The sequence below is a fragment of the Pantoea cypripedii genome, from assembly GCF_011395035.1.
GTDB classification, from domain to species: Bacteria; Pseudomonadota; Gammaproteobacteria; order Enterobacterales; family Enterobacteriaceae; genus Pantoea; species Pantoea cypripedii_A.
This window is the reverse complement of sequence record NZ_CP024768.1, coordinates 4190107-4246354: the sequence shown is the minus strand read 5'-3', so window position 1 is coordinate 4246354 and position 56248 is coordinate 4190107. Positions and strand designations below refer to the sequence as shown.

Genomic DNA, 56248 nt, shown 5'->3' with positions numbered 1-56248 from the left:
CGTCAGGCATTTATTGCCGGGCCGGATAAACGTATTGTCGCTGCGGACTATTCACAGATTGAGCTGCGTATTATGGCGCATCTGTCGCAGGATAAAGGGTTGCTGGATGCCTTCGCTCAGGGTGAGGACATCCACCGTGCAACCGCATCAGAAGTGTTTGGCGTGGCGCTTGGCAAGGTGTCTGGTGAACAGCGTCGCAGCGCCAAGGCGATCAACTTTGGCTTAATTTACGGGATGAGCGCTTTTGGCCTGTCACGTCAGCTGAATATTGGCGCTGGTGAAGCGAAAAAGTATATGGACCTCTACTTTGAGCGTTATCCGGGCGTATTGCGTTATATGGAAGAGACACGGGAACAGGCGGCAGAAAAAGGCTACGTTGAGACTCTGGATGGTCGACGCTTATGGCTGCCGGATATCAAATCCGGCAATGCTATCCGTCGTAAAGCTGCGGAACGTGCAGCCATCAACGCACCAATGCAGGGGACCGCTGCCGACATCATTAAGCGGGCCATGATCGCTGTTGATGGTTGGTTACTGCAGCAGAATGATGACGCGGTAAAAATGATCATGCAGGTACACGATGAACTTGTTTTTGAGATCCATCAGGATGCGGTGGATGCTGCCTGCGAAAAGATACGTCAGTTGATGGAAGGCAGTATGAAGCTGGCTGTACCGCTTCAGGTTGAGGTCGGCATTGGCGATAACTGGGACCAGGCACACTAAGTTGTCACCCGTAAGCGGTGAAATGCCGCTTACGACAATGTCATAAGAAAAAAGTTTACTTAATCGGTTCAGCACAATGCAAAAGCGGCCTGTAAAATGCGCGTTTTGTAACTACCTAACGTCTAAGCATTTTTTTGGTAATTAAACTACAGTTGGTACGCGTTTTTGTGACGAACCTGGTAAAAATGATGTCGATTCCTGAAACTAAACAACAAAAAACCCTTTGTTGGTCAGGAAAAATCAGGTAAAGTTTCTCGCGTAGGGTACAGAGGTAAGATGTTCTATCTTTCAGACCTTTTACTTCACGTAATCGGATTTGGCTGAATATTAGCCGCCCCAGTCATTTATGACTGGGGCGTTTTTTATTGGGCTTTATCTGAAAAAGCGGGTGATTAACCCGCAGGCAGGTTATGCCGTGGTGTCGTCGCCTTCACCTTCTTGTGCCGGTTCCAGCTCGTTAAACCAACTATCCAGTTTATCGCGCAGTTTATCGACGCCCAGTTTCTTCAGCGAAGAGAACATCTCCACCTGCACATCGCCCTGAAAGGCCAGTGATGCTTCGCGCACCATATTCAGTTGTGCTTTACGCGCGCCAGAAGCCAGTTTGTCGGCTTTGGTCAGCAGCAACATAACCGGGATTTCGCTCTGGACCGCCCATTCAATCATTTGTTGGTCGAGATCTTTTAACGGATGGCGGATATCCATCAGTACCACCAATCCCTTCAGTGCCTGGCGTTTTTGCAGATATTCACCCAATGCGCGCTGCCATTTGCGCTTCATCTCTTCCGGCACTTCGGCGTAGCCATAACCCGGTAAATCCACCAGACGTTTGCCTTCCGTCACCTCAAACAAGTTGATGAGCTGAGTGCGCCCCGGCGTTTTACTGGTACGGGCCAGGCTTTTCTGGTTGGTCAGGGTATTCAGCGCACTGGATTTGCCTGCATTCGAGCGACCAGCAAAAGCCACTTCAATACCGCTATCTGCGGGTAAGTGGCGAATATCCGGGGCACTGAGGATGAAATGGGTGACGTGATAATTCAAAGCAGACAAAGTAAAACTCCGGCAAAGTGATTCGGGCAATTGGGCAGAGTATACCTGTTATGGCGCAAAAGTGCCCGATGGCGTCTTAACGCGCCATTTTGTAAGAGATGTGTGATAAGTGCTGCCAGTCATTACCTACTCCCTTTACCTGAAGGTAATTTTTTATTCATTAAATTCAAATGATTATAAAATACTCTGCCTTTTCCTCTACAAATTAAAGAAGAGTCTTACTTGTTCATTTTACCGAGTAGTCTACATTTGGTGTCAGTGCAAGGTAGCACCCATCAGGACGATGTGCTCAGGAGTGTCGGGGGTGACGAGGAGCAGGCAGGAAGCGATTCGGAGAGAAATCGGAAAAGGACAGGGAAATTCGCAGGAGCGATTTGGCGAGGGAGCAACCGGGACGTTGTGAGCCATAATGGATTTATCTCGTGTTTCCTTCGTATGAAGGTGCGAAATAAGGCGACAGCATAGGCTGTCGCCTTTTTTCTTTGTCTGCTTTCTGCTAGATTTCGCCGCAATTCTATACCTTAAATCATTCGGGCGGTGGGAAGGCGAAAAGCGCACTCACCACACCAGCCCGTAATATGGCGGGTATATACTGATTAAAAATTGCCGAGACCCAACACCATGAAGCAACCTGCACAACCAACACGCGGTAAACCCGCCGCTAAAGCGAAACGTAAATCGCGTGAAGATTTGAATATCGAAGCGCGCGACCGCAAACGTGATAAAAAGCATCGCGGCCATGTTGCTGGCAGCCGTGCTAATCCAGAAAAACAGGCCACGGGTAGTGGTCAGGCTAAAAAAGCTCAGGATCCGCGTCTTGGCAGTAAAAAGCCGGTGGCCTTAGTGGCCGATGGACAAACATCCGTGGTGAAAAAGCCGACACCTAAGCCGAAAGCGGAAAAAGTCCGTCTTACCCCGCAGGAAGAATTGGCGAAACTGGAAAATGATGAGCGTCTGGATACCTTGCTGGACCGTCTGGAAAGTGGTGAGACCCTGAGTGGCGAAGATCAGGCCTGGCTGGACGAAACCCTGGATCGCATCGATGAGCTGATGGAAACGCTAGGTATCGCGCTTGATGATGATGCTGACGATGATGAGCAGGCAGAAGAAGATATGATGCGCCTGCTGAAGGGTAAATAAGCCCCATTTTGATCGGCATGCGTATTCACGCATGCCACGCTAATCAGGTATTCACCGATGTTTTGGCCTGGATCAATTTTAGCGCTGCTGCTGGCATGTTATCTAATCAGCTTATTGTTTAAACTACGCCGCCTGTCGCGTCTGAAGTCGCGTTTACATCGGGTTTCTGTGCGTCACCCTGTTCACTCTTCTGCTTCGCGGCCCGCCTTCAGACGACGTCACCGTAAGGAGTGAGCATGTCATCGCAGCAGATTGAGTGGGATCAGCGGCTGATTGAAAAATACAATTACGCCGGTCCGCGCTATACCTCCTATCCTACCGCGCTGGAATTCAGTGAAAATTTTGACGAAGCCGATTTTCAGCAGGCGGTGACGCGCTATCCTGATCGGCCGCTCTCACTGTATGTTCATATCCCGTTTTGTCATCGCCTGTGCTACTTCTGTGGCTGCAATAAAATCGTGACGCGTCAGCTGCACAAAGCCGATCGCTACCTTGATGTGCTGGAGAAGGAAATTAAGCAGCGTGCACCGCTGTTTGCGGGCCGCAGCGTCACCCAGCTGCACTGGGGTGGCGGTACGCCAACCTTCCTTAATCAGCAGCAGGTAAGCCGGCTGGTGGGCTTGTTACGCAGCCATTTTACGCTGGCTGATGACGTGGAGATGTCGATCGAGGTCGATCCGCGCGAAATTGAGCTGGAGATGATCGATCATCTGCGCTCGCTGGGTTTCAATCGTCTCAGCATGGGCGTACAGGATTTCAATAAGGTGGTACAGGAGAAGGTCAATCGCGTGCAGGATGAGGCGATGATCTTCGCGTTGATGCAACGTGCGCGTGACCAGGGATTACGCTCAGTCAGCATCGACCTGATCTACGGTTTGCCGCTGCAAACGCCAGAAAGCTTTGCCTTTACCCTGCAACGTGTTGTTGCCCTCAATCCCGATCGCCTCAGCGTGTTTAATTATGCGCATATGCCTGCGCTTTTCGCCGCGCAACGCAAAATCAAAGACGATGAGCTGCCCAGCGCAGCGCAGAAACTGGAAATTTTACAGCAGACCATCGCCACCCTGACTGGCGAAGGTTATCAGTTTATCGGTATGGACCACTTCGCGCGTCCCGACGATGAATTGGCGGTGGCCCAACGAGCAGGTGAGTTGCACCGCAATTTTCAGGGGTATACCACCCAGGGTGACACGGATTTACTGGGGCTGGGTGTGTCGGCGATTAGCATGCTGGGTGACAGCTACGCGCAGAATCATAAAGATCTGAACACCTGGTACGCCAGCGTTGAGGAACAGGGTAATGCGTTGTGGCGCGGTCTGACCCTGAGTGAAGATGATTGCCTGCGTCGTGATGTGATCAAGACGCTGATTTGCAACTTCGCACTCGACTACGCAGCTATTGAGGCACAATGGCCAATCGTTTTTAAGCGCTATTTCGCGGATGATTTGGGCTTACTGGCACCGCTGGTGGCAGATGGCTTGCTGGAGCAGCATGAGGGCGGTTTACGGGTTACCGGCATTGGTCGCCTGCTGATACGCAATATTTGCATGTGTTTTGATGTGTACCTGCGGCAAAAGGCACGCCAACAGCAATTTTCACGCGTGATATAAAACAACAAAGGGAGCAAGCGCTCCCTTTTTACCCGTTTATTCCATCCCGAGTTCTTTCAATTTGCGCGTCAGGGTATTACGCCCCCATCCCAGCAAACGTGCCGCTTCCTGTTTATGGCCTTGCGTATGGCGCAACGCGGTGGTGAGCAGGGTACGCTCCATCTCCGGTTGTGCTTCAGATAACAGGTTTTGATGACCGGAACGCAACGCACGGTCCGCCCATTGAGCCAGCAGCGTAGCCCAGCTATCCGGCAGCGATTGCACCGGGCTTTCTGGTGCGCTGGATTCAAACAGCTCCGCGGGGAGATCCTGGATCAACACTTCCTGGCCCGCCGCCATCACTGTCAACCAGCGACAGGTATTTTCCAGCTGGCGCACGTTACCTGACCAGTGCAGACGGGTCAGCGCAGCCTCGGTTTCAGGATGCAGAATCTTCGCTTCCACACCCAGCTCACGCGCAGCTACCTGCAGGAAATAGCGTGCCAGGCGTGGAATATCTTCACGACGCTCACGCAGTGGTGGCAGGTGGACACGAATAACGTTCAGACGATGGAACAAGTCTTCACGGAATTTGCCTTCCTGAACCCGCATTTCCAGGTTCTGGTGGGTTGCCGCAATGATACGGACATCCACTTTCACCGGCGCATAGCCACCCACCCGATAGAACTGACCATCGGCCAGTACGCGCAGCAGACGCGTCTGCACATCAAGCGGCATGTCGCCAATCTCGTCAAGAAACAGCGTGCCGCCATCGGCCTGCTCAAAACGTCCCTGGCGGATCTGATTGGCACCGGTAAATGCACCTTTCTCATGACCAAACAGCTCGGACTCAATCAGATCTTTCGGTATCGCCGCCATGTTCAGCGCGATAAAGGGGGCTTTAGCGCGTGGGCTGTGGCGATGCAGGGCATGTGCCACCAGTTCTTTACCGGTACCCGACTCACCATTAATCAGCACGCTGATGGAGGAGCGCGACAGACGGCCAATAATGCGGAACACGTCCTGCATTGCCGGGGCTTCACCGATAATATCGGTGGTTGGGCCGCTGACCGGCTGATTGCGCGGCTGCTGTTGCTCCTGATAATGGCTGATAGCGCGTTCTACCAGCGCAACCGCTTCATCAATATCGAATGGCTTTGGCAGGTAATCAAATGCTCCCTGCTGATAAGCGCTGACGGCGGCATCGAGGTCCGAGTGCGCCGTCATAATGATGACCGGCAGCATCGGATGACGCTGTTTAATTTGTTTAAGCAGCGCCAGCCCATCCATGCCCGGCATGCGAATATCTGACAGTAAAACATCTGGGGTTTTGGTCGAGAGCGCTTCCAGCACTTCGTTGCCGCTGTCAAAAGTTGCACAGCTCAAACCGGCTCCAGTGAGCGCACGTTCAAGCACCCAGCGGATGGAGCTATCGTCATCGACGATCCAGACTATCCCTCGTTGCATAGAAACCTCACTGGCGAATAGGCAGGTAAACCGAGAATTCGGTGTGACCAGGCCAACTGTTAAATTCTATTTTTCCTGAATGCTGATCGATCAGACTGCGCGCAATCGACAGACCTAAACCGGTGCCGCCTTCGCGCCCACTCACCATCGGATAGAACAGCGTATCCTGCAGTTGAGCCGGAATGCCTGGGCCGTCATCTTCAATATCGATGCGTGCCACCAGGCGATATCGTACCCCGTGCAGCGTTAACTGGAACGCGGTGCGGGTGCGGATAATAATCGTGCCGCCTTCTTCACCCAACGCCTGAAGCGCGTTGCGTACTACATTCAGCAGAACCTGCTCAATTTGATCCGGGTCGTGTGGCAGTTCCGGCAGGCTGGGGTCGTAATCACGCACCAGCGAAACATTATCCGGCAACTCCATCGAAACCAGATTGACCACGCGCTCAGCCACCTGATGAATACTTTGGGTGACATGTAAACCGGGCTGTTGCGGGCCAAGCAAACGATCGACCAGATTTCTCAGGCGATCGGCCTGCTCAATAATGACTTTGGTATATTCATTCAGCGAAGGGTCGGGCAGGGCGCGGGATAATAACTGCGCGGCGCCACGTAAACCTCCCAGCGGGTTTTTAATTTCATGCGCCAGACCACGTACCAAATCGCGGGCGGCGACCTGCTGAGCATGCTGAATTTGTTCCTGGCTGAGACGACGCTGATTATCCATCGGCGCCATTTCCAGCAAAATCAAGCCATCGGGCAGACGTTGAGCCGTGAGCGACATAATATGCGCGCGGCCATCTACCACTAAGGTCACTTCGCTGTCGGTAAAGCCCTGGCCAGCCTCAAGACTCTCGCGCATCACCTCAATATTCAGCGAAAAATAGCCGGTTAATTCAGGTAACGGCGTGCCGAATAATTTCCTTGAACTTTGCGCCAGTAATTGCTGTGCTGCCGGATTGGCGTAATGAATTACCAGTTCATTATCGACCAGCAAAATACTGTTTATCAGGGAATTGAGAATCTGCCCCGCATCGGGCAGCGTGCCAGTTGCCATACAGCGTTCCTCTGCACTAATTCAGTGCATTATAGCCTTTGGTGGTAAAACCCGTCATTTGAACGATGAATTCGTGGAGAAAAAAGCCCATCCGGAGATGGGCTGAAAGTTTCCACGGCAACAAAAAATCTTCTGCGTCTTTCGTGCCGCAGCCGCGTTGGCTGCCCTCACTCACCCGGGTCACTGAGCTGTCTCAGCTCCCCGGGATTCTTTCAGTTGCCGCCTGGCTGCAACACGAAATCCGCCGAATATTCCATAGGATTAAACGCTGTAGTACAGCTCAAACTCTACCGGGTGCGGAGTCATGCGAACGCGGTCGTTTTCAGACTTACGCAGTTCGATGTACGCGTCGATAGCGTCATCAGTGAACACGCCACCACGGGTCAGGAACTCGCGGTCTTCGTTCAGGCAGTTCAGCGCTTCTTCCAGTGAACCAGCCACTTTTGGAATCTCAGCTTCTTCTTCCGGCGGCAGGTCATACAGGTTTTTGTCCATCGCATCGCCAGGGTGGATCTTGTTGATGATGCCATCAAGGCCAGCCATCAGCAGTGCGGTGAATGCCAGGTACGGGTTAGCAGCCGGGTCCGGGAAGCGCGCTTCGATACGACGAGCTTTCGGGCTGGCAACAACCGGGATACGGATTGAAGCAGAACGGTTACGGGCTGAGTAAGCCAGCATTACCGGCGCTTCGTAGCCTGGGACCAGACGCTTGTAAGAGTTGGTGGTCGGGTTAGCCAGGGCGTTGATGGCTTTAGCGTGTTTGATGATACCGCCGATGTAGAACAGAGCAGTTTCAGACAGGCCGCCGTATTTGTCGCCAGAGAACAGGTTCACGCCGCCTTTAGAAAGAGACATGTGGCAGTGCATACCTGAACCGTTGTCACCAAACATTGGCTTCGGCATGAAGGTTGCAGTTTTGCCGTAAGCGTGAGCAACGTTGTGAACAACGTATTTGTAGATCTGAATTTCGTCAGCTTTTTTGGTCATGGTGTTGAAGCGGGTAGCCACTTCGTTCTGACCAGCAGTTGCTACTTCGTGGTGATGAGCTTCAACCACCAGACCCATTTGCTCCATAGTCAGACACATGGCAGAACGGATGTCCTGAGCTGAGTCGACCGGAGGAACCGGGAAGTAACCACCTTTGATACCCGGACGGTGACCTTTGTTACCGCCTTCGTATTCTTTACCGGTGTTCCATGCTGCTTCGATATCGTCGATAGCAACATGTGAACCCGAAGTTGAAGAACCGAAACGGATGTCATCGAACAGGAAGAATTCCGGCTCAGGTCCAAACAGTACGGTATCAGCGATGCCAGAAGAGCGCAGGAAATCTTCAGCGCGCTTGGCGATTGAACGCGGGTCGCGATCGTAGCCCTGCATGGTGCCTGGCTCAAGGATGTCACAACGGATGATCAGCGTCGGGTCTTCGAAGAACGGATCCAGAACAGCAGTAGTTGCGTCCGGCATCAGCACCATGTCTGATTCGTTAATGCCTTTCCAGCCACCGATGGAGGAGCCATCGAACATTTTGCCTTCTTCGAAGAAGTCAGCGTTAACCTGGTGAGCAGGGATAGTAACGTGCTGTTCTTTACCTTTGGTATCGGTAAAACGCAGGTCAACAAACTTAACTTCGTGCTCGTTCATCATCGAGAGAACGTGTTCAGCGGACATACTCAACTCTCCTGGAAATTGTCATTGTCGTCGTGGTGAGAGAACTTCGTTGCCTGGAATGTGCCATGGTTTCTGACATCTCCTAACCAAAGATCTCGGCAAGCTCTTCAACCGTTGTGCAACTGTCGTTTTCGCTTGAAAATACTAAAGCGAATTCTGTGCCAACTTTTTTATTACAGGTAAAATCGTGCTGTGGTGCGCCCTTTAGTGAGTCGGCGGCTGCACCAGGATGGATTGCATGCACCTTAATGGTGCCTTGCTGGTGAATTTGAGCACCATTGTGGTGCAAAACGCCATCGCAGTGCAGATTAATGCACCGCAATTGGTGCTAAAAACCAGCACTTCAAGAAACTTTAGGCGAAATCTGTGATCATGTTCAGTCTTCCGCTTAATCCGTGTACAATACCGCGTTATTTCTATTTCTATAATGCCTGAGGCAAAGCTGTGACCGAAAATTTGCGTAACATCGCCATCATCGCGCACGTTGACCACGGTAAGACCACCCTGGTTGATAAACTGCTGCAACAGTCCGGTACTTTCGACGCCCGTACCGAAGCGACTGAGCGCGTAATGGACTCCAACGATTTGGAGAAAGAGCGTGGAATTACCATCCTCGCAAAAAACACCGCCATCAAATGGAATGATTACCGTATCAACATCGTTGATACCCCGGGACACGCCGACTTCGGTGGTGAAGTTGAGCGCGTAATGTCCATGGTGGATTCGGTGCTGCTGGTTGTCGATGCGATGGATGGCCCGATGCCGCAAACCCGCTTCGTAACCAAAAAAGCCTTCGCCCACGGCCTGAAGCCGATTGTTGTTATCAACAAAGTTGACCGCCCTGGTGCGCGTCCGGATTGGGTGGTGGATCAGGTATTTGACCTGTTCGTTAACCTCGATGCGACTGACGAACAGCTGGACTTCCCGATCATTTACGCTTCAGCGCTGAATGGTATCGCGGGTCTGGACCACAATGACATGGCTGACGACATGACCCCGCTGTATCAGGCGATCGTTGACCGTGTTTCTCCGCCGCAGGTTGAAGTTGAAGCACCGCTGCAGATGCAGATCTCTCAGCTGGACTACAACAACTACCTGGGTGTTATCGGTATCGGCCGCATCAAACGCGGTAAAGTGAAGCCGAACCAGCAGGTTACGATCATTGATAGCGAAGGCAAAACCCGCAACGGTAAAGTCGGTAAAGTGCTGGGCCACCTCGGTCTGGAACGTATCGAAAGCACCGTTGCTGAAGCTGGCGATATCATTGCGATCACCGGTCTGGGTGAGCTGAACATTTCTGACACCATTTGTGACCCGCAGAATGTTGAAGCGCTGCCTGCCCTGAGCGTGGACGAGCCGACTGTTACCATGTTCTTTAACGTAAACACCTCACCGTTCTGCGGTAAAGAAGGTAAATACGTGACTTCGCGCCAGATTCTGGAGCGTCTGAACAAAGAACTGGTACACAACGTGGCACTGCGTGTTGAAGAAACTGCTGACGCTGATGCGTTCCGCGTTTCTGGCCGTGGTGAGCTGCACCTGTCAGTGCTGATCGAAAACATGCGTCGTGAAGGTTACGAGCTGGCGGTATCCCGTCCGAAAGTTATCTTCCGTGAGTTCGAAGGTCGTAAGCAGGAGCCGTTCGAGAACGTGACCCTGGACATCGAAGAGACCCACCAGGGTTCTGTGATGATGGCGATGGGTGAGCGTAAAGGCGACATGAAAAACATGGATCCGGATGGTAAAGGCCGCGTGCGTCTTGACTACGTGATCCCAAGCCGTGGTCTGATCGGTTTCCGTAACGAATTCATGACCATGACTTCAGGTACCGGTCTGCTGTACTCCACCTTCAGCCACTATGATGACGTTCGTCCGGGTGAAGTGGGCCAGCGCCAGAACGGCGTACTGATCTCCAACGGTCAGGGTAAAGCGGTAGCCTTCGCCCTGTTCGGTCTGCAGGATCGCGGTAAGCTGTTCCTGGGTCACGGTGCGGAAGTTTACGAAGGCCAGATCATCGGTATTCACAGCCGTTCTAACGACCTGACTGTAAACTGCCTGACCGGTAAAAAACTGACCAACATGCGTGCGTCAGGTACTGATGAAGCGACGACTCTGGTTCCGCCAGTTAAGATGACGCTTGAGCAGGCTATCGAGTTTATCGATGACGATGAACTGGTTGAAGTAACTCCGCAGTCAGTACGTATTCGTAAACGTCATCTGACCGAGAACGACCGTAAGCGTGCGTCTCGCGGCAGCAAAGACTAAGCGAAACTGTCTGAATCTTAAGCCCCGCATGCGGGGCTTTTTTCTGCCTGCAATCCGCAACAACCCTCAATTCCTGCAAGTTGATCCCGCTTCCGGTTTGCCAATTTAGCCCGCACCATCGCTGTTCAGCCTCCATTTTTGCCGCTAGAGTGAATGATCCAGGGAATATAAAGGAGGCGTCATGCTCTACATCTTTGATTTAGGCAATGTGATTGTTGATATTGATTTCAACCGTGTGCTCGGCGTCTGGAGTGACCTTGGGCGCGTTCCACTGGCGATGTTACAAAGCCGCTTTCGTATGGATGAAGCTTTTGAACAACACGAACGGGGTGAGATCAGCGATCAGCATTTCGCGGCCCGTTTGTGCGACCAGCTGGATATTGCGCTCAGTTATGAACAGTTCACCACCGGCTGGCAGGCGGTGTTTATTGATGTCCGTCCGGACACGCTGGCGGTGATGAATAAGCTGCGTGCGGATGGTCATCGTGTGGTGATCCTTTCTAACACCAATCGCCTGCATTATGAGTTCTGGCCGACGCAATATCCCGAGGTGCAACAGGCAGCGGACACTCTCTATATGTCGCAGGATGTCGGTATGCGCAAACCTGAGGCTCGTATCTATCAGCATGTCCTGGAGAATGAAGGTTTTACCGCTGATCAGGCGGTGTTCTTCGATGATAACCACGCCAACATTGAGGCCGCGCGCCTGCTTGGCATTGATAGCGTGCTGGTTACCGACAATAAAACCGTGCCCGCCTGGTTTGCAGGCCGTCTCTGACTGATGCTGATACGACATCTGCGCCACTCCTCGCACGCATTTCTCCTGTGGGTAAAGCTGCTGTGGCGGCGCATTGATGAAGACAACATGACGACGCAGGCGGGCAATCTTGCCTACGTCTCTTTGCTGGCACTGGTACCTCTGGTTGCGGTGGTGTTTGCGTTGTTCGCCGCATTTCCGGTGTTCTCCGACATTAGCGAGCAGCTGAAAAACTTCATCTTCACCAACTTCATGCCTGCGGCGGGCAACACCATCCAGCGCTATCTGGAACAGTTCGTCGCCAACGTGAATAAAATGACCGCGGTGGGGGCGGTAAGCCTGATCGTCACGGCGTTGCTGCTGATGCATTCAGTCGATAGCGCGCTAAACGTCATCTGGCGCAGTGATAAAAAGCGGCCGGTGGTGTATTCGTTTGCCGTCTACTGGATGATCCTGACTCTCGGGCCGCTCCTGGCGGGGGCCAGTCTGGCCATCAGCTCTTATCTGCTGTCGTTGCGCTGGGTAAACGTCTCGGGCGTCAATAGCCTGATAGAGCAGGTACTACGTATCTTCCCTTTACTCCTCTCGATTCTCGCCTTCTGGCTGCTGTACAGCATCGTACCAACACGCCGTGTCCCTGCGCGCGATGCGTTGGTGGGGGCGGTGGTAGCCGGCCTGCTGTTTGAGCTGGGCAAAAAAGGCTTCGCGCTCTATGTTACGATGTTTCCCTCGTATCAGTTAATTTACGGGGTGCTGGCGGTAATCCCTATTCTGTTTCTATGGGTTTACTGGACCTGGTGTATTGTGTTGTTAGGTGCAGAAATCACCGTCACGCTGGATGACTATCGTCAGTTAAAACAGCGGGAACGAGAAAAAGAACGAGAGGAAACATGATTGCTTTGATTCAACGCGTCAGTCGCGCCAGTGTCAGCGTCGACAGCGCGATTGTGGGAGAGATTGGTGCCGGTTTGCTGGTGTTGCTGGGTGTTGAAAAGGGCGACGATGAAAAAAAAGCACAGCGATTGTGCGAGCGCGTTCTGGGTTATCGCATCTTCGGCGATGAGAACGACAAAATGAATCTCAATGTGCAACAGGCGGGTGGCAGCGTGCTGGTGGTATCACAATTTACGCTGGCAGCCGACACGCAAAAAGGCATGCGGCCCTCCTTTTCTGGTGGTGCGGAACCGGCTGAAGCCGAGCGCCTCTATGACTATTTTAGTGCGTGCTGCCGTGAGCAGGGCGTGACAACAGCCAATGGCCGCTTTGCTGCCGATATGCAGGTAGCGCTGGTTAACGATGGTCCGGTGACCTTTTGGTTGCAGGTGTGAGATTTTCAGCCGAGCGGCAAGGGATCAGCCACGTAAGCTCCGAACGAGAGAATCACTTTATGTATCATCTTCGCGTACCGCAAACTGCTGAAGAACTGGATATGTACTACCAGTTCCGCTGGGAAATGTTACGTAAACCGTTGCGTCAGCCGCAGGGTTCCGAGCGGGATGCCTGGGATGCGTTGGCTCATCATCAGATGGTGGTGGATGAGCAGGGCAAGCCTGTGGCGGTCGGGCGGTTATATATCAATGCTGAAAATGAAGCGGCGATCCGCTTCCTCGCTGTGCATCCGTCGGTGCAGGGCAAAGGCCTGGGAACGCTGGTGGCGATGACGCTGGAGTCGGTGGCACGCCAGGAAGGGGCAAAACGCGTCACCTGTAGCGCGCGCGAAGATGCCGTCGAGTTCTTCGCCAAGCTGGGCTTCGTCAATCAGGGGGAAATCACGGCACCGCAAACCACGCCGGTACGTCATTTTCTGATGATCAAACCGGTGGTGACGCTGGACGATATTCTGCATCGCGCCGACTGGTGTGGGCAGCTGCAGCAGGCCTGGTATGAGCATATTCCGCTGAGTGAAAAGATGGGTGTGCGTATCCTGCAATATACCGGACAGAAGTTTGCCACCACCATGCCGGAAACCGGTAACCAGAACCCGCACCATACCTTGTTTGCCGGTAGCCTGTTCTCGCTGGCTACGCTCACTGGCTGGGGCTTGATTTGGTTGCTGCTGCGCGAACGTCATCTGGGCGGCACCATCATTCTGGCCGATGCGCATATTCGATACAGCAAACCGATCAGTGGCCGTCCGGGTGCGATCGCTGATCTAGGCTCGCTGAGCGGCGATCTCGATCGCCTGGCGCGTGGACGCAAAGCGCGCGTGCAGATGGAAGTTGAGCTATTTGGTGATGAGGAGCTGGGCGCGGTATTTGAAGGGGTGTATATCGTGTTACCTGCCGATCCCCAGGGGCCACTGGAAGAGGGTGGCTCCGGCGCGCGTATTGATTAGCGCGTAGCGGCGCGATGTATCGCGCCGCAATGGGAGATTACTGAACCTGCCCGGCATGCATGGTCTGCTGCACTGACTGGGTATCCGTCGTTACCGACAGAGTGCCATTGATGCTCGGGCGCAATGGCGACGTTGCGTTCAGTGAACCATTCACCTGAAGCAACAGGTTGCTATTGCCATTCAACGACAGCGCTGGCCAGCCCCAGTTTTCCAGGATATTCGCCGGAACCGCCTGCCCTTTCAGATGCAATGTCAGCGGACGCTGCGCCTGTTGGCCGACAGTCGCCGTGCCCTCCAGTAAGCCGCTGCCGTTAAAGGCGCTCATCTCACTGACCTGAATTTGCTGATCGTCTGCGCTCAGGCTAATCGACGGGTGGCGTAAATCGGTGCGGTTAAAGGTGGCCTCGGCGGCGTTGAAACTGGCTTTACCCGCCCAGATCCCCCATTGTTGCTGACGTGCCAGCAACAGGTTTTCGCCACTGCCGTCCAGCGCGGTCATCTGGAACGGAAATGCCGGATTGATATCAATGATCAGGTTACGGTTGGCCGTCACGCGTTTCAGCAGCACGCTATCGAGCCAGGACGGCAAACTCTGTTGCCAGCGGTCGCGCCAGTTCTGCGGCAGCGTATATTCCAGCCCGGCCACCGCCAGTTCATCCAGGGTCAGACGTTTATCGCTTCGCGTCCAGTTACCGCTGGCGCGTATTACGCCATTGGCCCAGCGTGAACTGAATTGCGTGAGGGCAATGCCTTGTGGTGAAAAGTCGGCATTGACGATGGGATCGTTCAGCTCAAAGGCACCGTTAATAAAGTTTCCGGCGTTCATCGCCAGCGAACCGTCATCGCTCTGCCAGTCATTACCGCGCCAGGTCAGGTTTTTCAGGGTTAAATCGAGGTCCGTCACCGCCCAGTCTGGTCCCTGCAAGCGCGCATCTGTCATATCGAGGCGATTAATTGTCACCGATGGCACGTCACTGATAGGGTTGAGGAAATCGAGCAAGCCTTTATGGGTTTGCAGGCGGATATCATTGAGGCGCAGCTGGTTAATTCTCCAGTTGCCCTGCGCATCGCGCTCCGCATCACCGGTCATCGATCCGCGCGCCAGATCGGCACCGATATTACTCAGCACCAGGCGGTGCTGTGCCACATTCCCCTGCAACAGCACATTATTACCGCGTACGCCATCCAGCGTCATTTCACCGGCACTCATCTGGAACTGTGCGTCGTTGCCGAGCATATCGCGGGCCGTCGGCTTCCACGGCAGAACACCACCGTTTACTTTGCGCGCAAACATCGGTAGCGCACTGCCTGGGCTGTCGATCCGCATGTTATTGAGTTGCAGGCGATTGGCTTGCATCGGCAACGCGCTATCCGGGGTCAGGTTAGCCAGGTTAATTTCGCCATCACGTAATTCAATGCTGCTGAAGTGCAGCGGATCGCTGAACTGCACCAGTGCCAGACCGAGATCGACGCGTTTGGCGACCAGCACAGCGGGCTGGCCGTCATGACCGAAGCTAAAGTCATCAAGGATGATGTGCGAAGGCGCAGAGAAGTTATGTTCGATTTTGCTGAGGGACAGATGCCAGTCAGTTTTGTCACTCACCCAACGGCTAAACCAACCTGCACCCCACTGTGTTTGCAGCAACACATACAGGATGACAAAGGCCAGCAGAATTAGCAGCAGTAAGGTAAGGAAAAACTTTCCAAGAAATTTCATCGCATCCATCCCGATCTTTTATCCGGTAAGATGCTGTTATGCCTGAATTACCGTTGCAGCTCAACAGCCTGGATGTAAAAGCGGATAAATATCAGGCAGGCATCAGCCTGCCCGGAAGATTACTTTTCCTGTGGGAAGATAAGGTTAAGCACGATAGCGGTGATACCACCCGCAGCAATACCCGAGGAAAGCAGGGTTTTCAGCCAGTCTGGTGCGAACTGCAGAATCAGTGGCTGCTGTGAAACGCCCAGGCCCACCGCCAGTGACAGCGCGATAATCATAATGGCGCGACGATTTAGCGGTTCGCGAGAAACGATGCGTACACCGGATGCGGCAATTGTACCAAACATTACAATGGTCGCGCCGCCCAGCACCGGCTCGGGGATGTGTTGTACAAAGCCACTGACTGCCGGAAACAGGCCGAGCACAATCAACATCAGTGCGACCACAAAACCGACATAGCGGCTGGCTACGCCGGTCAGCTGGATCACGCCGTTGTTCTGGCCAAAGCAGGAGTTTGGAAACGTATTGAACAATGCCGATACAAAAGAGTTGAGGCCATTCGCCAGCACACCCCCTTTCAGGCGTTTCATGTACAGCGGGCCGCTCACCGGTTGTTCAGAAACATCGGACGTGGCGGTGATATCACCTATGGTTTCCAGTGAGGTCACCATAAATACCAGCATTAACGGAATCAGCAGATTCCAGTCAAAGCCGAGACCGTAATAAAGCGGAGAGGGTACCGAAACCAGCGCCTGATTGGTCGGGGTGGTATTTTCCGGCAGCATCCCCAGCGCCCACGCCAGCAGATAGCCCACCGCCATGGCAATCACCAGTGAGGCGACGCGCAGATACGGATTACGCTGGCGATTCAGCAGTATGATCACCAGCAGTACCGCACCGGCCAGCAGCAGATTTTTCGGCGCGCCAAAACTATGGTCGTTCATCGCCGCAAAGCCACCGCCGATAGACGTTAATCCGACCTGAATCAGCGACAGGCCGATGATCATCACCACAATGCCCGATACCAAAGGCGTGATAATGCGGCGCGCCAGATGCAGCACGCGCGACAGCACCATCTCGGTACAGGAGGCCACCATCAGGGTACCGAACAGTGCGGCCATCATGGTGGGCACATCGGCTCCGCCATTTTTCAGCGCCATGCCACCCATAATCAGCGGGGTCACAAAGTTAAAACTGGTACCCTGAATCGACAGCAGGCCCGATCCGACTGGCCCCCAGGTTTTAATTTGCAGCACAGACGCCACACCCGAGGCGAACAGCGACATGCTGATAATGTGCTGCGTATCCTGCGCGGGCAAACCCAGCGCCTGGCAGATCAGTAATGCCGGGGTAATCACCGCCACAAACATCGCCAGCAGATGCTGACAGGCAGCAAACAGCGTTTGCGGTAGCGGTGGACGGTCTTCAAGACGATAAATCAGTTCACTTTTTGCCGCGGTTGCGGCACTGGCAGGCTGGCGGGACTCAGCGGTATTGACGGACATGGTGGACGTTCTCAATCACAACAAAGGGGCAATTTTAAACCGATGCCGAATGAAAGCAAACGTTTGCAAAACCCCTTTTCACTTCCCGATCGTCAGAGGGTAAATACCGTGCGGCAGCGGCTGTCATCTTCACGCCATGCGTCGTGCACTTCACTCAACGGACGCATCTGGAAGGGAATGGAGAAATCGCTCTGCGCAGCTGCGGTCAGCAACTCACCGATACAGGCCACCAGTTCTGAGTGGGACACACTGCCAAGGCCGCTCCCCATCAGAGTCAGCCCTGATGAACGCAGTAATTTACTATGCAGTGGGATCTCCTGACCGCTCAGCGAACCAATCTGCACAAAACGCACCACCTTCTCACCACCGGCGACGGCCGCCTGCATGATATCGAGCGCGCTCTGGCCCCAGAGATAATCCAGCACCACATCGATGCCTTCCGCCATCAGCGCTGGCAGCGCTGTCGGCAATGAATCCAGCGTCAGGGTGATATCCGCCCCCTGGGCGCGCAGCTGCTCCAGCGCTTCGCGATTGCGCCCGGTGGCGATGATTTTCCCGGCTCCCAAATGGCGGGCGATGCGCACCGCCAGTCCACCTGAGGTCCCTGTTGCACCGTTGATCAGCACCGTTTCGCCTTGCGCAAGCTGCGCCCGGCGCGTTAAGGCGGCCCAGGAAGACATTCCGGGGTTGGCAAGTGCAGCGGCCAGCACCGGGTCCAGGGTCTCTGGTAGCGGCACGATACTCTCGGCCGACACCTGAGTTCTCTCCGCCATGCTGCCCCAGGGGGCATTAAACGCAAGGAAATACACCGGGTCACCATTGCTGAGGTAGCCGGTGCCATCAATGCCGGTGATAAACGGGTACTGCATCGCTGAGCTGTAGTGCGTCCCTGCGGCCCGCGATTTGGCCAGCTGGCTGATGGCTGCGGCTTTGACCGTCACCACAACCTGGTTTTCATCAGCCTGAGGTTCAGGGAAATCACCGTACACCGGCAGTTCACCCGCCGCAGAAACGATCGCTGCTTTCATGTTTTCACCTTCAGTTAATCGGGATATATGTGTATTATGCACACAATAAGCTTGCCTCGGGATAGCGTCAATGGAAAGTGTGCAAAATACACATAATATTGCAGCCTTCGATGATCTGCACAACGCGCTGCTGACAATTGTTGGCACCTTCAATCGCCCGCAACGCGATGAGTTACTGATAAAAGAATCCAATATTCAGCTGGATAGGGCGTTGTTCCCGTTACTGGTGCAGATTGGTCGCTTTGGTCCGATAGGTGTGGTTGAACTGGCTGACCGGGTTGGCCGTGACTACACCACGGTAAGTCGTCAGGTGGCGAAACTTGAGGAGATCGGGCTGGCACAGCGGCAGAAAAGCGCCAGGGACAAGCGTGTGAATGAAGCGGCTATCACGGCGGCAGGGAAAGCGATGACCGATAAAATCGATGCGGCGCGTGCGAAAATTTACGGCGAGGTGTTTCAGGCGTGGCAGGACAATGAACGCGCTGAACTGGCGCGACTGTTGGGTAAGTTTGTCGCCGATTTCACCACGCTGGATCGTGGCAAAAATGCGGGTTAAGCGTTGCTGTAGCGCTCGGTCTCCGGCAGCCAGCGTTCAATCAGCGCCTGAGCCTGCTCAGGATAATGCTGGTGGATATGACGTGCCACGCGCTGAACTTCGGGGATCATGCTTTGATCGCGCAGTAAATCGGCCACTTTAAACTCGGCATTGCCGGTCTGACGTGTGCCGAGCAGTTCGCCGGGACCGCGAATCTCCAGATCATGCTGGGCGATAACGAAACCATCGTTGCTGTCGCGCAGCACCTGCAAACGCTTCTGCGCCGTTTTGCTGAGCGGTGCTTTGTACAACAGCACACAATGAGAGGCGATCGCACCGCGTCCGACGCGTCCGCGTAGCTGGTGCAGCTGCGCCAGACCAAGGCGTTCCGGGTTTTCGATAATCATCAGGCTGGCATTGGGGACATCCACCCCGACTTCAATCACCGTGGTGGCTATCAGCAACTGGATTTCGTTGGCTTTAAACGCCTGCATCACCGCCTGCTTCTCAGCCGGTTTCATGCGACCATGAACCAGACCAACCTGCAACCCAGGCAGCGCAATTTTCAGCTCCTGCCAGGTCGCTTCAGCGGCCTGCGCTTCCAGCAGCTCGGATTCTTCAATCAGCGTACAAACCCAATACGCCTGTCGGCCTTCATGGCAGGCGCTTTGTACGCGCGCAATGATCTCGTTGCGACGGCTGTCCGGGATGGCGACAGTGGTGACCGGCGTGCGGCCTGGTGGCAGCTCGTCAATGGTCGACGTATCGAGATCGGCATAAGCAGTCATTGCCAGGGTACGTGGAATGGGGGTGGCGGTCATGATCAGCTGGTGCGGATGAAAACCCTGCTCCTCGCCTTTTTCCCACAGCGCCAGACGCTGGTGCACACCAAAGCGGTGTTGTTCATCAATGATCACCAACGCCATGCCGCTGAACTGTACCTGTTCCTGAAACAACGCATGAGTGCCGACCACCATCGCCACCTGGCCGCTGGCAATGGCCTCCTGCTGCGCCTGACGTGCCTTGCCTTTTTGCTTGCCCGCCAGCCAGCCCACTTCAATACCCAGTGGCGCGAACCACTGGCGAAAGTTATTGGCGTGCTGCTCAGCCAGCAACTCGGTGGGGGCCATCAGCGCCACCTGCTTGCCATAAGCGATGACATTCAGCGCCGCAAGCGCGGCAACCAGGGTTTTACCCGAGCCAACATCGCCCTGCACCAGTCGCATCATCGGGAAGTCGTGGGCCAGATCGCGCTCAATTTCTGCCACCACCCTCTGCTGCGCTCCGGTTGGGGAGAAGGGCAGTGCGGCCAGCAGTTTATCCACCAGCTGATGATTGGCCGGCAGCGGCAACGCGTGATGGCGTTGTGCGCCAGCTCGCACCGCCAGCATGCTGAGGTTATGCGCCAGCAGTTCTTCCAGAATCAGACGACGTTGTGCCGGATGACGCCCCGTTTCCAGCTCGCTCAGACGCAAATCCGGCGGCGGGCGATGCAGGGTGCGCAAGGCATCCGGCAGGCTGATTAACCCGCCGCTGAGTTCTGGCGGCAGCAACTCGGCGATGGGGCAGCTTTCCAGCAACGTCAAAGCCTGGTCGGTCAGATTGCGCAGTGTCGCCTGACGAATGCCTTCGGTGGTGGGATAAACCGGCGTCAGGGTTTCCTGTAATTCCACGCCACTGTGCTCACCCTGGATACGGTATTCAGGATGGATAATCTCTGCGCCACGCTGGCCCCGTTTGATTTCACCATAAGCAGTGACACGGCGGCCCGGCGACAGGCTGTTTTTCATTCCGGCGTTAAAATTGAAGAAGCGCATGGTCAGCACACCGCTGCCATCGCTGATTTGGCACACCAGCATACGACGGCGGCCAAAGGTGATCTCACTGTGCAGCACTTCACCTTCCACCGTGGCCCAGATGCCCGGTAGCAGGTCATTAATACGGTAGAGTTGGGTGCGATCTTCGTAACGCAGCGGCAGGTGCAGCAGCAGATCCTGGATGGTGAACAGGCCAAGTTTGGCCAGTTTCGCCGCCTGGCTGGCGCCGACGCCGGCCAGGGTACTGAGCGGGATGGCATCCAGCAGACGGCCTTTCATTTTTTACCCGTCGCTTGCATGGTCGCCCACCATCCGGCATCGGCTTCGACTTCGCCAGCATCGTTGATGTGCGGATAGGGCAGACCTTTTTGCTTTGCAACGCGCGCCAGCACCGGATAGCCACCTTCAAACAGCAAACGCTGCTGTTCCTCTTCATCCAGCAAACTATAAGTACGCTGGTACATACCGGCATTTTGCCGCTGGCGTTGCGCTTCATACAGAATCAACGCTGAAGCCACCGACACGTTGAGCGACTGCACCATGCCGACCATAGGGATGATGATGTCCTGATCGGCCAGCGCCAGTGCCTCTGCGGTGATACCGGTTTTTTCCTGGCCCATCAGAATACAGGTGGGTAGCGTGTAATCGATCTCACGAAAATCGACTGCTTTGGCTGACAGATTGGTCGCCAGCACCTGCATTTTTTGTTCTTTGAGATGGGAGACTGCTTCGGCGATGTTACGGTGAGTTTTCACCTTCACCCAGCTATTGCTGCCTGCGGAAGCTGACACCATGGTACGCATACGCACGCTGGGCCATACCGCATGCACTTCATGGATACCCACGGCATCGGCAGTACGGATCACCGCCGAGACGTTATGCGGCTTATGCACCTGTTCCATGCAGACGGTGAGATCGTGCTGGCGCAGGGCCAGCATCTCGCGAATACGAGCAAAACGTTGAGCGTTCATGCACTAATTACGATTTCGGTGAACTTTAATCACATCCGGCATTACGCGGATTTTACGCATAATGTTAGCCAGATGGACGCGATCCTGCGCGGTCAGGCGGATAAAGGCGCTATACACGCGACCGTCTCGTTCTTCGGTATTGAGGCTTTGAATGTTGGAACTGGCGGTGTTGATCGCCGCTGTCAGGTTGGCCAGCGCGCCCTGATGGTTGAACATATCAACTTTAATTTCGGCGACGAATTCCTGATCGGTCACTTTATCCCATTCAACCGGCATGAATTTTTCCGGTTCTTTCTGGTAACCGCGAATATTGCGGCAGGATTCGTGATGCACCACCAGCCCTTTACCGGGGCTGATGTGTGCAACGATGGGATCACCAGGAATCGGGCGGCAGCATTTAGCGAAGGTGATCAGCACGCCATCAGCGCCTTTAATCGGCAGCTTCTTACGTTTACTGCTGGCGACCGGTTCGGTGCCCGATTGCAGCAGATTCTTCGCCACGACGACGCTCATGGCGTTACCGAGACCAATTTCCGCCAGCAAATCATCGAAGCTGGCCAGCTTCATACGTTCCAGTTCCTGCTGAATATTCTCCGCAGGAATCTCGGCCAGTTTGCGGCTGCCTCCCAGCGCATGGCTGAGCAGGCGGCGACCCAGGTTGACTGAATCCTCACGCTTGAGGTTTTTCAGCAACTGACGAATCTTAGCGCGAGCTTTGGAACTGACGACAAAATTGAGCCAGGCCGCATTAGGGCGAGCACCCGGCGCAGTAATGATTTCGACAGTCTGGCCGCTGGTCAGCGCCTGTGACAACGGGTAAGGCTGACGGTCGACACGCGCGCCGACGCAGGCATGGCCGATATCGGTATGCACGGCATAGGCAAAGTCGACCGGAGTCGCACCCGCCGGTAATTCGACAATGCGGCCTTCCGGCGTGAACACGTAGATCTCATCCGGGAAGAGATCCGATTTCACGCTTTCAATAAATTCGAAGGAGCTTCCCGCGCTCTGTTGCAGCTCCAGCAAGCTTTGCAGCCAGCGCTGAGCACGTACCTGCGCGGTGGTGCCACTTTCACCGGCCTGTTTATAGGCCCAGTGTGCAGCAACCCCCATTTCCGCCATCTGATCCATATCTTCCGTGCGGATTTGTACCTCAACCGGCACGCCGTGCGGGCCAATCATTGAAGTATGTAACGATTGATAACCGTTAGCCTTGGGGATGGCGATGTAATCTTTAACGCGTCCAGGACGCGGTTTATACAGGCTGTGCATCTGGCCAAGCACGCGATAACAGGTATCTAAATCTTTCACGATAACGCGGAAGGCATAAATATCCATGATCGAGTGAAATCGCTGCTCTTTCAGGTGCATTTTGCGGTAAATCGAATAGAGATGTTTCTCACGACCACTGACGCGACAGGGGATCCCCGCCTCCTGCAGACGGCCATCGATTTCAGAAAGGATCTTCTGAATCATCTCTTTACGGTTACCGCGCGCCGCCTTGACCACCTCTTTGATGACCCGATAGCGGTTCGGGTGCAACGCTTCAAAGCCCAACTCCTCCAGCTCAGTTTTCAGGTGATGAATACCGAGGCGGTGGGCCAATGGGCTATAAATTTCGAGGGTTTCCCGGGCAATACGACGGCGTTTGTCCGGTCGCAGTGCGCCGAGCGTGCGCATATTGTGGGTGCGGTCAGCCAGTTTGATCAGAATGACGCGGATATCCTGCACCATTGCCATGATCATTTTGCGGAAGTTTTCAGCCTGGGCTTCTTTCTTGTCGCGGAACTTCAGCTTATCGAGTTTTGATACGCCTTCCACCAGCTCGGCAACGCTTTTGCCAAACAGCTGTTCCATATCCTGGTAAGTGGCGGGGGTATCTTCGATAACATCGTGCAGTAATGCCGCCATTAGCGTTTCGTGGTCGAGTTTCATCTCGGCCAGAATGCAGGCAACTGCAACAGGATGGGTGATATAAGGCTCACCGCTGGAACGAGTTTGTCCCTCGTGAGCATCACGTGCGACAAGATAAGCTTGCCTGAGGCGCTTGATTTGCTCCTCAGGCAAGTATTTTTCAATCAGTTGATTGAGGCTTTCAAACAGATACAAGGTTGACCTGCAGAGTGCTGTTAACGACGACCTTCAGCGATAGCGGTAACGGCTTGTAACTCAGCGGCTTCCTGCTCTTGCTGTTCCTGACGATCACGAACATCCAGAATCTGGTTAGTGATCAGGCCTTCTTCGATTTCGCGCAGGGCGATAACGGTGGATTTATCGTTCTCTTCCGGAACCAGCGGATCTTTGCCGCCTACCTGCATCTGACGTGCACGACGTGCAGCGACCAACACCAGGTCAAAACGGTTACCAATTTTCTCTACTGCGTCCTGAACGGTTACGCGTGCCATAGGTGTGCTACTCCACAGATGATGAAGAAATGACTGGGCATAATACTGAAAGTGAATTCAGACTGCCAATAGTTTGCTGATTAAAGCATCATGTCGCGATTTCTGGCGACTCATACGCAGACGTTCTGCGCGAATAATGGTTTTCAGATCGGACAGCGCCAGATCGAAATCATCATTCACAATTAAATAATCGTATTCGGCATAGTGACTCATTTCAGCCACGGCCTGGGCCATACGGCGGGCAATGACCTCTTCGCTATCCTGACCGCGTCCACGCAGGCGGCGATCCAGTTCCTCGGTTGAGGGTGGCAACACAAAAATGCTGCGTGCAGCAGGCATTTTCTGGCGAATTTGCTGTGCACCCTGCCAGTCGATATCAAGAAACACATCAACGCCGGTTGCCAGCACTCGCTCAATGGCGGCGCGTGAGGTGCCGTAATAGTTGCCAAAGACTTCCGCATGCTCAAGGAAGGCATCCTCGGCAATCATGGCTTCAAATTCCGGTTTCGATACGAAAAAGTAATGTTCACCATGAGCTTCGCCGGGACGCACGCCGCGGGTGGTATGGGAAACGGACACTTGCGTATCGTACAACGGCTGTGTCTTTAACAGCGCCTGAATCAGGCTGGATTTACCCGCGCCGCTTGGGGCGGAAACAATATAGAGCGTGCCTTGAGCCATGGTTATCTTGAATTGAGTAAAGAGCGGAGTCGATTTCCTGCACAGTATACACGGCTTAAGCCCGCCACGCAGCGTTTGCCGCTGCGTCAGGCGTATTTCTTTTTTGTGAGACGGCACCAGACCCATTGTTCATCGCTGTAAGCGGATAAAAAAACGGCGGAATGCAACATCCATAATCCGTTTTCTGTGCTGGCAGGCCATCACAGCATGTTCTCCAATGGCGAAAAAAGGAGAGCAAAAATGAAAGGATACAGCGTCTGGTTATTGTGGTTATTCAGCGCGGGATTGTCGGCGCAGGGGGTATGCCCCGGCTGGTCGCCAGTCCGTGCCGGGCAGGAGATGGAGAAATTACAAACCCAATTACGTCACTGGGATGACGCCTATTATCGACAGGGCCAGAATCTGGTCAGTGATGCCGATTACGATAGCCTGCAACAGCGATTACATCACTGGCAGCACTGCTTCACATCCTCTCAGGACGCTTACGCTGCCAGGCTCACCACGGATGGCAGTACGCAGCATCTGGTGGCGCACACCGGACTGCGCAAACTGCGGGACAAGCGGGTAGTGCTGGAGTGGATGCAGGGTAAATCCGACCTGTGGGTGCAACCGAAAGTTGATGGCGTGGCCGTTACCCTTGTTTATCGCAAGGGGCAGCTGGTATCGATGGTCAGCCGGGGGGATGGCTGGCGGGGTGAAGAGTGGCTGGCGAAGGCCGCTCAGATTCCGGGCATTCCTCAACACATTAACACCACGCAGGAAGAGGTGGTGTTGCAGGGGGAACTGTTCCTGCAAATGAACGATCATCAACAGGCGCGCGACGGCGGCAGGAATGCCCGTGCGCAGGTTGCAGGAGCGATGATGCGTCGTGAAACCAGCCCGCTACTGACACAGCTGAGTGTTTTTGTCTGGGCCTGGCCGGATGGTCCGGCCACCATGGCGGAACGGCTGGCGCAATTATCGCGCTGGGGATTTGGTCTGTCGCAGCGCTGGAGCGAACCTGTTTATAATGAGGACGATGTCGAAAGCTGGCGTGACCGCTGGTTTAACGAGACGTTGCCGTTCGTGACGGATGGTATTGTGATCCACCAGTCTCCAGGCCGCAGGGGACGGGACTGGCAGCCCGGTATGGGGGACTGGTCTGCGGCGTGGAAGTATCAACCCGCAGAGGTCAGCAGCGAAGTCCGATCCGTGGAGTTCAATGTCGGACGTACCGGGAAAATCGCGGTGGTGCTAAACCTTATCCCGGTACAGCTGGATGACAAAACCGTTCGTCGGGTAAATCTCGGTTCGCTGCGACGCTGGCATGAGCTGGATGTGATTGCGGGCGATCAGGTCACACTGACCCTCGCCGGATTGGGTATTCCACGTATCGAACGGGTGATTTGGCGCGTGGCTCAGCGTGAGTATCCACCATCACCACAAAGCGGGGTGTTTCATAGACTCAGTTGTCTGACATTCAGTACATCATGCCGGGCACAATTTCTTTCACGTCTGAGCTGGCTCAGCGAGAAATCGGTCTTGAATATCCATGGTATAGATCGCAGCACCTGGCAACGTTTGATGGACAGTGGAACTATCACTCATCTGTTTTCCTGGTTGCATCTCACGTCAGAGCAAATTTCGCAGGTTGAGGGGATCTCAACGGCGCGCGCGCAGCAAATCTGGCACCGTTTTAATCTGACGCGACAGCAACCCCTGCGCAGATGGGTGATCGCGCTGGGTTTACCGATACCCCGTGCGGCATTGCAGGCCATGCCCGACAACCAGTGGCAGCAGTTACAGGCGCGAACGGCGGAGAGCTGGCAACAATTACCGGGTATAGGTCACACGCTGGCACAGCGGCTGGTGGCGATGCTGCAGGATCAACACCTGCAGCAACTTATCACTTTCCTGCAACAACAGGATATCCCCGCAGGCGCGTCAGTGATCGGGATGGGGATAGTTGAAGATGGGCAAACCGAGGCGGAAACGCAGCGCCAGCAGGCGAGCGATAAAACCAAACAGCAGAGTAATGATCACCACCACCTCGTTCGCCAATGAGGTTTTCAGCAGCAGGATGTAGAGCCAGCCTGAAGCGAACGCGATACCGGCATATAGCTCTTTCTGGAACACCAACGGGATGCGGTTACAGAACATATCGCGCAGTACGCCGCCAAATACCCCGGTAATCACCGCACTGATGGCGGCGATTACCGCTGCATGGCCGCCATCCAACGCCACCTGAGCACCAATGATTGAAAAGACCACCAGGCCCAGGGCATCCAGCACCAGAAAAGCTTTACGCAGGTGATTCATCAGTGGGGCCACCACCGTCGTCACCACTGCCGCGGCAGCCACAATCATGATGTATTCGGGATGTTTGACCCAGCCGAGGGGATAGTGGCCGAGCAGAATATCGCGTACCGAACCGCCACCAATGGCAGTAACAGAGGCAATAATAATGACACCAAACAGGTCCATTTTTCGCCTGCCCGCCGCCAGTGCGCCGGTCATCGCTTCGGCGGTGATACCAATAATGTAGAGAACGGTTAACAGCATAGAGCACTCCAGATGATTGGCGGCAAGGCTAAAGATTTCCCAGAGTGTAGACTACTGATATTTTCTAAAACAGCCTCATCGGATTAGCTTATTTGATAATGGTAGCGCTAATTGGCTTATAATTCGGGGGTGGTGGTGAAGTGCTTTCGTGTTCGGATTATAAAAAATGATGCGAAGATGAGTGCTCAAAGCAACGTGAAGAGTGATTTTCGGCACTGGCTGGCGGTGTGGTGAGGAAATGTCAGAGCAGCGATAAAAGAAAAAAGCGTGCTGGCTAGCAGCACGCGAACGCATCTTCTCAGATGCCCAGAGCCCACCATACAGACTTGTTTTTATTATCCGTTTCTCGCTCGCACATTGGCGAAGCTTTTCAGGCTAAAACGGTACTCTGGCTGAAACCAGGAGCGGCCGTAATAGCAGTAGACCAGCATGCGGATGGAAACCATCGCCAGATAGCCCCAGATGGCGCACAGTACTGATGGTGTCAGCCAGACGGTGAACAGCGTCACGCCTAAGCCCACCAGTACCGACGATGTTTCCGTAAACGCAATACGTGTGAATTGCTTTTCCCGTTGTAATATGGCGCGATAATGTTGCCCCTGGGGAATAATGATGAAAATTACCGATAACATTTCCAGCATAATTGCCAGTTCCGGTTGATTCATCATGCGGCTAAAAATATCACTGCCAATAAACAGCACGGCGAAAATTAACAATCCAAATAATACATTACCCCAATATAACACGGAGAGATCGCTTTCGCTTAAATTCTGGTTTCTGATCGCTGAGTTACCAAATCCACGATCTGATAACGTATCTATAACCAATAAACAAGCGATAGCAATCGCGAGTAAATTTAATTCATTTGCCTGTAGTATTTGTGCCAGAAGGGAAAGTTGCAATACACCAATACCGACAATTTTAATTGATGACAATATTGACCACTTGGTAGGTCCGGTCAGACTTCTATCTCGTATCGTCATACTCAGCTCGTTATGGTACATGTACCAGTGCAAATTGAGGGTCGCCCGGGCTGTAAGGCCGGAGCACAGATTTCATCAATGCAACAAATCCTGGCGCAATCCGGAAATCCCTTTCAGCGATCGCCATGTAATGATGCATTCAATTAAATGATGTTCTGAACTTAAAAAGATGCCCCTGGTGTGTAATTGTTTTTGTGTCAGAGCAGTATCTCCTCCGGTCAGGAGGAAATCCGCCAGATCACAATAAAATCCTTTTTCATTATTATATTCTCCGACCAGAATCCGTCTGGCTAACTCAACGAATTCTTTTTCTGACAATAAAGGATAGGTTGAGCGGTCCATGTTATTACCCTGCTGTTGTTATTATTAAGTGCTGCTGTGTGTAAGGGAGTTATACCGTGTTTTATTTAAATTAACACCATAAGAAAACTCCTATAAGTGAGACTCAAAAAATAAATGGTTTCAGACTTTGCATCAGTATATATAAGCGCGACGGTGTATTATTTATTAGTCTTTTTGGCCATTGGCCTGGTCCATTAAAAGCATCGATTTTCTCTGCTCAAAAAAACGATGAAAAATCAGAGAGGCCCGGCTGAGTGGCTGACTTCCACACCAGGAATTTTCCTGGTGTGGAACCGTTAGCCAGACTGGTGATTAACAGGAAAGGCAGCCATAGAAAGTACGGAACTGCTAAAGGCTTTGGTGTAAAAAAATTGTTTAATCGTGCCGATTACGACCAGCGTAACCCAAAGGAGGTGGTCATATATAATTTATTGATTCTAATGGGTTAATAAGTGTAGAAGGTTATCCAGATCACGTTTAACCCAGGCAACATCCTGAGCAAACTTCTCATCAGACATCAGCGGTTGGCGATAAACCACCATGACCACCTCAGCACCCTGTTCATTAGCAATCACCCGCATAGGCATGTAGATCTCTTTACCGATGCCGGTATCAATCCAGTGATCCATCACGCCAAATGGATTATGTGGCGTAAAACGAATCTTCACCGTACCTTCTGGCCCTTTGGCTTTCCAGGCATTCCCTTCCTGCGTTAGCGTGCTGCTGCTGAGCCCACTCGCCCATTTTGCGAAACACTCAGGTTTCCAGATGGTTTCATATAAATCTAACCAGTTACGTGGAACGGTCAGAGTCACTGTCTGAGATGGCAGCATGGGACCTCCTGTTGAGCGGACAAAGAGGCATTAAAGCATGTGAAAACCGGGCTGGAAACGGCCCGGTTCTGGAAGTGTGGTGCAGAAGGTGTTTCCGGAAAAAGCTCGGCGGTCAAATGAACTTGCCGCGTCCTTCTATATTAAGCTCTTCAGCCAGGCAATCAGCATGGCGCAGCACAAAGCGGTCGGATTGCGCTACAACTGCGCAGCTATGGTTGGGGAAGATGCGCAGTAGCGTGCCGGGTGACGGAGCCTGTTGGCCGAATTGCAGGAACCCATGCTCCTCTGACAGTTTCACCACCTCAAACTGATTGCCGTGTTCATCTACCGCGATACCAAAGCCGCTGGCATTGGTGCCATGCGGGCCTTTATCGGAACTGAGCATCTTGGAGCCGGCATCAATAACTGCATAATGCGGGTTTACCGCCACAACACGGGTGACTACGCTCAACGCCAGTGCATCCGGTGAACACAAGCCCAAACGCCAGGCCGTAAGATCGAGCAACGCATAGTTGCCAGGACGGATTTCATCTGTCCCTGACGCAACAGGCGCAGCCAGGGCCGTTGGTGTGGAGCCGACGGAAATGGGGCAGGGAGCAAATCCCGCAGCAATCAGGCGTTGCTGAACATCACGCATCAGCGCGATTTCCTCAAGGGCTACCTCACAGATGGCAGCTGGATGACCGGCACCATAGGCATGTCCAGCATGGGACACCAGCCCAGCGAACGGCAGATGAGCGGCTGTGATGGCCTCTGCCAGCGTCAGCGCTGCATCACTATGAGGATCAACCCCGACGCGATGCAGTCCGACATCCACTTTGATGGCGATAGTCAGTGCTGCCCCTGGCTGCTGCTGGTGTGCCGCTGCAATTGCCGCCACGCCAATCAAAGAATCGGCAATGCAGGTAATACGCGCCTGATGCTCCGTCGCGACCCGGAGCAACTCTGTCAGGGTTTCGGCGTACACAATCGGGTAGGCAAGCAGCAGATCACGCTCTCCGCCTAAAATAAAGGCCACACCTTCACTCGGTTTGGAGACGGTAATGCCGCGAGCGCCAAGTGCGCGTTGCTGCTGGGCGATCCAGACGCTTTTATGGGTTTTGATATGAGGCCGTAGCGCAACACCCGCCATATCGGCCTTTTGTTGCATCTGCTGGAGATTGCTTAGCAGTCGCGCTGCATCGATTTCCAGAAAAGGGGTGAGTCTGTCAGCAATAAGAGGCCGCAACCAGCCAGCCTCAGCATCGTGTTCCATCATGATTGTCCGCAGGTTAATCCACTGAGCGGACCATCATTCATCATCGCGCGGCAGAATGCCAGTCATGCGCTTAACTGTGTGGTGCCGTATCGCTGTTCTGGAACCCGCCACCCAGGTCTTCAATCAAAACCACTGCCAGATTGATCTGCTGGGCTTTCAGCGCCGCCAGTTTCTGGTCGGATTCGATTAACTGATTCTGAATGGTCAGCACGTCAAGATAAGGACGCAGGCCTGCTGCATATTCACGATTCAGGTCATCCCAGGAACTGTGAATCAGCTGATCGGCGCTTTCCTGCTGTGCCAGCTGGTCCTGAATGGACTGCAACTGGGTGATGGTATCGCTGACATTACCCAGTGAACTGATCAGCAGCTTGTTGTACTGCGCGACAGCCAGGTCCCAGTTAGCGTTACTTTCTGCTAAATCAGCGCGGCGTTTACCGGCATCGAAAATTGGCAGAGACAGGCTGGGGCCAACGTTGAAGAAGCGGCTCGGTGCACCGAACAAGGCATCGCCCAGTAGCGAACGTGTACCGGCTTCTGCCACCAGGTTGATGTTGGGATAAAACTCGGTTTTGGTCGCGGCAATGTCTTTCGCCGATGCTTCTACGCGCCAGCGTGCAGCAACCACATCCGGGCGGCGGCCCAGCAAATCGGCGGGAATGTTACCTGGCAACAGGGCTGCGGTAGGGACGTTCAGTTTGGCTGGCTTCAGGTTATGCCAGTAATCCGGCCCTTTACCAATCAGGGTGGAGAGCTGAATGCCCGCATCGGTCACGTTCTGCTGCGCTTCAGTCAGGGTAGCTTCGGCGGTTTTTTGCTGTGACAGCGCCTGCTTGTATTGATAGTCAGACGTCAGTCCGGCAGAAACATATTGCTGCTGGATTTTAGCAATGCCGTTGGCACGATCGGCGGCCTGTTTTGCCAGATCGGCATTGGTCCATGCCAGATTGAGGTTGTTCCAGGCGCGTGCCACGTTCGCGGCCAGAGTCAACTGGCTGGCCTGGCGATCCAGTTCGCTGGCGCGAGCCTGACCAAGCGCAGCCTCAGCCGCATCTTTCTTACCACCCCATAAATCAAAGGTGTAGCTCAGGCCAACATTGGCTGTGCGCAGCGTGCTATAGCTTTTGCCCTGCAGCAGTGGGTCGTCCACTTTTGCTATGCGCGAACGGGTAATACCAGCGTTGAGGTCAACATCCGGGTAGCGCTCTGCGTCAGCGGCAATCACCTGCGCATTGGCTTTATCTGCCTGGGCATTTACCACCTGCAAATCCGGGCTGGAAGCCATCGCATCGCCAATCAGATGATTAAGCTGAGGATCGCCAAAGCTCTGCCACCACTGCGTTTTCGGCCAGTTGGCAGCGCTGAGATGCGCATTTTTCAATGTGTCTTGAGCTTGTAAGCTGTTGGCATCAAGCATGTGGTTGCTGGTATGTAAGCCATGCGGATTAGCGCAACCCGCCAGCAGCGCGCTGGCAACAGCAATTGCGAGCATGGCTCGCCGATGTGAAGTAAGAAACTGCGTCATATGTTTGGTCAGGAAGAGGAAATGGCGACCATTACAAAAGGCTGTGCAAAATTTGACAAACCTGTTTTTCGTTAAGAATGGTTGTTAAATGTTTTTGGCAGGTAAAGCAGCAGGCCGCAGCCTGCTGCTTTCGATCAGACGTAGAGTGATGCTTCACCCGGTGGACGGGTTTTGAAACGGCGATGCAGCCAGAGATATTGTTCCGGCGCACGTAGAATTTCGCGCTCGATCACTTTATTCATGTAGGCAGCGGCGGCGGATTCATCATCATGCGGATAGTTTTCCAGTTCCGGCTGGATGATCAACTGGTAGCCATTTTTCTGCGGATTACGAATCAGCACGATAGTCAGCATCGCCGGGCGAGCCAGACGAGACAGTACAAAAGTACCGTTAGTGGTTGCGGCTTTTTCCACGGCGAACAGGGGAGCAAATACGCTACCTTTCGGACCGTAATCCTGATCCGGTGCGAACCATACCGCTTCGCCCTGTTTCAGGGCCTGCACCATGCCACGCAGATCACGACGATCAATCATGGCCTTGTTGGAACGCATACGGCCTTTGGTTTGCGCCCATTCCATCGCCTGATTGTTGTGCTTGCGGTACATCGCCATCATTGGCTGACACAGCCCGGTGATGCGCCCTCCCAGCTCCAGCGACATAAAATGTACGCCAATCACCATCACGCCACGTTTATGGTTCTGTGCCGTGTGCAGGTTGGCCATGCCATTGACCTGGAACAGCTGACGCACCCGGCGGTCGGACCAAAACCAGGCAATGCCGGTTTCCGCCAGTGCCATGCCCAGTGAGGCAAAGTTGCCAGCAATCATCATCTCTTTTTCTTCTTCACTGATGCGTGGGAAGCACAATTCAATGTTGCGACGGGTAATGCGTTCACGGCGTTTCAGGAAGCGACGCGACATTTTGCCCGCCGCGGCACCAAGACGAATCAGTATCGGATAAGGAAGCTGCACCAACAGCCATAGCACACCCAGTCCAAACCAGGTAAACCAGTAGCGCGGGTGGAGGAGCTTAGAGCAGAATTGCCCAGTTTTTTTCATAACGCCTTCATGTGATAAGTGGGTGTATCGCACAAAGAAGCAGGTCCATGAGTTCCCAAGGCGGTACAGCAGTCTTAAATTCGACCGGAAGATTAGCAAATAGTGCCCCCAAAGAAACCTAAAGTCTGCAATCCTGAAGATTGATCGGTTTCATTGAGTGGATGATTTTCACGAATAATTTAGGTGAGAATATACAGATTTATCTTGATTTACAGCAAATTATACCTGAATCGGGTGATTCTTAGCCTAAGCGAAGCGGAGAATAAATGTGCCATAAAGACACGGATGGGTACGTATCTTTACGCATTATTTACGTTGCACGATGAAAAAAATCGACTAGCGGATAAAAACGCGGCTGATTTCGCACTAAGACCAGACAGACTGTGGGGGGATGAGCACAGAAATGCGTGTTAACGGATGCTATCCTTTGGCCTGGTCTGCTATGAGGGAATATAGGAAATGAAAAAGGGTATGTTGATAGCTATGCTGCTGGCGTTTTCTGGCACGGGCCATGCGGCGGATAAGGTATTTACCGGGCCGGACTGTTCGAAGGATACGGATGCAAGAATTGTAGGCGGAATTACGGATAGTCTTAATGGAATTTCAGGCTTATCGCTGACACAGAACAAATATTTTCAAGAACTCATTGGTAAGGGTGTGACCAGAAAAATCACCCGTCTTTCATCTGAAAAAATCAGTAAGCAAGAGGCGGAACGCTTGATGTATCGTCGGGCGAAAAGAGACGGTTTTTCTCCAGCTGAAATCGAAAAAAGCGGTATTAAAGTTCAGTACTTAAAGATGGATTTATACAGACAATATTATCTTATTGAATCGAGTAAAGGGTTTAAGGCAATCGCTGAATATTATTCTGCGGTGGCTAAAGGTAACTGGTCTGAAGATGATAAAGACGCTCATGCTTGTGGAGTTGATCTGGAGAATATTTATATCATTTCAGATAAAATTGAAGGTCATACAGAGGATTTTGCTACCCGATAAAAAGATAAAGGGGCAATGCCCCTTTGTTCTTATATATGCAGAATTTTTTTGATTCTCTTCAAGGCTTGTTCTCGTTGCTCCTTGCCATTATGACCACCGTTTATTCGGTACGTTATGGTGTCAAAGTCATCCAAATCAGCATAACTGTTTAGCCCCCTCGAGTCCCAGAATTCGCAAGCCGTTCTGACTGCCAGCGAATAATTACTGGCAACCTTTTCGGGGTGCTCAACCAAATTTTCACCAAACTTCATACTTAATTTCTGATAATTATCGCGCCCTGTCAGGTGTAATAATCCTCTGCCGATATACTTCGGCCCATCACCCGGATAGTGGTTACCTACCCGTTGTCCCGCTCGCGTATCCGGTTCGTATTCTTTACCACCACGGGCGGGATATTCTGTCATGGCGGTAAAGTCAGCGGTTTCCACACAGGACTGTGCCAGGAAGTGCGCTACACGAAGTTTTGTCGTAATAGCGTACGTTGGGAACCAGCAGTTCATGGCTGGAGCAAGTGCCTGAATATTGGCATTCTGTGCATCTCGTTTTTGTAAGTTGCTCCTGTAGGGCAGCGCGATGCTGCGTAGCAATTCCGGAGTGATCTGGATGGACATGTGCGTGATTCTCCGTATCAGATTTCGCAGTTTTCCTTAATGTTCCAGCCGGTATAAATTTGCGGGCCTTTCCCTCCACTTGCGGTTTGCTCCCAATAGGAAAAATTGATGGTTGCCGCCTGAAAACCGTAGCGCATGGCGATACCATCAGGCCCCTGGCTACCGCTGAAATTAATATCGGTAACCAGCACATCCTCCAGGGTAATCAGGCAATATTCCATTTGCGTTCCACCTGCTTTGCAGCAGGCTATTTCTACTTTGTTGATGTGCTTACCACTGGCACAATATTTTAATAGTGGAGGTGATGCCCGGTCGATAAACGCAACTACGCTGAGATCTTTAAAACTGACCTTTCCGGCACCGCCTCCACCGCCGGTATGCATATTGCCGGGTTGAGAGGCTCCCCAATCAAAATAAAGAATATCGATCCAGCCCTTGTGATCTGCATCCTGCGATTCGCCGCTGATACCATTGATGCGCATAAATAAACTTGATGACATGCGTAAACTCCTTTTTATTAATAAACGCGTTAAGTCTAAATGAAAGGAAACGGATGGATGGGTGAATGTAAATATCACCTTTGACTTATGATGGTATTTCAGGTGTCAGAGCCCAGCAAGGGGGGATGCTAGTGTTATAGGGTTTGATTTTTTTCTGAATATGATTTTCTGTAAAGTTTTCGACTAATGCCTGAGAAGCCCTGTTTCAGCGATGTCAGGATTTTTACATGGTTTTCAATGCTAAATTTTATTTTTTCGGATCATGATTTTGTCATGAATTTATCAGTCAGGTTTCATCGCTGAATGAAATAAATACATGGCTAATGTTGATTATTTTATTTCGACTGATATGTATTGTTTCTGATCCTGTTAAAAATAAAGCCCATTAAATAATGGGCTTCTATCATTAACTCTCGGTAATTTCTTATTCAATATTCTGAATCTGTTCGCGCATCTGTTCGATCAACACTTTCAGCTCAATCGCAGAGGCCGTGATATCGGCATTAATGGATTTCGATGCCAGCGTATTCGACTCGCGGTTGAACTCCTGCATCATAAAGTCGAGGCGACGGCCAACCGCTTCCTTCTTCTTCAGGATGTTGAACGTTTCTTTAACGTGGGCATCGAGACGGTCCAGTTCTTCAGCCACATCAATGCGCTGCGCCATCATCACCAGCTCCTGTTCCAGGCGGTTATTCTCCAGCTGGACTTCGGCTTCTTCCAGTTTGGTGACCAGACGCTCGCGCTGCCACTTCAGTACCTCCGGCATCTGCGCCCGCACTTTGCCAACTTCATGACTCACACCATCAAGACGTTGTTCGATCAACGTTTTCAGTGCGGTGCCTTCTGATTCGCGTGCGGCGATAAAGTCATCCAGCGCACCATCCAGTGTTGCCAGCAGTTCGGCATTGATGGCGTCGAGATCCTGCTCTTTGGCGGACATCACACCCGGCCAGCGCAGGATATCCAGCGGATTGATCGCACCTTCATCACTCTGCAATTTGACCCAGTTAGCTGCCTGAACCAGCTGTTTTGCCAGCGATTCGTTCAGAATCAGTTCACCTTGTGAACCGGGATCGGCATCGAAACGCAGGTTGCACTCAATCTTGCCGCGCGTTAGCCGATTGCGGATGCGCTCGCGAATCACGGGTTCCAGGCTGCGGAACTGCTCCGGCAAGCGAATGTAGGTTTCAAGGTAACGCTGGTTAACGGAACGTAGTTCCCAGGCGGCGCTGCCCCAGTGGCCTTTGGCTTCGCGGCGTGCATAAGCGGTCATACTACGGATCATAAGCGATACTCGTGTGAAGAAAATTTAGTGAATTATAGCGAGGTACGCTTTGGCATGACAGGTAAAAGCCTGCAATACAGGCGCTAAGCACTGGCCTTTTCGCACCAGAGACCTATGATAGCCACGGGCATTCAGTTCAGGGAAATCTGTATGGCAACAAAATTTATCACCTCTTTCGCATTAGCATTGCTGCTGGCAGGCTGCCAGACACACCCCACCACAATAACGCAATCCGCACCGACGAGTACGCCAATGCCGGTTTGTGCCGGTGGCGACATGATGATGCAGACCACGTTGTGGTTCGGCATGAGTAAGCCACAGGGGGGGACGGTGAGTGAGGAGGAGTGGCAACACTTTGTCGATAGTGATGTGACGCCGCGTTTCAAAGATGGGCTCTCAGTCTATAACGCTAAAGGGCAGTGGCTGGGGGAGAATGGCAAGCTGGCGCGTGAAAACAGCAAAGCGCTGATGCTGATTCATACGCCAGACCGTGCCAGCTCAGATAACATCAACGCTCTGCGCGATATCTACAAAAAACGCTTCAGTCAGGAATCGGTGATGCGTATTGATGGCCTGGTTTGCGTCGGCTTCTAAGAAAATGGCGGCTCTTGAGCCGCCACTATCATCAGATAAATAATCCGGCAAACGCCGCCGAGAGCAAACTCACCAGCGTTGAACCGTACACCAGCTTCCAGCCAAACCGCGACACAACATTACCCTGCGCCTCGTTCAGCCCTTTAATCGCACCGGCGACAATACCGATTGAGGCAAAGTTAGCGAACGATACCAGGAACACCGACAAAATCCCCAGACCGCGTGGCGTCATCTCTGCAGCCACTTTCTTCAACTCGATCATGGCCACAAACTCATTCGCCACCAGTTTGGTCGCCATGATGCTGGCAGCCTGCAAGGCATCGGCCGATGGAATGCCGATCAGCCAGGCAAACGGATAAAACACATAACCGAGTAACTGCTGGAAGCTGTAGCCAAATACGGCGGCGAACAGCGCATTCACGGCGGCAATCAGCGCAATAAAGCCAATCAGCATCGCCAGAATAATCATCGCAACTTTGAAACCAGCGAGAATGTATTCGCCCAGCATTTCAAAGAAACTCTGGTCTTCATGCAATTTATCCAGCGCGATATGTTCTTCGTCCTGGGCTCGCATTGGGTTGATGATCGACAGGATGATAAAGGTACTGAACATATTCAGCAGCAGCGCAGCAACAACGTATTTAGCCTCGATCATCGTCATATACGCGCCAACGATGGAGAGCGACACCGTGGACATTGCCGTCGCCGCCATGGTGTAGAGGCGGGGTGCGGAAATATCGCCCAGGATGCCCTTATAGGCGATGAAGTTTTCTGACTGACCCAGAATCAGTGTGCTGACCGCATTAAAGGATTCCAGCTTGCCCATGCCGTTGACCTTCGACAGCAGGGTGCCAACCAGGCGAATCAGCAGCGGCAGAATACGCCAGTGTTGCAGAATGCCGATCAGCGCAGAAATAAACACAATCGGGCAAAGCACGCCGAGGAAAATAAATGCCAGGCCCTGTTTGCTCATGCCACCAAACACGAAATCGCTGCCTTGCGCGGCGAAAGTCAGCAGGGTTTCGAAGAAGCCGCCGACTGAGCTAACCACTGCCAGGCCACTGGCGGAGTGCAGGAAAAACCAGCCCAGCGCGGCTTCCACCAGCAGCAATTGAATAATAAAACGCGGACGAATTTGTTTGCGGTCATGACTGACCAGCAGCGCGAGGGCAAAGATCACCACCAGCGCCAGCAGGAAATGGAGTATCGCTGTCATCATTTATCTTTTTAAGAGTGAAAGCGCGCATTTAGCCACAGTGCGGGCAGAATTTCATCTGTGATTGTGCCGCTGCAGGGCAGGACAGCCGAGGTGGAAGTCCGTATAATGCGCAGCCAAACTTAAGTAAGCCGGAGAGAAACCATGCGTCCAGCAGGCCGACACGTCAACCAGGTGCGTCCCGTCACCCTCACTCGTCACTACACCAAACATGCCGAAGGCTCGGTTCTCGTTGAGTTCGGTGAAACCAAAGTGCTGTGCACTGCCACCGTTGACGAAGGCGTACCGCGTTTCCTCAAAGGTCAGGGACAGGGCTGGGTAACAGCTGAATACGGTATGTTGCCGCGTTCTACCCACAGCCGTATGGCGCGTGAAGCGGCCAAAGGTAAGCAGGGTGGCCGCACGCTGGAAATCCAGCGACTGATCGCCCGTTCACTGCGTGCTGCGGTTGATTTGCAGGCGCTGGGTGAATACACCATCACGCTGGATTGTGACGTGATTCAGGCTGACGGCGGCACGCGCACCGCGTCCATTACCGGTGCCTGTGTGGCATTGGCCGATGCGCTGAACAAGCTGGTGGCGGATGGCAAACTGAAAGCCAGCCCGTTAAAAGGTATGGTGGCGGCCATTTCTGTTGGCATCGTTGAAGGCGAAGCCCGTTGCGATCTTGAGTACGTGGAAGATTCCGCTGCTGAGACCGATATGAACGTGGTGATGCTGGAAGATGGCCGCATGATTGAAGTGCAGGGCACCGCAGAAGGCGAGCCGTTCAGTCATGAAGAGTTGCTGGAATTGCTGGCGCTGGCGCGTGGCGGGATTGAGCAGCTGATTCAGACGCAGAAAGCGGCGTTAGCAGATTGATGTAACAGGCGACCAGAGAGTCGCCTTTTCTTTATTTGAGGAGTGAGAAATGAAAGCCTGGCAGCGTCAGTTTATTGAGTTCGCCCTGAACAAAGGGGTATTGAAGTTTGGTGAGTTTACCCTGAAATCCGGGCGCAAAAGCCCTTATTTCTTCAATGCCGGTCTGTTTAATACCGGGCGCGATTTGGCGTTATTAGGCCGTTTTTATGCTCAGGCCCTGGTGGACGGTGGGGTTGATTTCGACCTGCTGTTTGGCCCGGCTTACAAAGGTATCCCGATTGCCACAACCACCGCCGTCGCGCTGGCCGATCACCATGACCGCGATGTGCCTTACTGCTTTAACCGCAAAGAAGCGAAAGATCACGGCGAAGGTGGCCTGCTGGTTGGTAGCCCGCTACAGGGGAAAGTGATGCTGGTGGATGATGTGATCACCGCCGGTACCGCGATTCGTGAGTCGATGGATATCATCAATGCGCATAATGCCACCCTGGCGGGTGTGTTGATTTCCCTTGATCGCCAGGAACGAGGCCGCAGTGATATCTCTGCCATTCAGGAAGTGGAACGCGATTACAGCTGCAAGGTGACGGCGATTATTACCCTGGCTGAGTTGATTGATTATCTGGAAGAGAAACCGGAGATGGCAGACCACCTGGCGAAGGTGCGCGCGTATCGTAAAGAGTACGGGATCTGATTATGAGTAGCGGCGCGATTTATCGCGCGTCTTTTGGTCCCTGGGCATCTGCCGCCAAAAAAACGCGCGATTAATCGCGCCGCTACAATATAAGCCCTGATTAAACCAGCTGTGACGCCAGCAACGGCCAGCGAATATCAAAATCTGCGGTGGGGCGATAGCGAAATTCAGAGCGAACATAGCGCGACAGCAACCCTTCGCAAAAGGCCAGGAGCTGGCTGGCAAGCAGGGTTTCATCCGTCTGGAAGCCCTCGCCATCACGCATCTTCTTCTCTTTCATCACCTGACGCAGCTGCACTTCAATGCGTTCAAACAGCTGATTGATGCGCCCTTGCAAGCGATCCTGTTCAAACATCAGCGCGTGGCCCGTCAGAATACGCGTCAGCCCCGGATTACGCTCACCAAATCCCAGAATCAGCTGCACGATTAAACGCAGGCGTGCTTCTGTTTCTTTTTCATCTTTCAGGATCAGATTGATGCGCGTAATCAGGCTGTCTTCAATAAACTCGATCAGGCTGTCAAACATACGCGTTTTGCTGGGAAAGTGACGATAAAGCGCCGCTTCAGAAACGCCTACATTCGCCGCCAGTTTCGCGGTGGTGATACGCTGGCTGCCATCGCTCGACTCCAGCATTTGCGCCAGTGCCTGCAAAATTTCTTCGCGTCGGTTCCGTTTCGCGACCTTTTTTTCTGCCATGACCTTCAAGACCCCTGAAATTCACCAAAAACAGGCAACACTCACGCTTCTGCCCCGTGTCCAGTGCACACAGAGCGGAAAAGAAAAAAGGGCAGAGGCGTAAGCGAAAAGCGCGTGTTACTGACGGCCAGAGTGACCGAAGCCGCCCACGCCACGCACGCTGGCGTCAAAATCTTCCACCAGGTTGAATTCGGCCTGAACCACGGGCACGAATACCAGCTGGGCCAGACGGTCCCCCGGCTGGAGCGTGAAACTGTCCTGACCACGGTTCCATACCGAAACCATCAGCTGTCCCTGGTAATCTGAGTCAATCAGACCGACCAGATTGCCCAGCACGATGCCATGTTTATGGCCAAGGCCGGAACGCGGCAGAATCACCGCTGCAAGGCTGGGATCGCCAATATGAATGGCCAGGCCGGTAGGCACCAGCACCGTGCTGCCTGGGGTGATTTCCAGCGCTTCATCCAGACAAGCGCGTAGATCCAGTCCGGCTGAACCCGAGGTTGCATAAGTTGGCAGTGGAAACTCGGTTCCCACACGCGCATCAAGAATCTTAACGTCGATTTTTTTCATCATAACGGCTGACAATCTCGTCTAATAATTGTTGGCCAAGGAGCGTCTTATCACTGAGCGGTAAGACTTTTTCCCCTTCCTGCCAAAAAAGGTGAAGAGCATTGGTGTCGCTATTGAACCCCTGGCCCGCTTTTGCCACATCGTTGGCACAAATCAGGTCGAGATTTTTTCGTACCCGTTTTTGCCGCGCGTATTCTTCCACATTACGGGTTTCGGCGGCAAACCCGACGACATAAGGTCGCCCTGCTTTGAGTGCTGCCACACCTGCCACGATGTCGGGGTTCTTCACCAGTTGCAGCGTGACGTTATCATCGCCACCCTGTTTTTTGATTTTCTCCGCGGCAATATTTGCCGCCCGGTAGTCTGCCACGGCTGCGCTGGCAATGAAAATATGTTGTTGGCTGATTTGCGCCATCACTGCCGCTTCCATCTCCTGAGCGGTGGTGACATCAACGCGCTGCACCCATGCCGGTGTCGGCAGCGTAACCGGTCCGGCGACCAGCGTCACTTTCGCGCCACGTTTTGCCGCTGCGGCAGCAATCGCAAAACCCATTTTGCCCGAACTGTGATTGGTGATGTAGCGTACCGGATCCAGCGCTTCACGAGTCGGACCGGCGGTGATCATAATGTTGAGATGTTGCAGATCGTTGACGGGCGACGCCCATTCCAGCGCATGTGCCACAATTGCCAGCGGGTCGAGCATGCGGCCAGGGCCAATATCGCCACAGGCCTGGCTGCCGCTATCGGGGCCCCAAATCAGTACGCCCCGTGCATGCAGACGTTGCAGATTTTCCTGAGTCACTGCGGCACGATACATTTGCTGGTTCATGGCGGGCACTACAGCGATGGGAGCCGCCGTCGCCAGACAGGTCGTGGTCACCAGATCGTTGGCCATGCCTGCGGTAACACGGGCAATCAGATCGGCGGTGGCAGGGGCCAGCACAATCAGGTCTGCCCATTTTGCCAGCTCGATATGGCCCATCGCGGCTTCGGCTGCCGGGTCGAGCAGATCGTCAAACACCGGATAGCCGGATACGGCTTGCAGGCTGAGTGGCGTGATAAAGGCTTTGGCTGCTTCCGTCATCATCACGCGTACATCGGCACCGCGATCGCGCAAGCGTCGCACCAGCTCCGGCGCTTTATAGGCGGCAATACCGCCACTTACGCCCAGCAGAATTTTCTTTCCGGCTAATCCCGTCATTTTCATCGCCTCAGCTCAAAGCAGGTTGTCGTGTCCTGGCACGACAGATGTAGCAACTTTACCACAAAATCCCCGGGTCCCCTTTTCCACTGCCTGCGCCTTTGCGAGGCGGCTCTGAAAACGTCTTTAACTCTCTGGCTTTCATTGTGCCAGGCACGCAGGATAGTCGCTCAGCAGGGGAGAGGAGGTGAAAATGGAACTGGCACCACGAGAGAAGCTGGCGTTACAGGGGGCTGAAGCATTGGATGATGAGGAGCTGCTGGCAATTTTTTTGCGCACCGGTTCATGTGGCGTCAGCGTGCTGCTGCTGGCGCGACAGATGCTGAATGAATTTGGCTCGCTGTATCGGATTATGAGCGCCAGCCAGGAGGAGTTAGTCAGCATTAAAGGTGTTGGCAGCGCCAAAATGACACAGCTGCTAGCCATTGCGGAGCTTGGCAGACGTTTTTTTGCCAGCCAGCTAGCGCGTGAGAACGTGATGGATAACCCTCAGGTTACGCACCACTATCTGCAAAGCGTGCTGGCACACCAGGAGCGAGAAGTTTTCATGGTTCTTTTTCTCGATAATCAGCACCGGGTATTACAGGCACAAAAAATGTTTTCCGGCTCGATAAGCAGCGTCGAGGTCCACCCGCGCGAAATTGTCCGTGAAGCGTTGAAACTCAACGCGGCTGCGGTGATTCTGGCGCATAATCACCCCTCCGGTTCTGCCGAACCCAGCCGGGCTGACCGTGAAATTACGGAACGAATCGCCAGGGCTTGTTCGTTGCTGAATATCCGTTTACTTGATCATCTGGTGATCGGTCATGGCGAGTTTATCTCTTTTGCTGAGCGTGGCTGGCTGTAATTTTGCGCGCTAAACTTGAGGAAACGATGTGTTTTTACCCGATCCAGAGGGATCTTTATTTGTTCGGGACTTGAGCACCAGCGCTGACCGGCGTATACTACGCCACCTTTGAGAATCTCGGGTTTGGCGTTTGGGCCAGCTTAGCGGGTTCACATGGAACTCGCCTGGGCGGGCTAAGGCCTGACGAGGCGGCCAAAACCTATGTTTTTAAAGCTCGAGCTGATTTGATTTTTGGAGAATAGACATGTCACGAGTCTGCCAGGTAACTGGAAAGCGTCCGGTGACCGGTAACAACCGTTCCCACGCATTGAACGCGACGAAACGCCGTTTCCTGCCGAACCTGCACTCACACCGTTTCTGGGTTGAGAGCGAGAAGCGCTTCGTTACTCTGCGTGTATCTGCTAAAGGTATGCGTGTTATTGATAAGAAGGGCATCGATACGGTTCTGGCCGAAATCCGCGCCCGTGGTGAGAAGTACTAAGGAACTGAATCATGGCTAAAGGTATTCGTGAGAAGATCAAGCTGGTTTCCTCTGCTGGTACAGGTCACTTCTATACCACCACGAAGAACAAACGTACTAAACCTGAGAAACTGGAACTGAAAAAGTTCGATCCGGTTGTACGTCAGCACGTGATCTACAAAGAAGCTAAAATTAAGTAATTTTAGTGTTCTGCGAAAAACCCGGCTTCGGCCGGGTTTTTTGTTTCTGCGGTTCGTTGAGGAGATGAGATGCCTGAATTACCTGAGGTAGAAACCAGCCGACGCGGTATCGAGCCCCATATGGTGGGCGAAACCATTCTGCATGCCATAGTACGCAATCCCCGCCTGCGCTGGCCGGTTTCCAGTGAAATCCACGCGCTGAGCGACCAGCCGGTGCTGAGCGTGCAACGTCGCGCGAAATATCTGCTGCTGGAGTTGCCCACTGGCTGGATCATCATTCACCTCGGCATGTCCGGCAGCCTGCGTATGTTGCCTGGTGAAATGCCCGCAGCGAAACATGACCACGTAGATTTGGTGATGAGCAACGGCAAGGTGCTGCGCTACACCGATCCACGCCGTTTTGGTGCCTGGCTGTGGAGTAACGATTTAGCGGGCAGCAGCGTACTGGCGCATCTTGGTCCTGAACCGTTGAGTGATGATTTTGATGGCGACTATCTGTTTGAAAAATCACGGGGCAAACGCACGGTGATTAAGCAGTGGTTGATGGATAATAAAGTGGTGGTGGGCGTCGGTAATATTTACGCCAGCGAATCTTTGTTTACTGCCGGGATCATTCCCGATCGTCCGGCCATGAGTCTGAGTAAAGAAGAAGCCATGTTGCTGGCAAATACCATTAAGGCTGTGCTGCTGCGTTCGATTGAGCAGGGGGGCACTACACTGCGTGATTTCCTGCAAACCGACGGTAAGCCGGGCTATTTTGCGCAGGAATTACAGGTGTATGGTCGGGCTGGCGAGCCATGCCGCGTCTGCGGCACGCCAATCGTCAGTGGGAAGCATGGGCAACGCAGCACCTTCTGGTGTCCGCGCTGCCAGCATTAAGGCTGCGCCAGCTTGCTGAGCAGCGCCTGATGGACCACGGCAGGCAGAAATGCCTGCACATCCCCCTGATGACGCGCCACTTCTTTGACCAGCGAAGAAGAGACAAACGAGAACCCTTCAGACGGCATCAAAAACACGCTTTCGAGGGTGGGGAGCAGATGGCGATTCATGTGCGCCAGCTGTAGCTCATATTCGAAATCAGAAACCGCACGCAGGCCACGTACCAGCACATTGGCTTGCTGCGCTTTGGCAAAATTAGCCATCAGGTCGCTGAAACCCACCACCTCAACATTACTCAGATGCGTCGTTACCTGACGCGCCATATCAACGCGCTCATCAAGGCTGAACAACGGTTTTTTACTCGGGCTGGCGGCTATCGCGACCACGATGTGGTCAAACATCTGCGCTGCACGCGTGACGATATCGAGATGGCCGAGGGTAATGGGATCGAAAGTGCCGGGGTAAATCGCTTTGGTGCTCATACGCGGCCTTGTGTTGAGGTGTGATGCAGCGCCCAAAGCGCCGAATATTTGTTGAAGGTGTACTGTGCGTTGACCACCGCCAGAATCCAGCCCTGTTTGCCATCAAGAAAACCAGCACGCAGCAGCAGGGTTTTCAGGAAGGCTCCCAGCGTATGGCTGAAAATGGAAAACAGCCCGCACCGTTTACCGCGCTGAAAGCGCTCCTGCGCCCAGGCTTCGGCATAACTCAACTGCTTGCGCTGGAACGCCACCAAATCACGGCAGGTGAGATGCTGTAAATCACCCGGCAGGACGACCACGGGTGCGCCCTGGGTTTCCAGCGACTCATGTACCAGATTGTCGTTATAGTTCAGATGGCGTGGATAGAGACGCATCACGCGATCCGGATACCAGCCGCTATGGCGCATAAAACGGCCAAGAAACAGGTTGCTGCGGTTGATGCTATAAACGGTATTGGCAGGTGGTTGTTGCAGAACCTGCTCGATGGCACTGCGCAGCGGCGCGGTGACACGCTCATCGGCATCGATCATCAGAATCATATCGCCACTGGCCTTTGCCTGTGCGCGCTGGCGTTGTTTGCCAAACCCGGCCCAGGCTTCGGCCTGATAAACCTGTGCACCTGACTTACGGGCGACCTCAACGGTAGCGTCATGGCTATCGGAATCCAGCACGATGATCTCATCCGCCCAGCTGACAGAGGCCAGCGCCTCCGGCAGCAATGCAGCTTCATTTTTAGCGATCATCACCACGGAGAGGCGTTGGCGTTGCGACATTAGTGGGCTCGCGGCGGTAAATGGGGTTCGAGTAACTGTAGCAGACGCTGTAATGCGCCCTGGTTTTGATGCAGCACTTCGACCGCGTGGCGGCCATAGTAACGGCGGTAGTCATCATCCTGTAGCAGGTTGGCGACTTCTTTCTCCAGTGATACGACATCGGTAACCGTAATCAGCCCCTCGGCCTGTTGCAGCCTGGCGCAGATATCTTTGAAGTTCCAGATGTGTGGCCCCATCAGGACTGGAATAGCGTGAGCAGCCGGTTCGAGTGGGTTATGCCCGCCACGTTCGACCAGGCTGCCGCCGACAAAGGCCAGATCGGCAATGCCGTACAACATCATCAGTTCGCCCATGGTATCGCCAATCACCACCTGGGTGGAGCTGGAAGGGATTTCGCCGCTGCTGCGCAACGTAAAGCTGAAACCACGTTTTTGCGTCAATTCACAGGCATCTTTAAAACGCTCCGGATGGCGCGGCACCAGAATCAGCAGCAAATCGGGGAACTGCGCCAGCAGACGACGATGTGCATCAAGCACAATCGTTTCTTCGCCATCGTGGGTGCTGGTAGCAATCCACACCGGGCGACGCGGTGCCCACTGGCGGCGCAGCGTGACAGCTTTGGCGGCCAGTTCTGGCGTGACGGAAATATCAAACTTCAGGCTGCCGGTGACCGCGAGATGTGAGCGCTTCAGCCCAAGGCTGAGAAAACGGTCGCCATCCTCTTCGTTCTGCGCCGCGATCAGCGTGATACTTTGCAGCAAATCGCGCATGAAGCCGCCCAGCTTCTTGTAGCCTTTGGCGGAACGCTCAGACAGGCGTGCGTTGGCAATCACCAGCGGAATCTGGCGCTGATGCAGAATACGGATAATGTTCGGCCACAGCTCGGTTTCCATGATGATCACCAGCCGTGGGTTGACCGTATCAAGGAAGCGATTGATGGCACCCGGCAGATCGTAAGGCAGGTAGACGTGATGCACGTCTTTGCCAAACGCCGATTGTGCACGTTCGGAACCGGTCGGTGTCATGGTGGTGACGGTGATCGGCAGGGTCGGATAGCGATGACGCAGTGCACGCACCAGGGGGACGGCGGCGAGGGTTTCTCCCACCGAGACGGAGTGGAGCACAATACCGTTCGGTTCCACCTTGCCACTGCAATAGCCGTAGCGTTCCGCCCAGCGCTTACGATAGGCCGGGGCTTTTCGACCGCGCAGCCACAGGCGCAGCCAGATAAAAGGCTGGATCAGATAGAGCAGGGCTGTGTATAGAGTCGTCATAGTTATCGTTACGACAGGTTCGCGTCAAAAAGCATAAGAAATCAAGATGGCGGCATGTTATCAGAAACCGGGCACCTGCTCATACCACTTCATCAAACCGGCTGTAACACTTGCTGATAAAGCGAGGTCAAGGCCTGTGCCAGACGCTTTGGACCATAAGGTTCAATTCTGCGGCGTGCGGCCTCACCCAGCGCGGAATTCTGCGAAAGGGAAGGTGTTGCCAGTACCGCCTCATTTAATGCCTTGATATCCAACGCATCACAGACGAAGCCCTCCTGACCAGTCTGAATAAATTCGGCACCGCCACAGCCAGTGCTGGTAATGACTGCCAGGCCACAGGCCATTGCTTCCAGCACCACATTCGGAAAAGGATCATAGAGCGTTGGCAGCAGCAGGGCATCAGCAGCATGGTAGAAGGGTTGCACATCCTGCTGCACGCCAACAAAGCGTAGCCGATCGAGACAGTTCAACTGATTCGCCAGCTGTTGATAACGCGTTAGCTGTTTATCCTGGCCGACCACAATCAGATAGCGGTCGCTGCGTGCCACAGCTTCAATGGCTGCCTTTAACCCTTTGCGCTCAAAGCCGGAGCCGACGTAAATCATCACGGTGGCATCCTGCGGCAAACTCAGTTGCTGGCGTGATGCGTGACGTTGCGCTTCGGCCGCGGGCTGAAAGCGTTGGCTATCAATGGCGTTGTGAATAACATGAATCTTGCTGGCATCCAGCGCAAAACAACGCAAAATATCTTGCTTCACCATCTCCGAGTTGCAAATCACCGCCTTCAGCGACGGTGCATTGAACATCTCGCTTTCCGCCTGCAACACATAACGATGATAGGGGCTTAACGTGGCACTCAGCCGCTGCCAGCCTGAGACGATGCGCGCCCGCTGTTCCAGCCAGACGCGATGCACACCATCCCCGGCGCGAAAGATATCGCATCCGGCAATGCGCTCATGGCTTTGCACAATATCAAACTTCTCCCGCTCCCAGCAGGCGCGTGCCGCCTGAGCAAAGCCCCGCTCCCGTGAAACCCGCCCGAACTTTGCCGGATTACAAATATGCAGATGCCATGCTGGATTGGGCGTGCCTTGCCAGCTGCGGGTGATGATATTCAGATCGAGTTGTTCGCTGTCGAGGGCTTCCAGCGCGCGTGAGATAAAACGCTCGGCACCGCCATCCGGACGATACTTCTGACGGACAATCGCCAGGCGTAACTTAGTCATGCAAAAAGCTCCTTGCGGCGGCGACGACATCAGCAACCGGAATCGACGACAAATAGCGCTGGTCGGTTTTGGTATTGATCGAGTCAGGATCAGGCAGCGGGCCATAATCACCGGCCCAGATGACGCGATTGTTATTACCCCAGGGACGCCAGAACTGCAATTTTGTCGGACCAAACAGCGCCAGGCAGGGCGTCTGTAGCGCCGCAGCCATATGCATTGGCGCAGAATCGACGCCAATAAACAGCCGGGCACCCGCGATTAACGCGGCCAGCTGAGGCAAAGAAAACTGGCCTGCCAGCGAAACGACGTTGTCGCTACGGCACAGCAATTGAATGCGTTCAATCATCGCCAGCTCTTTTTTATCCGGTGCGGCGGTCAGCACGATGGTGTGACCGTCAGTGGCCAGCGTATCGACCATCTGAGCGACTTTATCATCATCCCAGCATTTGAATTCCCAGCGAGAAGTGGGTTGCACCACCACATAAGAAGCGCTGACCTGACGCTGAGCCAGCATCTCCTGCACTTTTTGCTGGTCGGCGGCGCTGAAATGCATGGAGGCTGTGGCCCCTGATGCATCGATTCCGAGCGGAGCCAGTGCCGACATATTCTGTTCAACGGTATGTAATGTGCCGTGGTCGGCGGTACTGACCAGCTGGTTATGGCACCAGCGCCAGAATGCGTTATCGCGTTTGTTAAAGGCGAAACCAATACGCACCGGAGCGCCGGAAAAGGCGGTGATGATAGCACTGCGCCACTGGTCGGCAAGATTGATCACCAGGTCGTAATGACAGGCACGAACTGCGGAAATCAGCGCCATCTCATGACGGAACTTCTGCCATCCCCCCTCTTTTTTCCAGTTACGATCGATAATATGCAACTGGCGTATGGCCGGATGGGCTTCCAGCATCGGGCGCGTTTCTTTGTAGAGCAGGACGTCAATGTTGGCCTGCGGGTAGCGCTGCCGCAGAGCATTAATCGCAGGGGTGGTCAGCAGCATATCACCATGATGGCGCAGCTTAATTAGCAGAATATTTTGGGGTGCAAAGTGGTCTGGAATCGGGCTTGCCATACTCAAATGATCTCAGAATTCAGTGAGCTGATTGTAGGGCAAACCCCCCAGGGGTGAAAGCCAGGCGCGGCGCTTATTTCTCTCGCCAGCGATAAATACGGCTCAGCCATAACAGCAGTTGATACCATTGTTTGATGCCGCGTGCATTACGTAGCATACGTTTATGCGTCTGGGTGGCGAAGAGGTCATGAATGATGGCCTGACGCGCACTCGCATCTGGCTCGCGCCGGATGCTGTGGCAGACGCTGAGCGCTTCATGGGTGATCTGATAGTGAAACGCCGGGTAGATTCTGACCTTATGCTGGTAACGTGCATTGATCTCCTCCAGCATGCGGGCAATTTTCAGATAGTGACGTTGATAGGCCACATTGCGTTCGCCGGTACGTTTACGATTGCTGATTGAGGCATCGTGCATGTAATAACGGTACAACACCTGATCGGTATAGCGTACCCGCTGGGCATTCAGCATAAACTCGGTGGTCCAGGGAATGTCCTGATGGTGCAAGCCGGGTTCAAAAGTGAGTTGCTGTTGTTCGATGATTTCGCGGCGATAGATACCCAGCCACACCACGTGCAGATAACGATGGGTATTCAACGCCTTGCTGAGCCACTCCGGGCCGTTGAGTACCCCGGTACTGGTCAGGCGATCGAGTGGAATCAGTGGTTTGGTTTGCTGGCTGGTCTGAAAAAAACGTGCGGCATTACATTGGGCGGCATCAAGATTATCCTGTTCCGCCATCTCCACTAATGTCTGATACATCGTCGGATGCATGGTGTCATCAGCATCGGGAAAGGTGACATATTTGCCACGTGCGATAGCCAGGCCGGCGTTACGTGCACGTGACACGCCACCATTAGGTTGATGAATCACGCTGATATGCGGGTGCTGTTGTGCGTAAGTATCAGCGCGCTCCCCGGAACCATCAGTCGAACCATCGTTGACAATAATGATCTCCAGACCGGTCAGTGTCTGGTCGAGCAGCGATTGCATAAAAGTATCCAGCATCGCTCCGGCGTTATACATCGGGGTGATGATGGAAAGGATAGGGTTGTTTAGCGACATTGTTCTGTATTGTTTTAATGAATTATTAACGAAATCCTGACATTAATTATTGCCAGGCAATTCAGAACTTTTTGCACATTAATGGTCAAAAAGAGTTGGTCCCGGGGATTTTCAGCATTTTGCGATCATTTCCGGGCCGATTTTCCGGGCAAAAGCGAGTTAACTCTGGGCAGCAACATGAAGAATATTTTAGTTATCAGGCGTGACAACATTGGCGATATGGTGTGCACCACGCCATTGCTGGAGGGTCTGAAGCAGGCCTTTCCCGACGCTAAACTGACCTTGCTGGTGAATAAAATCGCCGAAGATGTGGTGGACAATAATCCCAACGTTGATCGGTTATTTGTGTATAAAAAGGCGAAACACCGCGGTAAAAACGAGACTACGCTGGGAGTTTACTGGCAACGTGTCAAAATCATGCTCGCCTTGCGTAAAACCCGTTTCGACGCCACTATCCTGGCAAACCCGGTGCCCTGCAAATACAGCCTGCGGCTGGCTAAAATGGCCGGTGCACACAACATTATCGGCGCTGCCCAGACGGATGCCGTGCTGGATCATCCTTTCCAGAAACAAGACTTTCACGGCACTCACCAGGTAGAACACACTTATTCCTACCTTTCCGCGTTAACCCAGAACGCGCCTGAAGTGCCGCAAGTGAATCTGTATCTTTCCGCTGCGGAACGCGCGCAGGCAAGCGCGCGGGTTACGCAATTGTTCTCCGGTGCTGGCGTAACCTATGGGGTACACATCAGCAGTCGCAGCCCGAAACGACGCTGGCCTGTCGCTGCCTATGCAACCTTTATTCGTCAGTTGTTGCAGGATGAGCAGGCGCGCGTGTTGCTGTTCTGGTCACCTCAGGGGGCGCTGGATCCCAACGATAAAGGGGATGCGGCGCGTGCTGATGAGCTGATGCAAATGGTGGATTCCCCGCGTCTGGCGCGCTACGCCACGGCTTCGATTCGTGAATTGATCGCCGGGTTTGATTGTTGCGAGCAGATTTTATGCAGCGATGGCGGCCAGATGCATATCGCGGCTGGATTGCATAAAAAGCAGGTGGTGTTTTTTGGCGATACCAATGCGCAAATCTGGCATCCGTGGTCGGGCGAGTATGAAATCATGCAGACCGCTTCGGGTGAATGCAGTGATATCTCGCCGGAAACGGTCTGGCTGGCCTGGCAGCGCCTCGCGCAGCGTTAACGGGCGGCTAAATCGACATACTGACGGCTGATGGCCGTCACGTCGTACAGGCTGAGAGTTTGCTCATTAATTGCCGGTAAATGGTCGTAAACCGCGGCCATTTTGCTGGCCAGTGCCTGAGCATCAATCGGCGTCAGCATATCTGCCATTCCCGCCTTCACCAGAATTTCCTCCGGTCCACCCGGGCAGCGCGTACTGATCACCGGCGTGCCGCAAATCAGCGATTCGACGATCACGTTGCCAAAGCCTTCGCTGTCAGAGCTCATCACCATCAGACGCGCATGTTTGATGTAAGGGAAAGGGTTGGACTGAAAACCGAGGAACAGGACGCGATCGGCGATATTCAGTTTCTGCGCCAGCTGTTTGGCGGCGGCAATACGTTCTTCCGTACCGGTGCCCAGCAGCACCAGTTTTGCCCGGTCAGCAAGGCCTGATTGGGCAAAGGCTTCCAGCAGGCGGTCCTGACGTTTTTGCGGGTGAATACGCGCGACATTGATTAGATAGTCAGTACCTGCCAGATCGCAGGGTTCATCCGCGCGCTGGCGCAGAGCCTGTAAATCGAAGGGGTTGTTAATCACCGCCGTTTTTGCGGTGCGTACCCCCATCACATCGACCAGATCGTCCAGCACAGCCTGGGAAACGGCAGTGATATTGCGGCCATGGTAGATGCTTGCCATCTTCTGCTTTTTGAACCAGTAATTCAGCCCCTTACGATGGCCGAGATAGGTTGACGACAGCACGCCATGAATACAGAACCATAAACGTGAACGATCAATGGCCTGGCTGCGCGCCACAATGCGGTCGGTTTTGTGCAGGTTGGAGATGATCAGGTCATATTTGCCGTTTTGCGCTTCATCCTGGCGTAAAACCTCATCCAGTTTTCTGGCACGACGTGATAGCTCAGTCAGCTTACGCCAGGGTGCGCTGCTGTGCTGGGTGATCACCCGATATTCCACCCCTTCCGGCAGGGCATAGGCGCAGGTTTCATCCAGTGAGTAGAGGGTGACGTGGTGCCCCATTTTATGAATCGATTCGCTAAGGGTCAGCACCACTTTCTCTGCGCCGCCGCCCGGTAAACCATCAATAATCATTAAAATGCGCATGTCACATCCAGACTGAATTGCTAAGTGAAGCGCCCTTTATACCGTTTAGGAAGTCAGGGCGCTATCGCCGACGAAAATTAATCCCAGCTCAGTATCACTTTACCTGAGTGGCCGGAACGCATCTCATCAAAGCCCTGCTGGAACTCATCAATAGGGAAACGGTGGGTGATGATGGGGGTAAGATCGAGGCCGGATTGGATCAGCGCCGCCATTTTGTACCAGGTTTCAAACATCTCACGACCATAGATCCCTTTAATAAACAGTCCCTTGAAAATCACCTGATTCCAGTCAATCGCCATCTCACCCGGCGGGATACCGAGCAGCGCGATACGACCACCGTGATTCATCACTTCCAGCATGCTACGAAAGGCCGGGGGTGCGCCGGACATCTCCAGCCCGACATCAAAGCCTTCGGTCATTCCCAGCGAAGCCATCACCGCAGGCAAATTCTCCTGCGCCACGTTCACGGCGCGCGTTACGCCCATGTTACGCGCCAGGTTGAGGCGGTATTCATTGATGTCGGTGATGACCACATTGCGTGCGCCGACATGTTTGCACACGGCGGCGGCCATGATGCCGATGGGGCCAGCACCGGAAATCAGCACATCTTCGCCCACCAGATCAAACGACAGCGCAGTATGTACCGCATTGCCGAAGGGATCGAAAATAGCCGCCAGTTCGTCGGAGATGTTGTCCGGGATCTTGAAGGCGTTGTAGGCCGGGATGACCAGATATTCGGCAAAACATCCCTGACGATTAACACCCACGCCGACAGTATTACGGCACAGATGGGTACGCCCGGCACGGCAGTTTCGGCAGTGGCCGCAGGTGATATGGCCTTCGCCCGAGACACGGTCGCCGATGGCGAAACCTTTCACCTCCTGTCCGATCGCCACCACTTCGCCAACGTATTCATGGCCGGTGATCATCGGTACCGGGATGGTTTTCCGTGACCAGTCGTCCCAGTTGTAGATATGGACATCGGTGCCACAAATCGCGGTCTTACGGATTTTTATCAGCAGGTCGTTATGGCCGGGTTCCGGAATCGGCGCATCTGTCACCATCCAGATGCCTTCTTCCGCTTTTAATTTTGCGAGTGCTTTCATTCCCGGCTCCTCAGGCGATGACGCCCAGCTGCTGACCAATACGGGTAAAGGCTGCTACCGCCTGCTCCAGCTGTGCCTGGGTATGGCCGGCAGAAATCTGGGTGCGAATACGTGCCTGGCCTTTGGGCACCACCGGGTAGAAGAAGCCAGTCACGTAAATGCCTTCGCGTTGCAACAGGCTGGCAAACTCCTGTGCCACCTTCGCATCGCCAAGCATCACCGGAATGATGGCGTGATCGGCACCCGCCAGGGTAAATCCGGCGGCGGTCATTTGTTCGCGGAAGTAGCGCGCGTTTTCCCACAGACGCTGGCGCAGGCCATCGCCTTCACTCAGCATTTCCAGCACCCGCAGCGAAGCGGCCACTATCGCCGGGGCCAGTGAGTTGGAAAACAGGTAAGGACGTGAACGCTGACGCAGCCACTCCACCACCTCTTTTTTCGCCGCGACATAACCGCCAGATGCGCCGCCCAGCGCTTTGCCCAGGGTGCCGGTCAGAATGTCGACGCGGCCCATCACGTGGCAATACTCATGGGTGCCACGCCCACAGGCACCGACAAAACCGACGGCGTGTGAATCATCGACCATCACCAGCGCATCAAACTCATCCGCCAGGTCGCAAATCCCCTGCAGGTTGGCAATCACACCATCCATGGAAAACACGCCATCGGTGGCGATCAGGATATGGCGCGCGCCTTTATCCCGTGCTTCCTGGAGCCGCGCGCGCAGTTCGTTCATATCGTTATTGGCATAGCGATAACGCTGCGCTTTGCACAGACGAACGCCATCAATGATCGAAGCATGATTGAGCGCATCAGAGATGATGGCATCTTCCGCACCCAGCAGAGTTTCAAACAGACCACCGTTGGCATCAAAACAGGAGGAGAACAGAATGGCAGCTTCCATACCGAGGAAGTCCGCCAGTTTGCCTTCCAGCTGCTGGTGGATATCCTGGGTACCGCAGATGAAGCGCACTGAGGCCATGCCGAAACCGTGGGAATCCATCCCTTCTTTGGCTGCCTGAATCAGCGTTGGATGGTTTGCCAGACCCAGATAATTATTGGCGCAAAAATTGATGACCCTCTGACCATCAGCCACGCTGATTTCAGGCTGCTGTGCCGAGGTAATGGTGCGTTCCTGTTTGAACAATCCATCCTGGCGCGTTGTCTCAAGTTGCTGCTGGATTTGCGAATAAAATTGATCGGACATGATTCTGCTCCTCAGATAGCAAAATTTTGGCACATATTACTGATCGAAAAGCGGTTTAACGACGTTTCAGCCAATGAAATCTCTGTTTTGCAGCATAGTTCACGCTGCGGGCAGGAAATATGCCGGGGTTACGGAGTCATCTGGCTGTCTGGTACGGGCTGAAATGTTATGATGATAAGTATTCGTGGGTGAAACCTCCTGTTTCACCTCAACTGTTTAAAGGCAAAGCACATGATTATCGTAACAGGTGGCGCTGGCATGATTGGCAGCAACATCGTCAAGGCGTTGAACGATCGCGGTCATACCGACATTCTGGTCGTGGATAATCTGAAGGATGGCACCAAGTTCGTGAATCTGGCGGATCTGGACATCTCTGATTACATGGATAAAGAGGAATTCCTCAGCTACATCATGTCAGGTGAAGATCTGGGGCCGATCGAAGCGGTCTTCCACGAGGGTGCCTGTTCGTCGACCACGGAATGGGACGGCAAGTACATGATGGATAACAACTATCAGTATTCCAAAGATCTGCTGCATTTCTGCCTCGACCGTGGCATTCCGTTCCTGTATGCCTCTTCCGCAGCCACTTATGGCGGTCGCAACGACAACTTCATCGAAGAGCGTCAATACGAGCAGCCGCTGAATGTTTATGGCTACTCCAAAATGTTGTTTGACCATTATGTCCGTCAGATTCTGCCGGAAGCGGATTCGCCGGTGTGTGGTTTCCGTTACTTTAACGTCTACGGCCCGCGTGAAGGCCATAAAGGCAGCATGGCGAGTGTGGCTTTCCACCTCAACACGCAAATCAGCAATGGCGAGAACCCCAAGCTGTTCGAAGGCAGTGATGATTTCCGCCGCGACTTTATCCACGTTGATGA

56 protein-coding genes (2 of these 56 running past the window's edge) are annotated in these 56248 nt (G+C 53.6%); 21 read left to right on the top strand and 35 right to left on the bottom strand.

The window, feature by feature from the left end:
* On the top strand, positions 1-723 hold the end of the coding sequence (polA, locus tag CUN67_RS19870) for a DNA polymerase I (protein ID WP_208716957.1). Its footprint begins 2064 nt before the window's first position; the window shows 723 of its 2787 coding nt (coding positions 2065-2787); its start codon lies beyond the left edge, outside the window; its stop codon occupies positions 721-723.
* Between the two features lie 276 nt (positions 724-999).
* Positions 1000-1047: a spot 42 RNA, inhibition of DNA synthesis gene (locus CUN67_RS30780; protein WP_071892919.1), complete on the top strand. Its 48-nt coding sequence runs from the start codon at positions 1000-1002 to the stop codon at positions 1045-1047.
* A gap of 84 nt (positions 1048-1131) precedes the next feature.
* Here CUN67_RS30780 and yihA read toward each other — a convergent pair whose 3' ends face one another.
* The gene (gene yihA / locus CUN67_RS19865; RefSeq protein ID WP_208716956.1) at positions 1132-1773 is read right to left on the bottom strand and encodes a ribosome biogenesis GTP-binding protein YihA/YsxC; all 642 of its coding nucleotides are present in this window, start codon (positions 1771-1773) and stop codon (positions 1132-1134) included.
* 621 nt (positions 1774-2394) lie between these two features.
* Between yihA and yihI the strand changes: the two genes are divergently transcribed.
* Together yihI and hemN are read left to right on the top strand one after the other, a co-directional pair.
* Complete coding sequence (gene yihI, locus CUN67_RS19860) at positions 2395-2913, top strand: Der GTPase-activating protein YihI (RefSeq protein WP_208716955.1); 519 nt, start codon at positions 2395-2397, stop codon at positions 2911-2913.
* Between the two features lie 236 nt (positions 2914-3149).
* Positions 3150-4523 (top strand): oxygen-independent coproporphyrinogen III oxidase, encoded by a 1374-nt coding sequence (hemN, locus tag CUN67_RS19855; RefSeq protein ID WP_208716954.1) that lies wholly within the window; start codon positions 3150-3152, stop codon positions 4521-4523.
* 36 nt (positions 4524-4559) lie between these two features.
* Here hemN and glnG read toward each other — a convergent pair whose 3' ends face one another.
* The 3 genes from glnG to glnA all read right to left on the bottom strand — a co-directional run bounded on the left by glnG (position 4560) and on the right by glnA (position 8697).
* Positions 4560-5969 (bottom strand): nitrogen regulation protein NR(I), encoded by a 1410-nt coding sequence (gene glnG, locus CUN67_RS19850; protein ID WP_084878044.1) that lies wholly within the window; start codon positions 5967-5969, stop codon positions 4560-4562.
* 7 nt (positions 5970-5976) lie between these two features.
* Complete coding sequence (gene glnL, locus CUN67_RS19845; protein ID WP_013511065.1) at positions 5977-7026, bottom strand: nitrogen regulation protein NR(II); 1050 nt, start codon at positions 7024-7026, stop codon at positions 5977-5979.
* A gap of 261 nt (positions 7027-7287) precedes the next feature.
* Positions 7288-8697: a glutamate--ammonia ligase gene (gene glnA, locus CUN67_RS19840; protein WP_084878041.1), complete on the bottom strand. Its 1410-nt coding sequence runs from the start codon at positions 8695-8697 to the stop codon at positions 7288-7290.
* Between the two features lie 444 nt (positions 8698-9141).
* On the opposite strand from glnA, the gene typA reads away from it, so the two are divergent.
* The 5 genes from typA to fabY all read left to right on the top strand — a co-directional run bounded on the left by typA (position 9142) and on the right by fabY (position 14054).
* Positions 9142-10962 (top strand): ribosome-dependent GTPase TypA, encoded by a 1821-nt coding sequence (gene typA / locus CUN67_RS19835; RefSeq protein ID WP_208716953.1) that lies wholly within the window; start codon positions 9142-9144, stop codon positions 10960-10962.
* Between the two features lie 181 nt (positions 10963-11143).
* Positions 11144-11740 carry a glucose-1-phosphatase gene (yihX, locus tag CUN67_RS19830; protein ID WP_208716952.1) on the top strand — a complete coding sequence of 199 codons (597 nt, stop codon included), beginning with the start codon at positions 11144-11146 and terminating at the stop codon, positions 11738-11740.
* Between the two features lie 3 nt (positions 11741-11743).
* Positions 11744-12613, top strand: a complete 870-nt coding sequence (locus tag CUN67_RS19825) for a virulence factor BrkB family protein (protein WP_208716951.1) — start codon at positions 11744-11746, stop codon at positions 12611-12613.
* Positions 12610-13047 carry a D-aminoacyl-tRNA deacylase gene (dtd, locus tag CUN67_RS19820; protein WP_084878032.1) on the top strand — a complete coding sequence of 146 codons (438 nt, stop codon included), beginning with the start codon at positions 12610-12612 and terminating at the stop codon, positions 13045-13047. The genes CUN67_RS19825 and dtd overlap by 4 nt, the downstream gene beginning before the upstream one ends.
* A 59-nt stretch (positions 13048-13106) precedes the next feature.
* Positions 13107-14054, top strand: a complete 948-nt coding sequence (gene fabY / locus CUN67_RS19815; RefSeq protein WP_084878029.1) for a fatty acid biosynthesis protein FabY — start codon at positions 13107-13109, stop codon at positions 14052-14054.
* A gap of 37 nt (positions 14055-14091) precedes the next feature.
* Here the strand turns inward: fabY and CUN67_RS19810 are convergent, their stop codons facing one another.
* The 3 genes from CUN67_RS19810 to CUN67_RS19800 form a co-directional block, all read right to left on the bottom strand.
* Positions 14092-15771, bottom strand: coding sequence for an AsmA family protein (locus CUN67_RS19810; protein WP_208716950.1), 1680 nt, complete (start codon positions 15769-15771; stop codon positions 14092-14094).
* A gap of 119 nt (positions 15772-15890) precedes the next feature.
* On the bottom strand, positions 15891-17279 hold the full coding sequence (locus tag CUN67_RS19805) for a nucleobase:cation symporter-2 family protein (protein ID WP_208716949.1): 1389 nt from the start codon (positions 17277-17279) through the stop codon (positions 15891-15893).
* Positions 17280-17371: 92 nt separating this feature from the next.
* Positions 17372-18307, bottom strand: a complete 936-nt coding sequence (locus tag CUN67_RS19800) for a quinone oxidoreductase family protein (protein WP_208716948.1) — start codon at positions 18305-18307, stop codon at positions 17372-17374.
* 70 nt (positions 18308-18377) lie between these two features.
* Between CUN67_RS19800 and CUN67_RS19795 the strand changes: the two genes are divergently transcribed.
* Positions 18378-18863, top strand: coding sequence for a MarR family winged helix-turn-helix transcriptional regulator (locus CUN67_RS19795; protein ID WP_208716947.1), 486 nt, complete (start codon positions 18378-18380; stop codon positions 18861-18863).
* Here the strand turns inward: CUN67_RS19795 and recG are convergent.
* The 5 genes from recG to gmk are packed head-to-tail and all read right to left on the bottom strand — an operon-like array spanning position 18860 to position 24716.
* Complete coding sequence (recG, locus tag CUN67_RS19790) at positions 18860-20938, bottom strand: ATP-dependent DNA helicase RecG (RefSeq protein ID WP_208716946.1); 2079 nt, start codon at positions 20936-20938, stop codon at positions 18860-18862. The two genes, CUN67_RS19795 and recG, sit on opposite strands and share 4 nt — an antisense overlap.
* Entirely contained in the window at positions 20935-21630 is a 696-nt protein-coding gene (trmH, locus tag CUN67_RS19785) for a tRNA (guanosine(18)-2'-O)-methyltransferase TrmH (protein WP_208716945.1), read from the bottom strand. Before trmH ends, recG begins: the two co-directional genes overlap by 4 nt.
* 3 nt (positions 21631-21633) lie before the next feature.
* Positions 21634-23739: a bifunctional GTP diphosphokinase/guanosine-3',5'-bis pyrophosphate 3'-pyrophosphohydrolase gene (gene spoT / locus CUN67_RS19780; protein WP_208716944.1), complete on the bottom strand. Its 2106-nt coding sequence runs from the start codon at positions 23737-23739 to the stop codon at positions 21634-21636.
* Positions 23740-23759: 20 nt separating this feature from the next.
* A complete protein-coding gene (rpoZ, locus tag CUN67_RS19775; protein WP_016191359.1) occupies positions 23760-24035 on the bottom strand; it encodes a DNA-directed RNA polymerase subunit omega in 276 nt (91 codons plus the stop codon).
* Positions 24036-24092: 57 nt separating this feature from the next.
* Entirely contained in the window at positions 24093-24716 is a 624-nt protein-coding gene (gmk, locus tag CUN67_RS19770) for a guanylate kinase (protein WP_208716943.1), read from the bottom strand.
* A 240-nt stretch (positions 24717-24956) separates the two neighbouring features.
* Between gmk and ligB the strand changes: the two genes are divergently transcribed.
* A complete protein-coding gene (gene ligB, locus CUN67_RS19765) occupies positions 24957-26759 on the top strand; it encodes an NAD-dependent DNA ligase LigB (RefSeq protein WP_208716942.1) in 1803 nt (600 codons plus the stop codon).
* Here the strand turns inward: ligB and CUN67_RS19760 are convergent.
* The 7 genes from CUN67_RS19760 to lpxP form a co-directional block, all read right to left on the bottom strand.
* Positions 26640-27257: a trimeric intracellular cation channel family protein gene (locus tag CUN67_RS19760; protein WP_208716941.1), complete on the bottom strand. Its 618-nt coding sequence runs from the start codon at positions 27255-27257 to the stop codon at positions 26640-26642. The genes ligB and CUN67_RS19760 overlap by 120 nt on opposite strands.
* Positions 27258-27592: 335 nt before the next feature.
* A complete protein-coding gene (locus CUN67_RS19755) occupies positions 27593-28240 on the bottom strand; it encodes an oligosaccharide flippase family protein (RefSeq protein WP_208716940.1) in 648 nt (215 codons plus the stop codon).
* A 75-nt stretch (positions 28241-28315) separates the two neighbouring features.
* Positions 28316-28582, bottom strand: coding sequence for a hypothetical protein (locus CUN67_RS19750; protein WP_208716939.1), 267 nt, complete (start codon positions 28580-28582; stop codon positions 28316-28318).
* 437 nt (positions 28583-29019) lie between these two features.
* Positions 29020-29415, bottom strand: coding sequence for a polyketide cyclase (locus CUN67_RS19745; RefSeq protein WP_208716938.1), 396 nt, complete (start codon positions 29413-29415; stop codon positions 29020-29022).
* A 112-nt stretch (positions 29416-29527) separates the two neighbouring features.
* The gene (locus CUN67_RS19740; protein ID WP_208717279.1) at positions 29528-30670 is read right to left on the bottom strand and encodes an alanine racemase; all 1143 of its coding nucleotides are present in this window, start codon (positions 30668-30670) and stop codon (positions 29528-29530) included.
* Positions 30671-30743: 73 nt separating this feature from the next.
* The gene (locus CUN67_RS19735; RefSeq protein ID WP_254711367.1) at positions 30744-32198 is read right to left on the bottom strand and encodes an efflux transporter outer membrane subunit; all 1455 of its coding nucleotides are present in this window, start codon (positions 32196-32198) and stop codon (positions 30744-30746) included.
* 134 nt (positions 32199-32332) lie between these two features.
* Positions 32333-33256 carry a kdo(2)-lipid IV(A) palmitoleoyltransferase gene (lpxP, locus tag CUN67_RS19730; RefSeq protein ID WP_208716937.1) on the bottom strand — a complete coding sequence of 308 codons (924 nt, stop codon included), beginning with the start codon at positions 33254-33256 and terminating at the stop codon, positions 32333-32335.
* Positions 33257-33715: 459 nt separating this feature from the next.
* Here lpxP and CUN67_RS19725 point away from each other — a divergent pair, with 459 nt between their 5' ends.
* Positions 33716-34252, top strand: coding sequence for a hypothetical protein (locus CUN67_RS19725; protein ID WP_208716936.1), 537 nt, complete (start codon positions 33716-33718; stop codon positions 34250-34252).
* 29 nt (positions 34253-34281) lie between these two features.
* Here CUN67_RS19725 and CUN67_RS19720 read toward each other — a convergent pair whose 3' ends face one another.
* The 3 genes from CUN67_RS19720 to CUN67_RS19710 form a co-directional block, all read right to left on the bottom strand.
* Positions 34282-34863: a glycoside hydrolase family 19 protein gene (locus CUN67_RS19720; protein WP_208716935.1), complete on the bottom strand. Its 582-nt coding sequence runs from the start codon at positions 34861-34863 to the stop codon at positions 34282-34284.
* Between the two features lie 17 nt (positions 34864-34880).
* On the bottom strand, positions 34881-35363 hold the full coding sequence (locus tag CUN67_RS19715) for an Hcp family type VI secretion system effector (protein WP_208717277.1): 483 nt from the start codon (positions 35361-35363) through the stop codon (positions 34881-34883).
* 424 nt (positions 35364-35787) lie between these two features.
* Complete coding sequence (locus tag CUN67_RS19710) at positions 35788-36651, bottom strand: YicC/YloC family endoribonuclease (RefSeq protein WP_208716934.1); 864 nt, start codon at positions 36649-36651, stop codon at positions 35788-35790.
* A 150-nt stretch (positions 36652-36801) separates the two neighbouring features.
* Between CUN67_RS19710 and CUN67_RS19705 the strand changes: the two genes are divergently transcribed.
* Complete coding sequence (locus tag CUN67_RS19705) at positions 36802-37245, top strand: DUF3574 domain-containing protein (protein ID WP_208716933.1); 444 nt, start codon at positions 36802-36804, stop codon at positions 37243-37245.
* Positions 37246-37276: 31 nt separating this feature from the next.
* Here CUN67_RS19705 and CUN67_RS19700 read toward each other — a convergent pair whose 3' ends face one another.
* Complete coding sequence (locus CUN67_RS19700; RefSeq protein WP_208717276.1) at positions 37277-38461, bottom strand: NupC/NupG family nucleoside CNT transporter; 1185 nt, start codon at positions 38459-38461, stop codon at positions 37277-37279.
* A gap of 144 nt (positions 38462-38605) precedes the next feature.
* Between CUN67_RS19700 and rph the strand changes: the two genes are divergently transcribed.
* The gene (rph, locus tag CUN67_RS19695; RefSeq protein WP_084877981.1) at positions 38606-39322 is read left to right on the top strand and encodes a ribonuclease PH; all 717 of its coding nucleotides are present in this window, start codon (positions 38606-38608) and stop codon (positions 39320-39322) included.
* A 49-nt stretch (positions 39323-39371) separates the two neighbouring features.
* The gene (gene pyrE / locus CUN67_RS19690; RefSeq protein WP_208716932.1) at positions 39372-40013 is read left to right on the top strand and encodes an orotate phosphoribosyltransferase; all 642 of its coding nucleotides are present in this window, start codon (positions 39372-39374) and stop codon (positions 40011-40013) included.
* 100 nt (positions 40014-40113) lie between these two features.
* Here pyrE and slmA read toward each other — a convergent pair whose 3' ends face one another.
* The 3 genes from slmA to coaBC all read right to left on the bottom strand — a co-directional run bounded on the left by slmA (position 40114) and on the right by coaBC (position 42484).
* A complete protein-coding gene (gene slmA / locus CUN67_RS19685) occupies positions 40114-40710 on the bottom strand; it encodes a nucleoid occlusion factor SlmA (RefSeq protein ID WP_208716931.1) in 597 nt (198 codons plus the stop codon).
* A gap of 117 nt (positions 40711-40827) precedes the next feature.
* Entirely contained in the window at positions 40828-41286 is a 459-nt protein-coding gene (dut, locus tag CUN67_RS19680) for a dUTP diphosphatase (protein ID WP_084877973.1), read from the bottom strand.
* Positions 41264-42484, bottom strand: coding sequence for a bifunctional phosphopantothenoylcysteine decarboxylase/phosphopantothenate--cysteine ligase CoaBC (coaBC, locus tag CUN67_RS19675; protein WP_208716930.1), 1221 nt, complete (start codon positions 42482-42484; stop codon positions 41264-41266). The genes dut and coaBC overlap by 23 nt, the downstream gene beginning before the upstream one ends.
* A 193-nt stretch (positions 42485-42677) precedes the next feature.
* Here coaBC and radC point away from each other — a divergent pair, with 193 nt between their 5' ends.
* The 4 genes from radC (at position 42678) to mutM (ending at position 44870) form a co-directional block, all read left to right on the top strand.
* Complete coding sequence (gene radC, locus CUN67_RS19670) at positions 42678-43331, top strand: RadC family protein (protein WP_208716929.1); 654 nt, start codon at positions 42678-42680, stop codon at positions 43329-43331.
* 244 nt (positions 43332-43575) lie between these two features.
* Positions 43576-43812, top strand: a complete 237-nt coding sequence (rpmB, locus tag CUN67_RS19665; RefSeq protein ID WP_013511031.1) for a 50S ribosomal protein L28 — start codon at positions 43576-43578, stop codon at positions 43810-43812.
* Between the two features lie 11 nt (positions 43813-43823).
* Positions 43824-43991, top strand: coding sequence for a 50S ribosomal protein L33 (rpmG, locus tag CUN67_RS19660; RefSeq protein WP_001051798.1), 168 nt, complete (start codon positions 43824-43826; stop codon positions 43989-43991).
* 69 nt (positions 43992-44060) lie between these two features.
* The gene (gene mutM, locus CUN67_RS19655) at positions 44061-44870 is read left to right on the top strand and encodes a bifunctional DNA-formamidopyrimidine glycosylase/DNA-(apurinic or apyrimidinic site) lyase (protein WP_208716928.1); all 810 of its coding nucleotides are present in this window, start codon (positions 44061-44063) and stop codon (positions 44868-44870) included.
* On the opposite strand, the gene coaD is transcribed toward mutM, so the two are convergent.
* From coaD to CUN67_RS19625, 6 genes are all read right to left on the bottom strand, one after another.
* Positions 44867-45352: a pantetheine-phosphate adenylyltransferase gene (gene coaD / locus CUN67_RS19650; protein ID WP_208716927.1), complete on the bottom strand. Its 486-nt coding sequence runs from the start codon at positions 45350-45352 to the stop codon at positions 44867-44869. The genes mutM and coaD overlap by 4 nt on opposite strands.
* Positions 45349-46125: a glycosyltransferase family 2 protein gene (locus tag CUN67_RS19645; protein ID WP_208716926.1), complete on the bottom strand. Its 777-nt coding sequence runs from the start codon at positions 46123-46125 to the stop codon at positions 45349-45351. The genes coaD and CUN67_RS19645 overlap by 4 nt, the downstream gene beginning before the upstream one ends.
* On the bottom strand, positions 46125-47399 hold the full coding sequence (waaA, locus tag CUN67_RS19640; protein ID WP_208716925.1) for a lipid IV(A) 3-deoxy-D-manno-octulosonic acid transferase: 1275 nt from the start codon (positions 47397-47399) through the stop codon (positions 46125-46127). The genes CUN67_RS19645 and waaA overlap by 1 nt, the downstream gene beginning before the upstream one ends.
* A gap of 92 nt (positions 47400-47491) precedes the next feature.
* Positions 47492-48625, bottom strand: coding sequence for a glycosyltransferase family 4 protein (locus CUN67_RS19635; RefSeq protein ID WP_208716924.1), 1134 nt, complete (start codon positions 48623-48625; stop codon positions 47492-47494).
* A complete protein-coding gene (gene rfaQ, locus CUN67_RS19630) occupies positions 48618-49694 on the bottom strand; it encodes a putative lipopolysaccharide heptosyltransferase III (protein WP_208716923.1) in 1077 nt (358 codons plus the stop codon). The genes CUN67_RS19635 and rfaQ overlap by 8 nt, the downstream gene beginning before the upstream one ends.
* 73 nt (positions 49695-49767) lie before the next feature.
* Positions 49768-50757 carry a glycosyltransferase gene (locus CUN67_RS19625; protein ID WP_208716922.1) on the bottom strand — a complete coding sequence of 330 codons (990 nt, stop codon included), beginning with the start codon at positions 50755-50757 and terminating at the stop codon, positions 49768-49770.
* A gap of 177 nt (positions 50758-50934) precedes the next feature.
* On the opposite strand from CUN67_RS19625, the gene CUN67_RS19620 reads away from it, so the two are divergent.
* A complete protein-coding gene (locus CUN67_RS19620) occupies positions 50935-51954 on the top strand; it encodes a glycosyltransferase family 9 protein (RefSeq protein ID WP_208716921.1) in 1020 nt (339 codons plus the stop codon).
* Here CUN67_RS19620 and CUN67_RS19615 read toward each other — a convergent pair.
* From CUN67_RS19615 to CUN67_RS19605, 3 genes are all read right to left on the bottom strand, one after another.
* Positions 51951-53057: a glycosyltransferase gene (locus CUN67_RS19615; protein WP_208716920.1), complete on the bottom strand. Its 1107-nt coding sequence runs from the start codon at positions 53055-53057 to the stop codon at positions 51951-51953. The two genes, CUN67_RS19620 and CUN67_RS19615, sit on opposite strands and share 4 nt — an antisense overlap.
* Before the next feature lie 77 nt (positions 53058-53134).
* A complete protein-coding gene (gene tdh, locus CUN67_RS19610) occupies positions 53135-54163 on the bottom strand; it encodes an L-threonine 3-dehydrogenase (protein WP_208716919.1) in 1029 nt (342 codons plus the stop codon).
* 10 nt (positions 54164-54173) lie between these two features.
* Entirely contained in the window at positions 54174-55370 is a 1197-nt protein-coding gene (locus CUN67_RS19605; protein ID WP_208716918.1) for a glycine C-acetyltransferase, read from the bottom strand.
* 231 nt (positions 55371-55601) lie between these two features.
* Here CUN67_RS19605 and rfaD point away from each other — a divergent pair, with 231 nt between their 5' ends.
* Positions 55602-56248 carry the 5' portion of an ADP-glyceromanno-heptose 6-epimerase gene (gene rfaD, locus CUN67_RS19600; RefSeq protein WP_208716917.1) on the top strand. 286 nt of this gene lie beyond the right edge of the window, so 647 of the gene's 933 nt are visible here — the first part of the coding sequence; its start codon is at positions 55602-55604; its stop codon lies off the right edge, out of view.

What these genes read in the sequence shown, in the direction of transcription:
- fabY (WP_084878029.1), top strand. Translation starts at nt 13,107, where the DNA reads ATGTATCATCTTCGCGTACCGCAAACTGCTGAAGAACTGGATATGTAC.
- rpmB (WP_013511031.1), top strand. Translation starts at nt 43,576, where the DNA reads ATGTCACGAGTCTGCCAGGTAACTGGAAAGCGTCCGGTGACCGGTAAC.
- CUN67_RS19740 (WP_208717279.1), bottom strand. Translation starts at nt 30,670, where the DNA reads ATGGAACACGATGCTGAGGCTGGCTGGTTGCGGCCTCTTATTGCTGAC.
- CUN67_RS19810 (WP_208716950.1), bottom strand. Translation starts at nt 15,771, where the DNA reads ATGAAATTTCTTGGAAAGTTTTTCCTTACCTTACTGCTGCTAATTCTG.
- CUN67_RS19800 (WP_208716948.1), bottom strand. Translation starts at nt 18,307, where the DNA reads ATGAAAGCAGCGATCGTTTCTGCGGCGGGTGAACTGCCGGTGTACGGT.
- coaD (WP_208716927.1), bottom strand. Translation starts at nt 45,352, where the DNA reads ATGAGCACCAAAGCGATTTACCCCGGCACTTTCGATCCCATTACCCTC.
- ligB (WP_208716942.1), top strand. Translation starts at nt 24,957, where the DNA reads ATGAAAGGATACAGCGTCTGGTTATTGTGGTTATTCAGCGCGGGATTG.
- pyrE (WP_208716932.1), top strand. Translation starts at nt 39,372, where the DNA reads ATGAAAGCCTGGCAGCGTCAGTTTATTGAGTTCGCCCTGAACAAAGGG.
- glnA (WP_084878041.1), bottom strand. Translation starts at nt 8,697, where the DNA reads ATGTCCGCTGAACACGTTCTCTCGATGATGAACGAGCACGAAGTTAAG.
- dut (WP_084877973.1), bottom strand. Translation starts at nt 41,286, where the DNA reads ATGATGAAAAAAATCGACGTTAAGATTCTTGATGCGCGTGTGGGAACC.
- CUN67_RS19615 (WP_208716920.1), bottom strand. Translation starts at nt 53,057, where the DNA reads ATGCGCATTTTAATGATTATTGATGGTTTACCGGGCGGCGGCGCAGAG.
- yihX (WP_208716952.1), top strand. Translation starts at nt 11,144, where the DNA reads ATGCTCTACATCTTTGATTTAGGCAATGTGATTGTTGATATTGATTTC.
- lpxP (WP_208716937.1), bottom strand. Translation starts at nt 33,256, where the DNA reads ATGAAAAAAACTGGGCAATTCTGCTCTAAGCTCCTCCACCCGCGCTAC.
- coaBC (WP_208716930.1), bottom strand. Translation starts at nt 42,484, where the DNA reads ATGACGGGATTAGCCGGAAAGAAAATTCTGCTGGGCGTAAGTGGCGGT.
- CUN67_RS19825 (WP_208716951.1), top strand. Translation starts at nt 11,744, where the DNA reads ATGCTGATACGACATCTGCGCCACTCCTCGCACGCATTTCTCCTGTGG.
- CUN67_RS19635 (WP_208716924.1), bottom strand. Translation starts at nt 48,625, where the DNA reads ATGACTAAGTTACGCCTGGCGATTGTCCGTCAGAAGTATCGTCCGGAT.
- slmA (WP_208716931.1), bottom strand. Translation starts at nt 40,710, where the DNA reads ATGGCAGAAAAAAAGGTCGCGAAACGGAACCGACGCGAAGAAATTTTG.
- CUN67_RS19605 (WP_208716918.1), bottom strand. Translation starts at nt 55,370, where the DNA reads ATGTCCGATCAATTTTATTCGCAAATCCAGCAGCAACTTGAGACAACG.
- dtd (WP_084878032.1), top strand. Translation starts at nt 12,610, where the DNA reads ATGATTGCTTTGATTCAACGCGTCAGTCGCGCCAGTGTCAGCGTCGAC.
- mutM (WP_208716928.1), top strand. Translation starts at nt 44,061, where the DNA reads ATGCCTGAATTACCTGAGGTAGAAACCAGCCGACGCGGTATCGAGCCC.
- tdh (WP_208716919.1), bottom strand. Translation starts at nt 54,163, where the DNA reads ATGAAAGCACTCGCAAAATTAAAAGCGGAAGAAGGCATCTGGATGGTG.
- rfaQ (WP_208716923.1), bottom strand. Translation starts at nt 49,694, where the DNA reads ATGGCAAGCCCGATTCCAGACCACTTTGCACCCCAAAATATTCTGCTA.
- CUN67_RS19715 (WP_208717277.1), bottom strand. Translation starts at nt 35,363, where the DNA reads ATGTCATCAAGTTTATTTATGCGCATCAATGGTATCAGCGGCGAATCG.
- CUN67_RS19760 (WP_208716941.1), bottom strand. Translation starts at nt 27,257, where the DNA reads ATGCTGTTAACCGTTCTCTACATTATTGGTATCACCGCCGAAGCGATG.
- CUN67_RS19745 (WP_208716938.1), bottom strand. Translation starts at nt 29,415, where the DNA reads ATGCTGCCATCTCAGACAGTGACTCTGACCGTTCCACGTAACTGGTTA.
- CUN67_RS19645 (WP_208716926.1), bottom strand. Translation starts at nt 46,125, where the DNA reads ATGTCGCAACGCCAACGCCTCTCCGTGGTGATGATCGCTAAAAATGAA.
- rph (WP_084877981.1), top strand. Translation starts at nt 38,606, where the DNA reads ATGCGTCCAGCAGGCCGACACGTCAACCAGGTGCGTCCCGTCACCCTC.
- CUN67_RS19735 (WP_254711367.1), bottom strand. Translation starts at nt 32,198, where the DNA reads ATGACGCAGTTTCTTACTTCACATCGGCGAGCCATGCTCGCAATTGCT.
- CUN67_RS19755 (WP_208716940.1), bottom strand. Translation starts at nt 28,240, where the DNA reads ATGACGATACGAGATAGAAGTCTGACCGGACCTACCAAGTGGTCAATA.
- CUN67_RS19620 (WP_208716921.1), top strand. Translation starts at nt 50,935, where the DNA reads ATGAAGAATATTTTAGTTATCAGGCGTGACAACATTGGCGATATGGTG.
- CUN67_RS19805 (WP_208716949.1), bottom strand. Translation starts at nt 17,279, where the DNA reads ATGTCCGTCAATACCGCTGAGTCCCGCCAGCCTGCCAGTGCCGCAACC.
- CUN67_RS19705 (WP_208716933.1), top strand. Translation starts at nt 36,802, where the DNA reads ATGGCAACAAAATTTATCACCTCTTTCGCATTAGCATTGCTGCTGGCA.
- yihI (WP_208716955.1), top strand. Translation starts at nt 2,395, where the DNA reads ATGAAGCAACCTGCACAACCAACACGCGGTAAACCCGCCGCTAAAGCG.
- hemN (WP_208716954.1), top strand. Translation starts at nt 3,150, where the DNA reads ATGTCATCGCAGCAGATTGAGTGGGATCAGCGGCTGATTGAAAAATAC.
- rpmG (WP_001051798.1), top strand. Translation starts at nt 43,824, where the DNA reads ATGGCTAAAGGTATTCGTGAGAAGATCAAGCTGGTTTCCTCTGCTGGT.
- glnL (WP_013511065.1), bottom strand. Translation starts at nt 7,026, where the DNA reads ATGGCAACTGGCACGCTGCCCGATGCGGGGCAGATTCTCAATTCCCTG.
- CUN67_RS19700 (WP_208717276.1), bottom strand. Translation starts at nt 38,461, where the DNA reads ATGACAGCGATACTCCATTTCCTGCTGGCGCTGGTGGTGATCTTTGCC.
- recG (WP_208716946.1), bottom strand. Translation starts at nt 20,938, where the DNA reads ATGAAAGGCCGTCTGCTGGATGCCATCCCGCTCAGTACCCTGGCCGGC.
- CUN67_RS19710 (WP_208716934.1), bottom strand. Translation starts at nt 36,651, where the DNA reads ATGATCCGTAGTATGACCGCTTATGCACGCCGCGAAGCCAAAGGCCAC.
- CUN67_RS19625 (WP_208716922.1), bottom strand. Translation starts at nt 50,757, where the DNA reads ATGTCGCTAAACAACCCTATCCTTTCCATCATCACCCCGATGTATAAC.
- CUN67_RS19795 (WP_208716947.1), top strand. Translation starts at nt 18,378, where the DNA reads ATGGAAAGTGTGCAAAATACACATAATATTGCAGCCTTCGATGATCTG.
- CUN67_RS19725 (WP_208716936.1), top strand. Translation starts at nt 33,716, where the DNA reads ATGAAAAAGGGTATGTTGATAGCTATGCTGCTGGCGTTTTCTGGCACG.
- rpoZ (WP_016191359.1), bottom strand. Translation starts at nt 24,035, where the DNA reads ATGGCACGCGTAACCGTTCAGGACGCAGTAGAGAAAATTGGTAACCGT.
- CUN67_RS19720 (WP_208716935.1), bottom strand. Translation starts at nt 34,863, where the DNA reads ATGTCCATCCAGATCACTCCGGAATTGCTACGCAGCATCGCGCTGCCC.
- glnG (WP_084878044.1), bottom strand. Translation starts at nt 5,969, where the DNA reads ATGCAACGAGGGATAGTCTGGATCGTCGATGACGATAGCTCCATCCGC.
- radC (WP_208716929.1), top strand. Translation starts at nt 42,678, where the DNA reads ATGGAACTGGCACCACGAGAGAAGCTGGCGTTACAGGGGGCTGAAGCA.
- CUN67_RS19750 (WP_208716939.1), bottom strand. Translation starts at nt 28,582, where the DNA reads ATGGACCGCTCAACCTATCCTTTATTGTCAGAAAAAGAATTCGTTGAG.
- gmk (WP_208716943.1), bottom strand. Translation starts at nt 24,716, where the DNA reads ATGGCTCAAGGCACGCTCTATATTGTTTCCGCCCCAAGCGGCGCGGGT.
- trmH (WP_208716945.1), bottom strand. Translation starts at nt 21,630, where the DNA reads ATGAACGCTCAACGTTTTGCTCGTATTCGCGAGATGCTGGCCCTGCGC.
- waaA (WP_208716925.1), bottom strand. Translation starts at nt 47,399, where the DNA reads ATGACGACTCTATACACAGCCCTGCTCTATCTGATCCAGCCTTTTATC.